At 72.9% G+C, this 55437-nt stretch carries 54 protein-coding genes and 2 pseudogenes (1 of these 56 only partly in view); 23 read left to right on the top strand and 33 right to left on the bottom strand.

Annotated features, from left to right (window positions below; all coding sequences use genetic code 11):
• Positions 1-203, top strand: the 3' end of a protein-coding gene (locus tag ABZT03_RS27640) for a hypothetical protein (RefSeq protein WP_356043987.1). 577 nt of this gene lie to the left of the window's left edge; the window shows 203 of its 780 coding nt (coding positions 578-780); the start codon falls outside the window, past its left edge; its stop codon occupies positions 201-203.
• Positions 204-446: 243 nt separating this feature from the next.
• On the opposite strand, the gene ABZT03_RS27635 is transcribed toward ABZT03_RS27640, so the two are convergent.
• From ABZT03_RS27635 to ABZT03_RS27620, 4 genes are all read right to left on the bottom strand, one after another.
• Positions 447-686 (bottom strand): chaplin, encoded by a 240-nt coding sequence (locus tag ABZT03_RS27635; protein ID WP_356043985.1) that lies wholly within the window; start codon positions 684-686, stop codon positions 447-449.
• Positions 687-873: 187 nt separating this feature from the next.
• The gene (gene chpE / locus ABZT03_RS27630; RefSeq protein WP_356043984.1) at positions 874-1119 is read right to left on the bottom strand and encodes a chaplin ChpE; all 246 of its coding nucleotides are present in this window, start codon (positions 1117-1119) and stop codon (positions 874-876) included.
• 179 nt (positions 1120-1298) lie between these two features.
• A complete protein-coding gene (locus ABZT03_RS27625) occupies positions 1299-1940 on the bottom strand; it encodes a response regulator transcription factor (RefSeq protein ID WP_356043981.1) in 642 nt (213 codons plus the stop codon).
• Positions 1933-3078 (bottom strand): GAF domain-containing sensor histidine kinase, encoded by a 1146-nt coding sequence (locus tag ABZT03_RS27620; protein WP_356043978.1) that lies wholly within the window; start codon positions 3076-3078, stop codon positions 1933-1935. The genes ABZT03_RS27625 and ABZT03_RS27620 overlap by 8 nt, the downstream gene beginning before the upstream one ends.
• 216 nt (positions 3079-3294) lie before the next feature.
• Here ABZT03_RS27620 and ABZT03_RS27615 point away from each other — a divergent pair, with 216 nt between their 5' ends.
• The 3 genes from ABZT03_RS27615 to ABZT03_RS27605 all read left to right on the top strand — a co-directional run bounded on the left by ABZT03_RS27615 (position 3295) and on the right by ABZT03_RS27605 (position 6182).
• Positions 3295-3990, top strand: coding sequence for an SDR family oxidoreductase (locus tag ABZT03_RS27615; RefSeq protein ID WP_356043976.1), 696 nt, complete (start codon positions 3295-3297; stop codon positions 3988-3990).
• A complete protein-coding gene (locus ABZT03_RS27610) occupies positions 3987-5093 on the top strand; it encodes an S-adenosylmethionine:tRNA ribosyltransferase-isomerase (protein WP_356043973.1) in 1107 nt (368 codons plus the stop codon). The genes ABZT03_RS27615 and ABZT03_RS27610 overlap by 4 nt, the downstream gene beginning before the upstream one ends.
• 321 nt (positions 5094-5414) lie before the next feature.
• Positions 5415-6182 carry a transglycosylase SLT domain-containing protein gene (locus tag ABZT03_RS27605; protein ID WP_356043971.1) on the top strand — a complete coding sequence of 256 codons (768 nt, stop codon included), beginning with the start codon at positions 5415-5417 and terminating at the stop codon, positions 6180-6182.
• 84 nt (positions 6183-6266) lie between these two features.
• Here the strand turns inward: ABZT03_RS27605 and ABZT03_RS27600 are convergent, their stop codons facing one another.
• Positions 6267-8777, bottom strand: coding sequence for an FHA domain-containing protein (locus tag ABZT03_RS27600; protein ID WP_356043969.1), 2511 nt, complete (start codon positions 8775-8777; stop codon positions 6267-6269).
• Between the two features lie 205 nt (positions 8778-8982).
• On the opposite strand from ABZT03_RS27600, the pseudogene ABZT03_RS27595 reads away from it, so the two are divergent.
• Both ABZT03_RS27595 and serB read left to right on the top strand, forming a co-directional pair.
• Positions 8983-10510, top strand: a pseudogene (locus tag ABZT03_RS27595) (streptophobe family protein); the annotation flags it as partial.
• A 1237-nt stretch (positions 10511-11747) separates the two neighbouring features.
• Positions 11748-12956 carry a phosphoserine phosphatase SerB gene (gene serB, locus ABZT03_RS27590; RefSeq protein WP_356043966.1) on the top strand — a complete coding sequence of 403 codons (1209 nt, stop codon included), beginning with the start codon at positions 11748-11750 and terminating at the stop codon, positions 12954-12956.
• Positions 12957-14009: 1053 nt separating this feature from the next.
• Here the strand turns inward: serB and ABZT03_RS27585 are convergent.
• From ABZT03_RS27585 to ABZT03_RS27570, 4 genes are all read right to left on the bottom strand, one after another.
• Positions 14010-14528, bottom strand: coding sequence for a histidine phosphatase family protein (locus tag ABZT03_RS27585; RefSeq protein WP_356043963.1), 519 nt, complete (start codon positions 14526-14528; stop codon positions 14010-14012).
• A gap of 99 nt (positions 14529-14627) precedes the next feature.
• Positions 14628-14834 (bottom strand): hypothetical protein, encoded by a 207-nt coding sequence (locus ABZT03_RS27580; protein WP_356043960.1) that lies wholly within the window; start codon positions 14832-14834, stop codon positions 14628-14630.
• Positions 14835-15026: 192 nt separating this feature from the next.
• Positions 15027-15143 (bottom strand): SGM_5486 family transporter-associated protein, encoded by a 117-nt coding sequence (locus ABZT03_RS27575; RefSeq protein ID WP_356043957.1) that lies wholly within the window; start codon positions 15141-15143, stop codon positions 15027-15029.
• 48 nt (positions 15144-15191) lie between these two features.
• Positions 15192-16526: a CynX/NimT family MFS transporter gene (locus ABZT03_RS27570; RefSeq protein ID WP_356043954.1), complete on the bottom strand. Its 1335-nt coding sequence runs from the start codon at positions 16524-16526 to the stop codon at positions 15192-15194.
• A 70-nt stretch (positions 16527-16596) separates the two neighbouring features.
• Between ABZT03_RS27570 and ABZT03_RS27565 the strand changes: the two genes are divergently transcribed.
• Entirely contained in the window at positions 16597-17292 is a 696-nt protein-coding gene (locus ABZT03_RS27565) for a FadR/GntR family transcriptional regulator (RefSeq protein ID WP_356043951.1), read from the top strand.
• On the opposite strand, the gene ABZT03_RS27560 is transcribed toward ABZT03_RS27565, so the two are convergent.
• From ABZT03_RS27560 to fabG, 3 genes are all read right to left on the bottom strand, one after another.
• A complete protein-coding gene (locus tag ABZT03_RS27560) occupies positions 17267-17620 on the bottom strand; it encodes a hypothetical protein (protein ID WP_356043948.1) in 354 nt (117 codons plus the stop codon). The two genes, ABZT03_RS27565 and ABZT03_RS27560, sit on opposite strands and share 26 nt — an antisense overlap.
• A gap of 177 nt (positions 17621-17797) precedes the next feature.
• Entirely contained in the window at positions 17798-18565 is a 768-nt protein-coding gene (fabI, locus tag ABZT03_RS27555; protein ID WP_356043946.1) for an enoyl-ACP reductase FabI, read from the bottom strand.
• A 5-nt stretch (positions 18566-18570) separates the two neighbouring features.
• The gene (gene fabG, locus ABZT03_RS27550; protein WP_356043943.1) at positions 18571-19290 is read right to left on the bottom strand and encodes a 3-oxoacyl-[acyl-carrier-protein] reductase; all 720 of its coding nucleotides are present in this window, start codon (positions 19288-19290) and stop codon (positions 18571-18573) included.
• A gap of 251 nt (positions 19291-19541) precedes the next feature.
• Between fabG and ABZT03_RS27545 the strand changes: the two are divergent.
• From ABZT03_RS27545 to tyrS, 3 genes and pseudogenes are all read left to right on the top strand, one after another.
• Positions 19542-20443: pseudogene (locus ABZT03_RS27545) on the top strand (DNA gyrase modulator); the annotation flags it as partial.
• A 3-nt stretch (positions 20444-20446) separates the two neighbouring features.
• Positions 20447-21769, top strand: coding sequence for a metallopeptidase TldD-related protein (locus tag ABZT03_RS27540; protein WP_356044011.1), 1323 nt, complete (start codon positions 20447-20449; stop codon positions 21767-21769).
• A 57-nt stretch (positions 21770-21826) separates the two neighbouring features.
• Complete coding sequence (tyrS, locus tag ABZT03_RS27535; RefSeq protein ID WP_356043941.1) at positions 21827-23095, top strand: tyrosine--tRNA ligase; 1269 nt, start codon at positions 21827-21829, stop codon at positions 23093-23095.
• Positions 23096-23157: 62 nt separating this feature from the next.
• On the opposite strand, the gene ABZT03_RS27530 is transcribed toward tyrS, so the two are convergent.
• Entirely contained in the window at positions 23158-23433 is a 276-nt protein-coding gene (locus ABZT03_RS27530; RefSeq protein ID WP_356043938.1) for a GlsB/YeaQ/YmgE family stress response membrane protein, read from the bottom strand.
• A 258-nt stretch (positions 23434-23691) separates the two neighbouring features.
• Here ABZT03_RS27530 and ABZT03_RS27525 point away from each other — a divergent pair, with 258 nt between their 5' ends.
• Both ABZT03_RS27525 and ABZT03_RS27520 read left to right on the top strand, forming a co-directional pair.
• A complete protein-coding gene (locus ABZT03_RS27525) occupies positions 23692-24120 on the top strand; it encodes a DUF3099 domain-containing protein (protein WP_356043936.1) in 429 nt (142 codons plus the stop codon).
• Positions 24121-24389: 269 nt separating this feature from the next.
• On the top strand, positions 24390-24608 hold the full coding sequence (locus tag ABZT03_RS27520) for a hypothetical protein (protein WP_356043933.1): 219 nt from the start codon (positions 24390-24392) through the stop codon (positions 24606-24608).
• A gap of 38 nt (positions 24609-24646) precedes the next feature.
• Here ABZT03_RS27520 and moaA read toward each other — a convergent pair whose 3' ends face one another.
• From moaA to ABZT03_RS27505, 3 genes are all read right to left on the bottom strand, one after another.
• Positions 24647-25636, bottom strand: a complete 990-nt coding sequence (moaA, locus tag ABZT03_RS27515) for a GTP 3',8-cyclase MoaA (RefSeq protein WP_356043930.1) — start codon at positions 25634-25636, stop codon at positions 24647-24649.
• A 158-nt stretch (positions 25637-25794) separates the two neighbouring features.
• Entirely contained in the window at positions 25795-27414 is a 1620-nt protein-coding gene (locus tag ABZT03_RS27510) for a cation acetate symporter (protein WP_356043928.1), read from the bottom strand.
• The gene (locus tag ABZT03_RS27505; protein ID WP_356043926.1) at positions 27411-27767 is read right to left on the bottom strand and encodes a DUF485 domain-containing protein; all 357 of its coding nucleotides are present in this window, start codon (positions 27765-27767) and stop codon (positions 27411-27413) included. The genes ABZT03_RS27510 and ABZT03_RS27505 overlap by 4 nt, the downstream gene beginning before the upstream one ends.
• 251 nt (positions 27768-28018) lie before the next feature.
• On the opposite strand from ABZT03_RS27505, the gene ABZT03_RS27500 reads away from it, so the two are divergent.
• Both ABZT03_RS27500 and ABZT03_RS27495 read left to right on the top strand, forming a co-directional pair.
• The gene (locus tag ABZT03_RS27500) at positions 28019-29548 is read left to right on the top strand and encodes a S8 family serine peptidase (RefSeq protein WP_356043924.1); all 1530 of its coding nucleotides are present in this window, start codon (positions 28019-28021) and stop codon (positions 29546-29548) included.
• A 47-nt stretch (positions 29549-29595) separates the two neighbouring features.
• Positions 29596-30969, top strand: a complete 1374-nt coding sequence (locus ABZT03_RS27495; protein ID WP_356043922.1) for a CoA transferase — start codon at positions 29596-29598, stop codon at positions 30967-30969.
• A gap of 18 nt (positions 30970-30987) precedes the next feature.
• Here the strand turns inward: ABZT03_RS27495 and ABZT03_RS27490 are convergent, their stop codons facing one another.
• The 6 genes from ABZT03_RS27490 to ABZT03_RS27465 form a co-directional block, all read right to left on the bottom strand.
• The gene (locus tag ABZT03_RS27490) at positions 30988-32031 is read right to left on the bottom strand and encodes a zinc-dependent alcohol dehydrogenase family protein (protein WP_356043920.1); all 1044 of its coding nucleotides are present in this window, start codon (positions 32029-32031) and stop codon (positions 30988-30990) included.
• A 95-nt stretch (positions 32032-32126) separates the two neighbouring features.
• Positions 32127-32837: a VIT family protein gene (locus ABZT03_RS27485; protein WP_356043918.1), complete on the bottom strand. Its 711-nt coding sequence runs from the start codon at positions 32835-32837 to the stop codon at positions 32127-32129.
• A gap of 73 nt (positions 32838-32910) precedes the next feature.
• Positions 32911-34140, bottom strand: a complete 1230-nt coding sequence (locus ABZT03_RS27480) for an amidohydrolase family protein (protein WP_356043916.1) — start codon at positions 34138-34140, stop codon at positions 32911-32913.
• A complete protein-coding gene (locus ABZT03_RS27475; protein ID WP_356043914.1) occupies positions 34137-35420 on the bottom strand; it encodes an amidohydrolase family protein in 1284 nt (427 codons plus the stop codon). The genes ABZT03_RS27480 and ABZT03_RS27475 overlap by 4 nt, the downstream gene beginning before the upstream one ends.
• A 12-nt stretch (positions 35421-35432) precedes the next feature.
• The gene (locus tag ABZT03_RS27470; RefSeq protein ID WP_356043912.1) at positions 35433-36317 is read right to left on the bottom strand and encodes an SDR family NAD(P)-dependent oxidoreductase; all 885 of its coding nucleotides are present in this window, start codon (positions 36315-36317) and stop codon (positions 35433-35435) included.
• Entirely contained in the window at positions 36317-37114 is a 798-nt protein-coding gene (locus ABZT03_RS27465; RefSeq protein ID WP_356043910.1) for an acetoacetate decarboxylase family protein, read from the bottom strand. The genes ABZT03_RS27470 and ABZT03_RS27465 overlap by 1 nt, the downstream gene beginning before the upstream one ends.
• 371 nt (positions 37115-37485) lie before the next feature.
• Here ABZT03_RS27465 and ABZT03_RS27460 point away from each other — a divergent pair, with 371 nt between their 5' ends.
• The 5 genes from ABZT03_RS27460 (at position 37486) to ABZT03_RS27440 (ending at position 42345) form a co-directional block, all read left to right on the top strand.
• On the top strand, positions 37486-38481 hold the full coding sequence (locus tag ABZT03_RS27460) for a DEDDh family exonuclease (protein ID WP_356043907.1): 996 nt from the start codon (positions 37486-37488) through the stop codon (positions 38479-38481).
• Positions 38482-38653: 172 nt separating this feature from the next.
• Positions 38654-38887: a hypothetical protein gene (locus ABZT03_RS27455; RefSeq protein WP_052841811.1), complete on the top strand. Its 234-nt coding sequence runs from the start codon at positions 38654-38656 to the stop codon at positions 38885-38887.
• Between the two features lie 49 nt (positions 38888-38936).
• Positions 38937-39728, top strand: a complete 792-nt coding sequence (locus tag ABZT03_RS27450) for an SURF1 family protein (RefSeq protein WP_356043904.1) — start codon at positions 38937-38939, stop codon at positions 39726-39728.
• 69 nt (positions 39729-39797) lie between these two features.
• On the top strand, positions 39798-41585 hold the full coding sequence (locus tag ABZT03_RS27445) for a glycoside hydrolase family 15 protein (RefSeq protein WP_356043902.1): 1788 nt from the start codon (positions 39798-39800) through the stop codon (positions 41583-41585).
• A gap of 4 nt (positions 41586-41589) precedes the next feature.
• On the top strand, positions 41590-42345 hold the full coding sequence (locus ABZT03_RS27440) for an SDR family oxidoreductase (RefSeq protein ID WP_356043900.1): 756 nt from the start codon (positions 41590-41592) through the stop codon (positions 42343-42345).
• A gap of 312 nt (positions 42346-42657) precedes the next feature.
• Here ABZT03_RS27440 and amaP read toward each other — a convergent pair whose 3' ends face one another.
• From amaP to ABZT03_RS27415, 5 genes are all read right to left on the bottom strand, one after another.
• Positions 42658-43245, bottom strand: a complete 588-nt coding sequence (gene amaP, locus ABZT03_RS27435; RefSeq protein WP_356043897.1) for an alkaline shock response membrane anchor protein AmaP — start codon at positions 43243-43245, stop codon at positions 42658-42660.
• Entirely contained in the window at positions 43242-43922 is a 681-nt protein-coding gene (locus ABZT03_RS27430) for a DUF6286 domain-containing protein (RefSeq protein WP_356043894.1), read from the bottom strand. Before ABZT03_RS27430 ends, amaP begins: the two co-directional genes overlap by 4 nt.
• Positions 43919-44302 carry a hypothetical protein gene (locus tag ABZT03_RS27425; RefSeq protein WP_356043891.1) on the bottom strand — a complete coding sequence of 128 codons (384 nt, stop codon included), beginning with the start codon at positions 44300-44302 and terminating at the stop codon, positions 43919-43921. The genes ABZT03_RS27430 and ABZT03_RS27425 overlap by 4 nt, the downstream gene beginning before the upstream one ends.
• Positions 44299-44484 carry a hypothetical protein gene (locus ABZT03_RS27420; protein WP_356043889.1) on the bottom strand — a complete coding sequence of 62 codons (186 nt, stop codon included), beginning with the start codon at positions 44482-44484 and terminating at the stop codon, positions 44299-44301. The genes ABZT03_RS27425 and ABZT03_RS27420 overlap by 4 nt, the downstream gene beginning before the upstream one ends.
• 71 nt (positions 44485-44555) lie before the next feature.
• Complete coding sequence (locus ABZT03_RS27415) at positions 44556-45053, bottom strand: Asp23/Gls24 family envelope stress response protein (protein WP_356043886.1); 498 nt, start codon at positions 45051-45053, stop codon at positions 44556-44558.
• Between the two features lie 87 nt (positions 45054-45140).
• Here ABZT03_RS27415 and ABZT03_RS27410 point away from each other — a divergent pair, with 87 nt between their 5' ends.
• On the top strand, positions 45141-45881 hold the full coding sequence (locus tag ABZT03_RS27410) for a nucleopolyhedrovirus P10 family protein (protein WP_356043883.1): 741 nt from the start codon (positions 45141-45143) through the stop codon (positions 45879-45881).
• Between the two features lie 9 nt (positions 45882-45890).
• Here the strand turns inward: ABZT03_RS27410 and ABZT03_RS27405 are convergent, their stop codons facing one another.
• The 3 genes from ABZT03_RS27405 to ABZT03_RS27395 form a co-directional block, all read right to left on the bottom strand.
• Positions 45891-46694, bottom strand: coding sequence for an enoyl-CoA hydratase/isomerase family protein (locus tag ABZT03_RS27405; protein WP_356043880.1), 804 nt, complete (start codon positions 46692-46694; stop codon positions 45891-45893).
• A 149-nt stretch (positions 46695-46843) separates the two neighbouring features.
• Complete coding sequence (locus ABZT03_RS27400; protein ID WP_018533414.1) at positions 46844-47065, bottom strand: helix-turn-helix domain-containing protein; 222 nt, start codon at positions 47063-47065, stop codon at positions 46844-46846.
• Between the two features lie 429 nt (positions 47066-47494).
• The gene (locus ABZT03_RS27395) at positions 47495-49093 is read right to left on the bottom strand and encodes an ABC-F family ATP-binding cassette domain-containing protein (RefSeq protein WP_356043876.1); all 1599 of its coding nucleotides are present in this window, start codon (positions 49091-49093) and stop codon (positions 47495-47497) included.
• A 381-nt stretch (positions 49094-49474) separates the two neighbouring features.
• Between ABZT03_RS27395 and ABZT03_RS27390 the strand changes: the two genes are divergently transcribed.
• Positions 49475-49888: a VOC family protein gene (locus tag ABZT03_RS27390; protein WP_356043874.1), complete on the top strand. Its 414-nt coding sequence runs from the start codon at positions 49475-49477 to the stop codon at positions 49886-49888.
• Between the two features lie 9 nt (positions 49889-49897).
• On the opposite strand, the gene ABZT03_RS27385 is transcribed toward ABZT03_RS27390, so the two are convergent.
• The 3 genes from ABZT03_RS27385 to ABZT03_RS27375 form a co-directional block, all read right to left on the bottom strand.
• Positions 49898-51310, bottom strand: a complete 1413-nt coding sequence (locus tag ABZT03_RS27385) for a hypothetical protein (RefSeq protein WP_356043873.1) — start codon at positions 51308-51310, stop codon at positions 49898-49900.
• 262 nt (positions 51311-51572) lie between these two features.
• The gene (locus ABZT03_RS27380) at positions 51573-52694 is read right to left on the bottom strand and encodes an alpha/beta fold hydrolase (RefSeq protein WP_356043870.1); all 1122 of its coding nucleotides are present in this window, start codon (positions 52692-52694) and stop codon (positions 51573-51575) included.
• Positions 52695-52811: 117 nt separating this feature from the next.
• The gene (locus ABZT03_RS27375; RefSeq protein ID WP_356043867.1) at positions 52812-53558 is read right to left on the bottom strand and encodes a class II aldolase/adducin family protein; all 747 of its coding nucleotides are present in this window, start codon (positions 53556-53558) and stop codon (positions 52812-52814) included.
• 291 nt (positions 53559-53849) lie between these two features.
• Between ABZT03_RS27375 and ABZT03_RS27370 the strand changes: the two genes are divergently transcribed.
• Positions 53850-55088 (top strand): inorganic phosphate transporter, encoded by a 1239-nt coding sequence (locus ABZT03_RS27370; RefSeq protein ID WP_356043865.1) that lies wholly within the window; start codon positions 53850-53852, stop codon positions 55086-55088.
• Between the two features lie 34 nt (positions 55089-55122).
• On the top strand, positions 55123-55344 hold the full coding sequence (locus ABZT03_RS27365) for a hypothetical protein (protein ID WP_356043862.1): 222 nt from the start codon (positions 55123-55125) through the stop codon (positions 55342-55344).
• Positions 55345-55437: the final 93 nt, after the last annotated feature.

Below are 55437 nucleotides of genomic sequence, written 5' to 3'. Positions count from 1 at the left end.
ATCCGCCACGGGCGGTGCGGGTGCTGGAGCTGGCGCAGCGGGTGGCGCTGCTGGTGTCACTGGCGTACGAGAACGGGCCCGGGGGTGCGGTGAGCGCCTCCGAGCTGGCCGTGCGGGCGCAGGCGCTGCGGCCGGTGGAGCGGACGGCTCGGCGGGCGCAGGTGGCGGCGTACAACGCGATGGTGGAGGAGCGTGAGCGGTGAGTCGTACGTCATGGTGACTGCCTCGGGGTCTGTCCCCGGGGCACCTGCCGGCCCTGCGGGCCTTGTCCTCGAGCTCCGGACGGGCTGGATCGGATGCCTCGCCCGCATGTTGCCGGACGGCCGGGCGGGCGGCTGTGATCGCCTCTCGTCCGCAAGCGCCGGACGGGCTGGATCGGTTCGCACGCGCGGGAGGGGCCCCAGGAGTCCTTGTCGACTCGTGGGGCCCCTCCGGGGTGGTGCGGGTCAGCCGTTGACGCCGGTGTTGCCGAACGCGGGGTTCAGCAGACCGATGACGTTCACGCTGTCGCCGACGACGTTCACCGGGATGTGGACCGGGACCTGGACGACGTTGCCGGAAGCGACGCCCGGCGACTTCACGGCCGCGCCCTCGGCACCCGCGTCGGCGAAAGCGGCACCGGCGGACGCGCCGGCGGCGATACCGGCGACGGTGAGCGCTACGGCTGCCTTCTTGGCGATGTTCATGAGAAGCGTTCCTCCTGCGTTTGCGTGTTCGACCCGGCCGCGGGTCGTTGGCTGGTCAACGCGGCAGTGCTCCGTAACGGCACGCGTCGCCGGCTTCAAGCGCCCGTTCGGGTCAATGGAACGTACAAGCTGACCGGCCTGCCGGTGGGCACGGGAGGCCGGGGTCACCACCTGCCGACGGCAGGCGTCAGTGGTTGAGGCCGAGGTTGCCGAAGGCGGGGTTCAGCGCACCGATGACGTTCACGCTGTTGCCGACCACGTTCACCGGGACGTCCACGGGGGCCTGCACGAGGTTGCCCGAGGCGACGCCGGGCGAACCGGCGGCCTGGCCGTGGGCGACGGCGCCGTCGGTGGCGGAGGCCATGCCGGCACCCGCGGCGATCAGCCCGCCGGCCACCATCGTCACGGCCGCTGCCTTCTTCAGCTTGTTCACTTCTGAGCCCTCCTGGTGATGACCGCGGCAGTCGCCGCGGCACGCACTGGAGAACGGCGGAGATCCCCGGAGGATGCGCCATCCGGGGGACATTCCCACGACGGTATGAATCTCAGCCCGGAGCGGAACCGTCCGTATTGACGTACCTGGTCGCTCCGGCGCACCGACCGGGGCGTGGATCAGCCGGTCACGCCGTGGCGGACGGCCCACAGGGCGGCCTGGGTGCGGTCGGCGAGGTCGAGTTTCATCAGGATGTTCGAGACGTGCGTCTTGACGGTCTTCTCGGAGAGGACCAGCGCCCGGGCGATCTCCCGGTTGGAGCGGCCGTCCGCTATCAGGGTCAGCACCTCACGCTCCCGCTCCGTCAGCGAACCGCCCCTGCCATGCCCCGAGTTGGTGACCTCCTGGGACAACAGGGCGCCCGCGACCTCGGGTTGGAGCAGGATGTGGCCGGCGTGGACGGAGCGGATGGCGCCGGCCAGGGCGTCGGGGTCCACGTCCTTGTAGACGTAGCCGGCGGCGCCCGCGCGCAGGGCCGGGACCACCGTGCGCTGCTCGGTGAAGCTGGTGACGATCAGCACGCGCACGGGGTTGTCCAGTTCGCGCAGCTTGCGCAGGGCCTCGACGCCGTCCATGCCCGGCATCTTGACGTCCATGAGGACGACGTCGGGCCTGAGTTCCTCGGCGCGGGCCACTCCCTCGGCGCCGTCCGCCGCCTCGCCGACCACCTCGATGTCGTCCTGCACCTCCAGGAAAGTGCGCAGGCCACGGCGGACCACCTGGTGGTCGTCGACGAGCAACACCCTGATCGCGTCAGCCACCGGGGACCTCCATCTCGATCGTGGTGCCCTTTCCGGGCGCCGATTCGACGGTCAGGCCGCCGCCGGCCCCGTCCGCCCGGTCCCGCATGGAGACCAGGCCGAGGTGGCGGCCGCCGCGCCGTACTGACTGCGGGTCGAAGCCGCACCCGTCGTCCGTGACCCGCAGGACGGCCCCGCCGGCCCGGCGCACGAGGGTGACGTCGACGTGCCGGGCGCCGGAGTGCCGCAGCGCGTTGTGCAGGGCCTCCTGGGCGACGCGGAGCACGGCCTCCTCCTGAGCGGCGGGCAGCGCCCGGACGCCGTCCGCGCCGAAGGTCACGCGCGCGGTGTGGGCGCGGTCGAGGACCTGGACGTGGGTACGGAGGGTGGCGACCAGGCCGTCCTCGTCCAGCGCGGCGGGGCGCAACTCGACCACGGCGGCGCGCAGTTCGTCGGCGGCCTCGGCGGCGAGCGCGGCCACCTGCTGCAACTCGCCCTTGGCGCGGGAGGGATCGCGGTCGACCAGGGCGGCGGCCGCCTGGGCGGTCAGGCGCAGGGAGAACAGCTTCTGGCTGACCGCGTCGTGCAGTTCGTGGGCGAGCCGGGAGCGTTCCTCGGCGATCGTCAGTTCCCGGCTGCGTTCGTAGAGGCGGGCGTTGGTGAGGGCGATCGCCGCGTGCTGGGCGAGGAGTGCGAGCAGTTCCTCGTCCTCGGGGGTGAAGCCGCAGCTCCCCTGCTGTTTCTCGCAGTTCTTGTTGGCGAGGAACAGCGCGCCGATGACCTCGTCGCCGTCCCGGATGGGCAGGCCGAGGAAGTCGGACATGTCGGGGTGGGCGGCGGGCCAGCCCTCGAAGCGGGGGTCCTGGCGCACGTCGGCGAGGCGCTCGGTCCTCGCCTCGCGCAGCATCGCGGCGAGGATGCCGTGCTGGCGCGGGAGGGGGCCGATGGCCTTCCACTGGGCGTCGCTGACGCCGTCCACGACGAACTGGGCGAAACCGCCGTGGTCGTCGGGGACCCCGAGGGCGGCGTACTGGGCGTCGAGCAGTTCACGGGCCGAGGCCACGATCGTCTTGAGGACGTCGCGGACCTCCAGGTGCCTGCTCATGGCCAGCAGCGCGGAGCTCACCGCGGCGAGGCCGGACCGGGGGCCTTGACTCATGCCCTCACGGTACCGGCGGCCTGTGACAGCGCGGATCGGACCGGTGACGGCCACCGCCCCGGTCTCTGGTCCTAGGTCCGGGGTCGGGGATGGACGGCGTAGGACGAACGGCCCCGCCGGGCTGCGGCCCGCGCCCGAGGCGGGACGGGCGGCCCCGTTCCTACGGTGGGGTCGGCGCCGCAAGGACGGCGCGACGGACGAGGGGACGGTGGAGACATGCCGGTGGCGATGATCACGGGGGCGTCGAAGGGGCTGGGGCGGGCGCTCGCCGGGGCGCTGGCCGCCAAGGGCTGGGACCTGGTGCTGGACGCCAGGGGGGCCGGGGTGCTGGCGGAGGCGGCGAAGGAGGTCGCCGCGCACGGCACGCGTGTGGAGGCCGTGCCGGGGGACGTCACGGACGCCGGGCACCGCGCCGGTCTGGTGGCCGCGGCGCGCGGTCTCGGCGGCCTGGACCTGCTGGTGCACAACGCGAGCGCGTTGGGGGCCGAGCCGCTCCTGCGGCTGGCCGAGCTGCCCCTGGAGGGGCTGCGGCGGGCGCTGGAGGTGAACGTGGTGGCCGCGCTGGGCCTGGTCCGGGAGGCGCTGCCGCTGCTGCGCGCGTCGGCGGCGGGGACGGTGATCGCGGTCAGTTCGGACGCGGCCGCCGAGGCGTACGAGACGTGGGGCGGTTACGGGGCGTCGAAGGCGGCCCTCGACCAGCTGACGGCGGTGCTGGGTGTGGAGGAGCCGGAGCTGCGCGTCTGGGCGGTGGACCCCGGGGACATGGCCACGGACCTGTACGCGGCGGCCGTACCGCAGGACGACGGGCCGCGACCGGCACCGGAGGATGTGGTGCCGGCGTTCCTGCGGCTGCTGGACGAGCGTCCGGTGAGCGGCCGCTACGCGGCTCCCGCCCTGGTGGAGGGCCGATGACGCTGGCGGTGCGGGTGCCGCAGGCGTTGTCGGCGCGGGTGCCGGCGGAGCAGCGCGGGCCCGGGCTGGACCGGGACGCCGTACGACTGCTGGTGTCGCGTGGCACGGAGGTGTCGCACCACGCGTTCGCGGAGCTGCCGCGGTTGCTGCGGGCCGGGGACCTGCTGGTCGTCAACACGTCATCGACGCTGGCCGCCGCCGTCGACGGCCGGGTGGGGCACGCGCGCGTGGTCGTGCACTTCTCGACGCGCGGGGACGACGGGCGGTGGGCGATCGAACTGCGGGAACCGGACGGGCGGGGCACCACACGCGCGCGTGCGGGTGGGCCCGCCGGAACACGGGTCCGGCTTCCCGGGGGGACGCGGCTGGTCGTGGAGGAGCCGGTGGGTGCGGGCGGTGATCGGCTGTGGTGGGCCCGGGTGTGCGGGCCCGAGGTGCTCGGGGCCCCGCGCGCGGCGGGGGCCGGGGTGCTCGGGACGCTGCGGGAGTTCGGGCGGCCGATCCGCTACTCCTACACCGAGCGGGACCAGCCGCTGTCCGCTTACCAGACGGTGTTCGCGCTGCCGTCCGCCGACGGGGCGGGCAGCGCGGAGATGCCGAGCGCGGCGCGGCCCTTCACCGCGCGGCTGGTGGCGGAGCTGGTGAGCCGGGGGGTGCAGTTCGCCCCGGTCACGCTGCACACCGGGGTGGCGTCGGCGGAGTCGCACGAGCCGCCGTATCCGGAGTGGTTCGCGGTGCCGGAGGCGTCGGCGCGGCTGATCAACGCGGTGCGGGCGGGTGCGGGCCGGGTCGTGGCGGTCGGTACGACGGCCGTGCGGGCGGTGGAGTCCGCCGCGGGCGGCGACGGGGTGGTCCGGGCGGCCGAGGGCTGGACGGGGCTCGTGGTGACGCCGGAACGGGGTGTGCGGGTGGTGGACGGGCTGCTGACCGGGCTGCACGAGCCGCGGGCGTCGCATCTGCTGATGCTGGAGGCGATCGCCGGGAGTGCGGCCGTCGACCGCGGGTACGAGGAGGCGGTGGCCGAGCACTACCTGTGGCACGAGTTCGGGGACGTGCACCTCGTCCTTCCGCCGTCCACCGGAGCGGGGAACTCCTCACGCTGAGCATTGCGCCCGCAACCGCTGGTGAGGTCGGGGGCCGCCGCGTGTGAGCCCGCGCATAGGGCCCAGATCACGTACGAAGGGGCATAGGAGATGGACATGTCCCTTATGAGCGGCAAAGACGGTCCAGTCTGTCCCGATTTGCCCTTCCCTGATCCACTATCGAGGATCGTACGTCACACCTTTGCCTCTGGATTTTGCGCCCGCTAAGAATTGCTCTCGTCGCTCAGCGCCGCGGATGTCGTCCGCGGCGTTTGTGCCGGAAGCACCCGTCCCCGCCGGACGAAGAGCGACCTCCGCGCTATCCGAAGAGGTCCGTCAGCCATGCCCCAGAACACCACCGCCCGAAGTCAGCGCCGCGTGCTCACCAGGACGCACAAGGCCGCGATCGCCGGTGTCGCCACCCTCGGTGCCGCCGCCCTGGCGTTCACCGCCGTCCCCGGTCACGGGCAGACGACGACCTCCGACGCCGCCGTCTCCTCGGCGCAGGTGGCCTACACCTCGGAGCAGTTCAAGGGCACGGCCGACGTCACGGAGCAGTTCGCCCGCACCAGCCTGCAGGGCAAGGCCGCCGCCAAGGAGAAGGCCGCGGCGGACGCGGTCGCGAAGAAGAAGGCCGCGGCCGAGGCCGCCGCGAAGAAGAAGGCGGCCGCCAGGGCCGCCGCGCAGGCCGCCGCCAAGAAGAAGGCCGAGCGGGAGCGCAGGGCCAAGCAGACGGCGAGCCGCTCGGTCAAGCGCATCGAGTTCAAGACCGTCGCCGCGAAGACCTACAGCAACAACCTCGACGGCTGGATCAGGCATTCGCTGGACATCATGCGGTCCAAGGGCATTCCGGGCTCCTACAGCGGCCTGCACCGCAACATCATGCGGGAGTCCTCGGGCAACCCGAAGGCGATCAACGGCTGGGACATCAACGCCATCAACGGCATCCCCTCCAAGGGCCTGCTCCAGGTGATACCGCCGACCTTCACGGCGTACCACGTCGCCGGGACCTCCTGGAACATCTACGACCCGGTGGCCAACATCACCGCGGCCGCCAACTACGCGGCGGACAAGTACGGCTCGATCGACAACGTCGACAGCGCGTACTGAGGTCGGCGCGGACCTCTGCACGCGGACGCCGAAGGGCGGCACCCTCCTGACGGGGTGCCGCCCTTCGGCGCCGTACGGCGACCGCTACTTGCGCATGACCTCGGGCTCGTGGCGGCGCAGGAAGCGGGCCACGAAGAAGCCGCAGACCACGCCGAGGACGATCAGCGCGGCCATGTCCATGGTCCACGCGCCGACGGTGTGCTCCCACAGCGGGTCCGTGGCGCCCCCGTCCTTGGGCGGGCTGATCTTGTTGAAGTCGAGCGTGGCGCCCGCGGCGCCGACCGCCCAGCGCGAGGGCATCAGGTACGAGAACTGGTTGACGCCGACCGCGCCGTTCAGGGTGAACAGGCAGCCGGTGAACACGACCTGGATGATCGCGAACATCACCAGCAGCGGCATGGTCTTCTCCGCCGTCTTCACCAGCGAGGAGATGATCAGGCCGAACATCATCGCGGTGAAGCCCAGCGCCATGACCGGGATGGACAGCTCCAGCATGGTGGCGCTGCCGAGGACCAGGCCCTGCTTCGGGATCTCACGGCTCGCGAACCCGATGACGCCGACCATCAGGCCCTGCAGCACGGTGATCACACCGAGCACGAACACCTTGGACATCAGGTACGCGGAGCGGGACAGGCCGGTCGCGCGCTCCCGCTCGTAGATGACCCGTTCCTTGATCAGCTCACGGACGGAGTTGGCCGCGCCGGCGAAGCAGGCGCCGACCGCGAGGATCAGCAGGACCGTGGTGGCGGTGCCGTTCGGGATGATCCTGCCCTGCGCGTTGGGCGGGTTGGGCAGCAGGCTGTTGCCGGAGTCGATGAGCAGGCTCACCGCGCCCAGGACGGCCGGCAGGATCACCATCAGCGCCAGGAAGCCCTTGTCCGAGGCGATCACCGAGGTGTAGCGGCGCACCAGAGTGACGAACTGCGACATCCAGCCCTGCGGCTTCGGCGGCTTCATGGCCTGCATCGGCGGCATCTGTACGGACTGTGCGGCAACGGCGTCGATGTCCGCGGCGTACATCTGGTAGTGCTGTGAGCCCCTCCAGCGTCCAGCCCAGTCGTAGTCGCGGTAGTTCTCGAAAGCGGAGAAGACGTCGGCCCAGGTGTCGTAGCCGAAGAAGTTCAGCGCCTCCTCCGGCGGGCCGAAGTAGGCGACCGCGCCGCCGGGCGCCATCACGAGGAGCTTGTCGCAGATCGCCAGCTCGGCCACGGAGTGCGTGACGACGAGGACCGTACGGCCGTCGTCGGCGAGGCCGCGCAGCAGCTGCATGACGTCGCGGTCCATGCCCGGGTCGAGGCCGGAGGTCGGCTCGTCCAGGAAGATCAGCGACGGCTTGGTGAGCAGTTCCAGGGCCACGGAGACGCGCTTGCGCTGGCCGCCGGACAGGGAGGTGACCTTCTTCTCCTTGTGGATGTCCAGCTTCAGTTCGCGCAGCACCTCGTCTATGCGGGCCTCGCGCTCGGCGCCCGTGGTGTCCGCCGGGAAGCGCAGCTTGGCCGCGTACTTGAGGGCCTTCTTGACGGTCAGTTCCTTGTGCAGGATGTCGTCCTGCGGGACCAGACCGATGCGCTGGCGCAGCTCGGCGAACTGCTTGTACAGGTTGCGGTTGTCGTAGAGGACGTCGCCCTGGTTGGCCGGGCGGTAGCCCGTGAGCGCCTTGAGCAGCGTCGACTTGCCGGAGCCCGAGGGGCCGATGACCGCGATGAGCGACTTCTCCGGGACGCCGAAGGAGACGTCCTTGAGGATCTGCTTCCCGCCGTCGACCGTGACGGTCAGATGGCGCGCCGAGAACGACACCTCACCGGTGTCGACGAACTCCTCGAGACGGTCGCCGACCAGGCGGAACGTCGAGTGACCGACACCCACGATGTCGTTCGGGTCGAGCAGCGCCGAGCCGCCCTTGGCGATCGGCTGGCCGTTGACGTAGGTGCCGTTGTGCGAGCCCAGGTCGCGGATCTCGAACCGGCCGTCGGGCGTGGCGTGGAACTCCGCGTGGTGACGGGAGACCTGGAGGTCGGAGACGACCAGTTCGTTCTCCAGGGCACGGCCGATGCGCATGACCCGGCCGAGCGAGAACTGGTGGAACGTGGTCGGGCTGCGGTCCCCGTAGACCGGCGGCGCCCCCGCGCCACCACCGGGACCCTGCTGCTGCGGGAACTGCGGGGCGGCGGCCTGTTGCGGCTGCGGCCGGCCTGCCTGCGGGGCCTGCGGCTGCGGCGGAGCCTGCTGTGCCCAGCCCGGGCCCGCGCCCTGCGCCGCGAACGGCTGCTGCTGCGGCTGCGCCTGGGGCGTCGCGACGGCGGCGGCGCCGCTGACGCTCACGAGCGGTCCGTCGGTCGCGTTGCCGAGGTGGACGGCCAGCCCGGGGCCGATCTCCATGCGGTGGATCCGCTGCCCCCGCACGTACGTGCCGTTGGTACTGCCGTGGTCCTCGATCGCCCAACCGCCGCTCCCCCAGCTGATCGTGGCGTGACGCCAGGAGACCCTGGCGTCGTCGAGCACGATGTCCCCCTGCGGATCACGTCCGAGGGTGTACGGCCTGGACGTGTCGAGCGTCCAGGTCCTGCCATTCGATTCCAGTACGAGTTCCGGCACTCCATGCCCCACTGAGTAGTCCCCCGAGTTACCCCCAACACAGGGAGTCTAGGGATGTCGAACATCGTCGGGAACTATTTCAGGCTCGGCCCCCTGACCGAAAGCCGGGCCTTGTGAAGACCGCGCGCGGGCGCTTGCGCCGTTTCCGTTGACGGGGTTGAAACCGGCCCGGAGAGTGGTAATCCACGCGAGGGGGACAAGTGCGGTGGCCGGCCGCGCCGTGGATCGGGGGGTCTGCCATGAGGTCGTCGACGAGCGTCACCACCAAGCCCTACGGGACGAAGGTGCCATGGGGCGACGTACTGCTGTCCGCGATCGCCGCCGTGAGCTGGGCGTTGATCGGGATGGCGGGTACGGCCGCGCTCGGCCTGCATCTGCTGGAGGCGGACACGGCGGGCTCGCTCGGTCCGATGACCGCGGCCGTCGTGGCGCTCGGGTCCGGCGGTTCGGTCACGCCGTCGGGCGACGTGTCCGCGTTCGGCCTGTCGGGCGCGCAGGCGAACACCGCCATCGAGATCACGCCACTGGGCGTGAGCCTGGTCGGCGCCCTGCTGCTGAGCTGGTTCTTCCTACGGTCGCTGCGGGCTGCGGGAGTTGTGATCACGCCCGCCGAACTCCTCGCGCGCGCGGGCGCGGTGGTGGCGCTGTTCACCGCGATGCTGGGCGGGCTCGCCTGGGCCGGCCACGACGTCATCACGATCGACGGCGCCACGTTGGGGCTGGACGACCTGCCCGGTGGCGCGGGAGGCGGCGGTCTCAAGGTTCCGGGGCTGGGTGACATCGGCGGACTGCTGCCGGACCGGCTCGGTGACCTCGTGCACGCGAAGGCGGCGGTCGGCTTCACCGTCGACACCGCGCCCACCCTGCTCGGCGGCCTCGCCTGGTCGGCCGGGATCCTGCTGATCGCCCTGCTCGCCTCGCGCCGCACTCCCCTGCCGCGCGGCCTCGACGCCGCCCACCGGGTGGTGCGGCCGGCCGCGTCCGCGCTCGTCACGGTGCTGCTGACGGCCGTGGCGGCGGGGCTCGCGGCCGCCGTCTACGCGTCGGTCGGCGACGACCACCCCAGGCGGATCGCGGGCGCCGCGCTGCTCGGCGCACCCAACGGGACGTGGCTGGGCATCCCTATCGGCCTGTTCGTGCCGTACGACGGACAGGCCACCGGCGTCCTGACCAAGCTGCTGCCGCATCCGCTCGACGACCTGCTGAGCACGAAGTCCGACCGGCCGGTCACGCTGGGACGACTGGCCGAACTCGACGGACGGGTGTGTCTGCTGGGCGTCGGCGCCGCGCTGATGATGCTGCTGGCGGGGGTGCTGACGGCGGTACGGACGCCGGTGGCGGGTGGGGCGGGGGGCGAGGGCGGTGGCGGTGGCGGAACCCGGGCCGGTGGAGTCGGCGGGGGCGATGGAGTCGGCGGGGTCGGCGGAGTCGGCGGAACCAGGGCGCTGCGGAGCGAGACGGTCCTCGGTTTCGCGGGGCGGTGTGCGCTGCGGCTGGGTGTCGCGACCGCGCTGGCGCTGCCGCTGCTGGGGTGGCTGACCACGGTCTCGGTGGACGCCTCGCTGTCCGTGCTCGGCTTCGACGCCTTCGGGGCGGGGGTCCGGCTGAACGGACACCTCGGTGCGGCGCTGGTGCTCGGCGCGCTCTGGGGCGCGGGAGCGGGAGCCGTCGGGGCCCTGCTGGCCCGGGCCTGTGGCGCGGCGGGACGACGTGCGGCTCCGCTGGCACGGGGTGTCGTGGCGAGGGCGGGGCCGGGGCCGAACGGGCTTGGTGGGACGGGAGTTGGGGTACCGGGAGCGCCCGGGGGTGGGCTGCCTGCGGGTGGGCCGCTGGGACATCCGGGGTACGCCGGCCCGGCCGGGCCGGGGTCCGGTCCGTACGGGAGCGGGGCGGGGCCCCACTCGGGCGGGCGAGCACCGTACGAGAACCGGAGCGGGGCCCACGGCGGGAGCCGACCGTCGGCGGAAGTGACCTGGCCGTCCGCGGAAGGGTCCGGAGCGTATGCGGGAGGGGCCGGGCCGCATGCGAGGCAGGGCGGCGGGCCCCACAGGGAGCAGAACGACGGGCCGTCCAGCGGGCAGAGGAGCGGGCCCTACGGCGGGGGGAACGGGGCGCAGGCGGGGGCGGGCGGGCCGGGCATCGGTGATTCCGGGGGCCCCGGAGACGGGCCCGGAGCGCGGGGCGGCGGGGCAGCGCCGTACGCCGGGGAGCCCGGGGCGCGTGCCGGAGCGGGCGGTTCATATGCGGGTAGGCCCGGGCCGCGGGGCCGGGAACCTGGGGCGCCGGCCGGTGAGCCCGGGGCGCCGGCCGGTGCGGGCGGGCGGCCGTCCGCGCGTGGGCCCGGATCACCTGCCGGGGAGTCGGGTCCGTACGTGCCCGGGATCCCGCACCGTCCGCCGAACCCGGACACCAATCCGTACCTGCGGATGCCGGACGGCGTGCGCGGCGAGGCGCCGGAGCCGGAGGATGCCCGGCCGGACGGCGTGTGGGAACCGCAGGACGCGCGGCCCGGCACCGGGGGCGCGGGACCCGAGGGCGAGGGGGCCCGCCCGCCGGACGCGGTTCCGCCGGCCGGGGAGGGGCGGCGGCCCGGGGGCTCCCGGCCGTCTCCCGACGTGTACGGCGCGCCCACGGTGGCCCGGCCGCTCACCCCGCCGCCGCGGCGGTCGCCGGGGTCGCAGCCGGACAAACGCCGGTCGCCGTCCTCCGACGACGGGCCTCCGCCGCCGCCCCCGCCACCGCCCGCACCGCCTCGGCGGCCCAAGGGGCCACGGTGACCGAGAGCCGTGACCGGCGAGGTTCACGGGCCTCCGCGCACCGACGCCGGAGCGGCCCCGGCGTAGGCTGTTCGTGGCCGTCCGGTGGGCCGGCCGTAAGGCTTTCGCCACCGTTTCGACACCGATTGTTCCGTGTCCGTCAGGCGGACCGCCCGCGCGTGAGGCACTGCGTGCCGGATACGGTGAGAACACCATGAACGCTTCGCAGACCTCCGACGTACCCACTCTTCTCGTCAAGATCTTCGGCAGGGACACGCCGGGCATCACGGCCGGTCTCTTCGACACCCTCGCGGCCTTCTCCGTCGACGTCGTCGACATCGAGCAGGTCGTCACCCGGGGGCGGATGGTGTTGTGCGCGCTCGTGACCGAGCCCCCGCAGGGGCTCGAGGGCGACCTGCGCTCCACCGTCCACAGCTGGGCGGAGTCGGTGAAGATGCAGGCCGAGATCATCTCCGGCCGGGGCGACAACCGGCCGCGCGGACTCGGCCGTTCCCTGGTCACCGTGCTGGGCCACCCGCTGACCGCCGAGGCCACGGCTGCCGTCGCCGCCAGGATCACCAAGGCCGGCGGCAACATCGACCGTATCTTCCGCCTCGCCAAGTACCCGGTGACGGCTGTGGAGTTCGCCGTGTCCGGCGTGGAGACCGAGCCGCTGCGCACCGCGCTGGTGACCGGCGCGGCGGAGGTCGGCGTGGACGTGGCGGTCGTGGCGGCGGGCCTGCACCGGCGCGCGCAGCGCCTGGTCGTCATGGACGTGGACTCGACACTCATCCAGGACGAGGTGATCGAGCTCTTCGCCGCGCACGCCGGCTGCGAGGACGAGGTCGCCGAGGTGACGGCGGCCGCCATGCGCGGGGAGCTGGACTTCGAGCAGTCGCTGCACGCGCGTGTGGCGCTGCTGGAGGGGCTGGACGCGTCGGTGGTGGACAAGGTGCGCAGCGAGGTCCGGCTGACCCCGGGCGCGCGCACGCTGATCCGCACGCTGAAGCGGCTCGGCTTCCAAGTCGGCGTCGTCTCCGGCGGGTTCACCCAGGTCACGGACGATCTCAAGGAGCGGCTCGGGCTGGACTTCGCCCAGGCGAACACGCTGGAGATCATCGACGGGAAGCTGACGGGCAAGGTCACCGGCGAGATCGTGGACCGGGCGGGCAAGGCGCGTCTGCTGCGGAGGTTCGCCGCCAAGGCGGGTGTCCCTCTCTCGCAGACGGTCGCGATCGGCGACGGCGCGAACGACCTGGACATGCTGAACGCGGCGGGCCTCGGGGTCGCCTTCAACGCCAAGCCGGTGGTACGGCAGGCCGCGCACACGGCGGTGAACGTCCCGTTCCTGGACACCGTCCTGTACCTGCTGGGTGTCACCCGCGAAGAGGTCGAGGCGGCCGACGCACACGTGGAGGACTGAGCCCTCGCGGGGTGGGTGTGGCGGTGGCGGCCGACCGGGGGCGGTGTGGACCGGCATGCCGTAGAAAGCAGGTGGAGGGGGCTCCGGGGGCCGGGAGTGGGTGCCGGGAGCGGGTTGGATCGGTGAAGACCGGCGGAGCCGGGTTGGAGCCGGTGGACCCGGTGGACCCGGGCGGAAACCGGTAGAGACCGGCGGACCCGGTGGGTCGGTCAGCAGCCCGCAGAGACGCGGCGGACCCCGTCGGACCGGGTAGCAGCCCGAGCCCGCGGAGACCCGGCGGACCCCGTCGGACCGGGTAGCAGCCCGAGCCCGCGGAGACCCGGCGGACCCCGTCGGACCGGGTAGGAGCCCGAGCCCGCGGAGACCCGGCGGACCCCGTCGGACCGGGTAGCAGCCCGAGCCCGCGGAGACCCGGCGGGCCTGGTAGGAGCCCGTGGATACCATCCCCCCGGGTGGCGGGGCAGAAGCTGATGAAGACGTGGCACGACCGCTCGGAAGCCGGCGGATCCCGCCGCACCGGGTGGGGGCAGTGGAAACCGGCGGCCCGGTGGAGACCCGGCCAGCCAGGCCGGAAGCCGGTAGACACCAGCGACCCCGGTGACAGGACAGAAGCCGGTGAAGACTCGCCGGGACGGCCCGGAGGCCAGTGGAAGCCGGCACCCCGATGGAAACCCTGCCGGCCCGGGTCGAGCCGGGGGACAGCGGCGCCCCGGTGACAGGACAGAAGCCGTTGAAGGCACGGCGCGACCGCGCGGAAGCTGGAGGAGACCCGGCGGAACCCGGTGGAGACCGGCGCACCTCGCGGAACCGGGCAGGAGCCGGCGGAGACCGGCCGACCTGGCAGGACCGTACGGAACGATGGGAACGATGGAGACCCGGTGGTGGCACGGCCCAGCCGAAACCCACCCCCGTCCGCCACGCCCGGCAGGACCGGCCACCGTCGCCACGCCCGACTTCACAGCCGCACCCCGCCCGAGAGCCGCACCCCACCCCACGCATGGGCAACCGGCGGGCACCCACGCTCACGCCGCCGGAACCGACCGCCCAGCCCCGTCAGTCCGACGGTGCCCAGTAGTCCGTCAGTCTCGCCACGCCCGGTTCGAGGCTCTTCCAGGGGCCGTCGAAGGACAGCACGGCGAAGGCCGCGGCCGGGAAGCCGCGGCTGGTCATCCGCTCGCGGGCGTCTCCCTCGGCCGAGCCGGCCAGGACGTCGGTGAGACCCTGCACGCCGGGGTTGTGGCCGATCAGGACCACGTCCTGCGCGTCGTCGGGGGTTTCGTTGAGGAGGGCGATCAGCTCACCGGGCGAGGCCTCGTAGATCCGCTCCTCGTAGACGGTTTTCGGCCGGTGCGGGAGCTCGTGGACGGCGAGCTTCCAGGTCTCCCGGGTCCGGACCGCGGTGGAGCAGAGGGCCAGGTCGATGGGCATACCGCTGTCGACCAGCTTGCGTCCGGCGACCGCGGCGTCCAGGCGGCCCCGCTCAGCGAGCGGCCGCTCGTGGTCGGGGACCTCTGGCCAGTCGGCTTTCGCATGCCGGAAGACAATGATCTTGCGGGGTTCTGCGACGCTCATAACACCCAGCTTCGCATGAAACACGCCATGCGGCGCAGGGAGTTGACATGCGGCTTCACCGGTGCGAGGTGATCACGGGGACGGGCCCGGCACACCAGGTCAGCGGCCGAGCAGCTCCTGCAGGCGCTGGAAGACCTGGGTGATCGCGGGGTCACCGGTCGCGGCCTGCGCGTCGGACGGGTTCAGTATCAGCACGAGGAGCGTGATGAAGGCGAGCGCGGGCAGCGCCAGGGCCCACCAGGGCAGCCGGATGTCGACGCCGCCCCGGGGAGCCGGGTGGGGCCTGGTGTGCGTAGGGGCCGACATGAGTGCCTCCGCGGGTCGGGGTGGTCCGTGGTCGAGATCCGTGTCCGTCCGTCGCGGCCACATCTCGAAGCTACGGAATCCGGGGGTCTCAACCCATCCGGAGATCCACCCAGTTGACCCTGACACTCACCCCCTAGGGGGTTGGGGGGCTAACCCCACCACCGGTCCGGCGCGGGGCCGGTCCGAGTCCGGTCAGGGCGAGGCGATCGACGCGATGACGGCGATGATCACGAAGATGGCGAAGAACGCGCCGAAGACGAGCAGCATCTTCTTCTGGCCGTTCTGGGGGTTCGGATCGAGCACTGGCATACGCCAAGTCTCGCACCCGCCGGCCGCACCGACCGCGCCGGGGGCACGTCAGCGCGCCGCCTCCTGCTCCACCATGCGGTCGCGGCCCGCCAGGACGCCGACGGCCATCTGCGGGATCATCAGGGCGGCCATCAGCGCGATGGGCGCACCCCAGCCGCCGCTGTGCTGGTAGAGCACGCCGACCAGGAGCGGCCCCGGGATCGAGATGAGGTAGCCGGTGCTCTGCGCGAAGGCCGACAGCTGGGCGACGCCCGCGCCGGTCCCGGCCCGCATGCCGACCATGGTCAGGGCCAGCGGGAAGGCGCAGTTGGCGACGCCGAGCAGCACCGCCCAGGCCCAGGCCCCGCCGGCCGGCGCGAAGTAGAGGCCGGCGTATCCGGCGAGGCCGCAGACACCGAGCACGAGCACGATCGGGCCCTGGTGGGGCAGCCGGGTGGCGACGCGCGGGATGACGAAGGCCAGGGGCACGCCCATCACCATGGTGACGGCCAGGAGCAGCCCCGCGGTGCCGGCGGAGACGCCCGCGTCCCGGAAGATCTGCGGCATCCAGCCCATCGTGATGTAGGCGGCGGTGGCCTGGAGCCCGAAGAACACGGCGAGCGCCCAGGCGGTACGGCTCCGGCTGATCCGCAGCGCGGCGCCCGCACCTTGTCCGGGCTTCCCGGCGCCCTCGCCGGGCCCGGCCGGACGCCGTCCCCCGGGCCGTTCGGCGGGCGCGGCGCGGTGTCGCAGGAACGGGACCCAGGGCAGTACGGCCGCTGCCGCGAGGGCCGCCCAGACCGCGAGGCCGGACTGCCAACTGCCGCCGAGCGCCCTCGTCATGGGCACGGTCACCGCCGCCGCGCTCGCGGTGCCGAGGGCCAGGGCCATCGAGTACAGGCCGGTCATGGAGCCGACCCGGTCCGGGAACCACTGCTTGACGATGACCGGCATCAGGACGTTGCTGACCGCGATGCCCATGAGCGCGAGGGCGCTGCCGGCCAGGAAGCCGGCCGTACCGCCCGCGTAGGGGCGTATGAGCAGGCCTGCGGTGATGGCGGCCATGCCGGCGCAGACCACCGCGCCGGCCCCGAAGCGGCGGGCCAGGCGGGGTGCGGTGACGCCGAACACGGCGAAGCAGAGCGGAGGCACGGAGGTGAGCAGACCGGCGACGCTGCCGCTCATGCCGAGGCCGTCGCGGACCTCTTCGAGAAGGGCGCCGAGGCTGGTGATGGCGGGCCGCAGGTTGAGGGCGGACAGCACGATGCCGACGACGAGCAGTCTCGTCGTCCAGGCCGCCGGCCGCGCGCGCGGGGCGGGGTCGGGGGTACTGCGCGCCGCCGGGACGGGGCCGGGTGCGGACGTCGTGGTCCGGGTCTCCTCACGTGCCATGGGGCCCATCATAGAATCATGGGATGATTGGTTGTCCATCCCCGTGTCGTCCGATCCGGCCCCGCCCGTGCGAAGGTGTGCCATGCCTCTGAGCCATCCCCGCCGCTCGGCGCTGTCCGAACAGGTCATCGCCGCGCTGCGGAACCAGATCACCTCGGGCGAGTGGCCGGTCGGCTCCCGGATCCCGACGGAACCCGAGCTGGTCGAGCAGCTGGGCGTCGCCCGCAACACCGTCCGCGAGGCCGTCCGCGCGCTCGCCCACAACGGCCTGCTGGACATCCGTCAGGGCTCCGGCACGTATGTCGCGGCCACCAGCGAGCTGGCCGGGGTGATGCACCGCCGGTTCGCCGACGCGGACCCGCGGCACATCGCGGAACTGCGCTCCACGCTGGAGTCGACCGCCGCGCGCCTGGCCGCCGAGCGGCGCACCGAGAAGGACCTCAAACAGCTCGACACCCTCCTGGTACGGCGTGAGGAGGCGTGGGAGTCGGGTGACACCGAGGCGTTCGTGGCCGCGGACGCGACCTTCCACCTGGCGGTGGTGGCCGCGTCCCACAACGACGTGATGTCGGCGATGTACGCCGACCTCGGCGAGGTGCTGCGGGACTGGCTGCGCGCGGACGTCGGCGAGGAGCTGACGCCGGAGACCCGCATGGACCACGCACGGGTGGTCGACGCGATCCGCGCGGGCGACGCGGCGGGGGCGGCGGCGGAGGGCGCCAGCTATCCGCTGCGGTGCCGCCCCGGCCGGCTCAGCTCGCCCGCCGCTGGTGGCTGACCCACGCCGAGGCGACCTCCTTCCAGCAGCGCCCGGTGAGCCGTACGGTCGTCGCCGGCCCGGCCTCCACCGGGGCGCTGTCGGTGTCGAGGTCCCACCAGCGGTCGCACTCGACGTGCAGGCTCACCCGGTCGGTGTCGACGTAGGGGTTGTGGCAGTAGGCGACCACGTGGGAGCCGAGGACGCTGGTGCGGCACGCGGCGCCGAAGGGCTCGGGGTTGTGCGGTCCGCCGGTGCCCACGCGCGCGTGGGGGATCGCTCCGTACGGCAGGGACATCACGAGCGCGACGGCGACGGTCACTGAGGCCAGGCTTCGGGACAGGCGCACAAGGGGACCTCCTCGGCCGTACTGGGGAGGGGGAACACGCGAGGGACGCTTGCTCCAGCGTGCCGGTGCGCACCGTCCTCCCGCCCGGCGGGTGGGCCGTCCGGGTGACATGCCGAGGGCCCGCGTCCGGCTGGACGCGGGCCCTCGAACGGTCGGCCTGAGCCGGTACGGCAGGGGTCACGCACCGACGGCGTGCAGCCCGCCGTCGACGTGGACGATCTCGCCGGTGGTCTTCGGGAACCAGTCGCTCAGCAGGGCGACGACACCGCGGCCGGCCGGCTCCGGGTCCTTGAGGTCCCACTCCAGGGGGGCGCGGTTGTCCCAGACGGAGGCGAGCTCGCTGAAGCCCGGGATGGACTTGGCGGCCATCGAGCCGAGCGGGCCCGCCGAGACCAGGTTGCAGCGGATGTTCTGCTTGCCCAGGTCACGCGCCATGTAGCGGCTGGTGGCCTCCAGGGCGGCCTTGGCCGGGCCCATCCAGTCGTACTGCGGCCAGGCGAAGGACGCGTCGAAGGTGAGGCCGACGACCGAGCCGCCGTTCTGCATCAGGGGCAGGCAGGCCATGGTGAGCGACTTCAGGGAGAACGCCGAGACGTGCATGGCCGTGGCGACCGACTCGAACGGCGTGTTGAGGAAGTTGCCGCCGAGTGCGTCCTGCGGCGCGAAGCCGATGGAGTGGACGACACCGTCGAGACCGCCGAGCTCCTCGCCGACGATGTCGGCGAGCCGGCCGAGGTGCTCGTCGTTGGTCACGTCGAGCTCGATGACCTTGGTGGGCTTGGGGAGCTTCCTGGCGATGCGCTCGGTCAGCGTGGGCCGCGGGAACGCGGTGAGGATGATCTCCGCGCCCTGCTCCTGGGCCAGCTTGGCGGTGTGGAAGGCGATGGAGGACTCCGTCAGCACTCCGGTGATCAGGACGCGCTTGCCCTCGAGGATTCCGCTCATGGTGATCAGTGACCCATTCCCAGTCCGCCGTCAACGGGAATGACGGCTCCAGTGATGTACGAGGCGTCGTCCGAGGCGAGGAACCGCACCGTCGCGGCGACCTCCTCGGGCTGCGCGTACCGGCCGAGCGGTACCTGCTTCACGATGGCCTCGCGCTGCTCGTCGGTGAGCGCCTTGGTCATGTCGGTGTCGACGAAACCGGGCGCGACGACGTTGAAGGTGATGTTGCGCGAGCCCAGCTCACGGGCGAGGGACCGGGCGAACCCGACCAGGGCGGCCTTGGAGGCGGCGTAGTTCGCCTGGCCGGGGCCGCCGTACAGCCCGACGACCGACGAGATGAGGACGACACGGCCCTTCTTGGCGCGCAGCATGGCGCGGTTGGCGCGCTTGACGACGCGGAAGGTGCCGGTGAGGTTGGTGTCGACGACCGAGGTGAAGTCCTCCTCGGACATGCGCATCAGGAGCTGGTCCTTGGTGATGCCCGCGTTGGCGATCAGGACCTCGACCGGGCCGTGCTCGGCCTCGATCTCCTTGTATGCCTGCTCCACCTGCTCGGTGTCGGTGATGTCGCACTTGACTGCCAGGCAGCCGAGTTCCGCGAGGGCGGCCGGCGGCTCACCCGAGCGGTATGTGATCGCGACCTTGTCGCCGGCGTCGGCGAATGCGCGGGCGATGGCGAGGCCGATGCCCCGGTTGCCTCCGGTGACGAGAACCGAGCGGCTCAACAGATCACCCTTTCGATAGCGGTCGGACGCACCCGCCCGGACAGCTGGGTGACAGGCGGCTTCCTCAAAAACCTATCGGTCCCGAAGCGCCGACGGAGAATCGGGCACCGACAGTGGCTCGGGGGACTCACTGTCGGATCCCTACAGAAAGTTGCCGACGGGCGACCCGAACGTGTGGTCCGCGGGCCCGCCCGCGCGACATGATCGGGGCAACCACAGGTCACAGGTCACGACAACAAGGAGAGACCTCGGTGTCTCATACCATCGACGAAGCCTTCACGGCCCTACCCCTGCGCGCCCTCGCCGACGCCGCTCTCGCCCGCGCGCGTGCCCTCGGCGCGGAGCACGCCGACTTCCGGTTCGAGCGGGTGCGCAGCGCGTCCTGGCGGCTGCGGGACGCCCGGCTCGCCGGGTCGTCGGACACCACCGATCTCGGGTACGCGGTGCGGGTCGTGCACGGCGGGACGTGGGGCTTCGCCTCCGGGGTGGACCTCACCCTCGACGCCGCCGCGAAGGTCGCCTCGCAGGCCGTGCAGATGGCCAAGCTGTCCGCCCAGGTGATCAGGGCGGCGGGTTCCGACGAGCGGGTGGAACTGGCCGGCGAGCCCGTGCACGCCGACCGGACGTGGATCTCGTCGTACGAGATCGACCCGTTCTCCGTGCCCGACGAGGACAAGTCCGCCCTGCTCGCGGAGTGGAGCGCGCGGCTGCTGGCGGCGGACGGGGTCAACCACGTCGACGCCTCGCTGCTCACCGTCCACGAGAACAAGTTCTACGCGGACACCGCGGGCACGGTGACCACGCAGCAGCGGGTGCGGCTGCATCCGCAGCTGACCGCCGTGTCGGTCGACGAGTCGAGCGGCGAATTCGACTCCATGCGGACCATCGCGCCGCCGGTGGGCCGCGGCTGGGAGTACCTGACGGGCACCGGCTGGGACTGGGAGGGCGAGCTGGAGCGGATCCCCGAACTCCTCGCCGAGAAGATGCGGGCCCCGAGCGTCGAGGTCGCCGCCGTCTCGCACGGCTGCCCGTCCGCCCTCTTCAAGGGCGTCAACATTCTGAACACCACGCAGGAGGCCGGCCGATGAGCGCGCGTACCCCCAAGCCGCACGAGGTCGTCGAGCGCGCCCTCGAACTGTCCCGGGCCGACGGCTGCGTGGTGATCGCCGACGAGCAGTCCACCGCGAACCTGCGCTGGGCGGGCAACGCGCTGACCACCAACGGAGTCACGCGCGGGCGCACGCTCACGGTCATCGCCACCGTCGACGGCAAGGAGGGCACCGCCTCCGGTGTCGTCTCCCGTTCGGCGGTGACCGCCGACGAGCTGGAGCCGCTGGTGCGGGCGGCCGAGGCCGCCGCGCGCTCCGCCGGCCCCGCCGAGGACGCGCAGCCGCTGGTCACCGGCGTGCCGCAGGCGCCCGACTTCACGGACGCGCCCGCCGAGACCACCTCGGCCGTGTTCGGCGACTTCGCCCCGGCCCTCGGCGAGGCCTTCGCCCGCGCGCGTGCGGGCGGGCGTGAGCTGTACGGCTTCGCCAACCACGAACTGGTCTCCAGCTACCTCGGTACGTCGACCGGGCTGCGCCTGCGGCACGACCAGCCCAACGGCACGCTGGAGCTCAACGCCAAGTCCCCCGACCGGACGCGGTCGGCGTGGGCGGGGCGCTCCACACGGGACTTCAAGGACGTCGATCCGGCCGCGCTGGACGCGGAACTGGCCCTGCGCCTCGGCTGGGCCGAGCGGCGGATCGACCTGCCGGCGGGCCGGTACGAGACGCTGCTGCCGCCGACGGCCGTCGCGGACCTGCTGATCTACCAGATGTGGTCGGCGTCGGGCCGGGACGCGGTGGAGGGCCGTACGGTCTTCTCCCAGCCCGGCGGTGGCACGCGCGTCGGCGAGCGGCTCACCGAGCTGCCGCTGACCCTGCGCAGCGATCCGCACGAGCCGGGCCTGGAGTCCGCGCCGTTCGTGCTCGCGCACTCCTCCGGCGGCGACCAGTCGGTGTTCGACAACGGGCTGCCGCTCACGGCCACCGACTGGGTGCGCGAGGGCGAGCTGGCCGGGCTGATGACCAGCCGGCACGGCGCGGCCCTCACCGGCCTGCCGGTGGCACCGGCGATCGACAACCTGATCCTGACCGGGGGCGAGGACCGCTCCCTGGAGGACATGGTCGCGAGCACCGAGCGCGGGCTGCTGCTGACCTGCCTCTGGTACATCCGCGAGGTGGATCCGGCGACGCTGCTGCTCACCGGCCTGACCCGGGACGGTGTCTACCTGGTCGAGAACGGCGAGGTGAGCGGCGAGGTCACCAACTTCCGGTTCAACGAGTCGCCGGTCGACCTGCTGGGCCGGGCGACGGAGGCGGGCCGGACGGAGAAGACCCTGCCGAGGGAGTGGAGCGACTGGTTCACCAGGGCCGCGATGCCCGCGCTGCGCATCCCGGATTTCAATATGAGCTCTGTCAGCCAGGGCGTATAACCTCGTAGTCGGCTGTCAGCCGACCGCCCGAAAGTCATCCGAGGAGATACGAGAACCGTGACGGACATCGTCGACGAGCTGAAGTGGCGTGGGCTGTGGGCCCTGTCCACTGACGAGGACGCTTTGCGCAAGGCGCTCGCGGACGGTCCCGTCACGTTCTATTGCGGTTTCGACCCGACCGCGGCCAGTCTGCACGTCGGCCACCTGGTGCAGGTGCTCACCATGCGCCGCCTCCAGCAGGCGGGTCTGCGCCCGCTCGCGCTGGTGGGCGGGGCGACCGGCCAGATCGGCGACCCCCGCCCCACGGCGGAGCGCACGCTGAACGACCCGGAGACCGTCGCGAACTGGGTGACCCGGCTGCGCGGGCAGATCGAGCCGTTCCTGTCCTTCGAGGGCGAGAACGCCGCGGTGATGGTCAACAACCTGGACTGGACTGCCGGTCTGTCGGCGATCGAGTTCCTGCGGGACATCGGCAAGCACTTCCGGGTCAACAAGATGCTGACCAAGGACTCCGTCGCCCGGCGCCTGGAGTCCCAGGAGGGCATCAGCTACACCGAGTTCAGCTACCAGCTGCTCCAGGGCATGGACTTCCTGGAGCTGTACCGCCGTTACGGCTGCACGCTCCAGCAGGGCGGCAGCGACCAGTGGGGCAACCTCACGGCGGGCCTCGACCTGATCCACCGGCTGGAGCCGGAGGCCCAGGCGCACTGTCTGGCCACGCCGCTGATGGTCAAGGCGGACGGCACCAAGTTCGGCAAGACCGAGGGCGGCGCGGTCTGGCTGGACCCGGAGATGACGACGCCGTACGCGTTCTACCAGTTCTGGCTGAACGTGGACGACCGGGACGTCTCGACGTACATGCGCATCCTGTCCTTCCGCTCCCGTGCTGAGCTGGAGGAGCTGGAGCGGCAGACGGAGGAGCGGCCGCAGGCGCGGGCCGCGCAGCGGGCGCTGGCCGAGGAGCTCACCACGCTGGTGCACGGCGCCGGGCAGACGGCCGCGGTGATCGCCGCGTCCAGGGCGCTGTTCGGCCAGGGCGAGCTGGCGGAGCTCGACGAGCGGACGCTGACGGCGGCCCTCTCCGAGGTACCGCACGTCCGGGTGGCCGAGCTCGGTCCGGTGGTCGACCTGTTCGCCGAGGTCGGCCTGGTGGCCAGCAAGTCGGCCGCGCGCCGCACGGTCAAGGAGGGCGGCGCCTACGTGAACAACGTCAAGGTCGCCGCCGAGGACGCGGTCCCCGCCGAGAAGGACCTGCTGCACGGGCGGTGGCTGGTGCTGCGCCGCGGCAAGAAGAACCTGGCCGCGGTGGAGGTCACCGGCGCCTGACGCGGGCGAGGGGCGGCTTCCCGTAGGGGAGGCCGCCCCTCGCGCTGTCAGCCCGTCGGTGCTCAGGTCCGCTGCTTGTTGCCCCGGACCGCCATGTACGCCATGTCGCCCACGGCGACGATGATGATCGCGGCCACCAGCTGGAAGAGGTGGCGGGTCCAGTCGATGCCCGAGGTCGCCTCGACGCCGAAGGCGCGGGCGAGCGCGTTGCCGGCGATGGCGCCCAGCATGCCGAAGATCGTCGTCAGCCAGAGCGGGCTGTGCTGCTTGCCCGGGAGGATCGCCTTCGCGATCAGCCCCAGCACGAATCCGACGATGATCGCCCACAACCAGCCCATGCCTGCCTCCTCTTACGGCTCCATGTGAGCACTAGGCCAAGTCTCGGACCGTCCGCCCTGCGGCGCATGTCGGGTACGGCCATCCGGCGCCCGGCGCTGGACGGACCGGCGCGGGCCCGTTGCCCGGACGGTGGGTGCCCCGGTCTCCCAGGCGGCGCAGGTGCGGCGTACCGTGGAATTGGTCCAGGGTCCGCCTCCCCGCCGGAGGCGTGTGCCGGCGGGCCGGGCGAGTCCGACGCGGGTGGATGGTGGATTGTGATGCGGAAGCAGCATGGTGACGGCGCCGCACAGGTGTTCCGGATCACCGGGGCCCGCACGGGGCTCCAGGAGGACGTGCGCGGCCGTCAGCGCCGGTACGTCATCTCCATGTCGATCCGCACGCTGTCGGTCATCCTCGCCGTGGCGCTCTGGAACGTCGAACGGCACGTCGCCATCGTGGCGTTGGTGCTCGGAGCGGTCCTGCCCTACATCTCCGTGGTGATCGCCAACGCGGGCCGGGAGAACGCGCCGTCGCTCCCCTCGGCCTTCGCGAGCGCGGCGAGCCGGCTGGGGACGCCGCCCGCCCTTCCGGTCGGTGGCCGGGTCACTTCGTCCCGCCCGGACGAAAGGGACACCGCGCCCTCTTCGGAGGATGCCGCGGGTGGTGCGGGAACGGCCTCGCGGAGCGCTCCGGACGACCGGACGTGATCTTCGACGGCCCCCTCGTGACCCCTTCGTGGAGGGGTCACAAACGGAAGTCGACTCCACACAAAGCTCAAGAAAAGCTCAGATCAATCATGTTGTTCCGGTGCCGGGCGGCGGGTTACCCGTGACATACTTCGTAGGCGCTCCGCATCCCCCGTCGGAGCGACAGACCGACGCCGGGCAGCTCCCCCCGTGGCTGCTCGGCGTCGCCTTGTTCACCGACTTCTCCGCCGCGTACCGCGTGCCGCGCACCCCGTCTGTGAGTCGAACCCGTGAGTGACGAGACCCCGATCTGTTCCGCCAAGGGCTGCCGTGCCGACGCCGAGTGGGTCCTCGCGTGGAACAACCCGAAGATCCACACACCGGAGCGCCGCAAGACGTGGCTGGCGTGCGAGGAACACCGGGAGCACCTGTCCCGGTTCCTCGACGTCCGGGGGTTTCTGAAGGACGTCGTCAGGTTCACGGAGTGGGAAGCGCCCACCGCGTCCTGAGCCGAAGACCCGGAACCGGGATCGATCACGGACCGCCCTCAGCCGCCGATCGCCGACATCGGCCGGTCCGGCTGCACGAAGGACGGGTCGTCCAGGCCGGCGCCGGCCTTCTTGCCCCACATCGCCAGCCGCCATACGCGGGCGATGTCCTCGTCGGAGGCGTCGGAGCGCAGGGCGGCGCGCAGGTCGGTCTCCTCGCGGGCGAACAGACAGGTGCGCACCTGGCCGTCGGCCGTGAGGCGGGTGCGGTCGCAGGCCGCGCAGAACGGCCGGGTGACGGAGGCGATGACACCGACGCGGTGCGGTCCGCCGTCGACGATCCAGCGTTCGGCGGGGGCCGAGCCGCGTTCCTCGGAGCCCTCGGGGACGAGGTCGAAGCGGGTGCGCAGGGAGGCCAGGATGTCGCCCGCGGTGATCATGCCGTCGCGCTTCCAGCCGTGCTGGGCGTCCAGCGGCATCTGCTCGATGAAGCGCAGCTCGTAGGCGTGCTCGACCGCCCAGGCCAGCAGTTCGGGGGCCTCGTCGCCGTTCAGGCCCGGCATCAGCACGGAGTTGACCTTGACGGGGGTCAGGCCCGCCTCGCGGGCGGCCTCCAGGCCCTCCAGGACGTCCTTGTGGCGGTCCCGGCGGGTGAGGGTCTTGAACACGTCGGGGCGCAGGGTGTCCAGTGAGACGTTGACCCGGTCGAGGCCGGCCGCCTTCAGGGCGGCGGCCGTGCGCCTCAGGCCGATGCCGTTGGTGGTCAGGGACATCCGGGGGCGCGGCTCCAGCGCGGCGACCCGCTCGACGATGCCGACCAGGCCAGGACGCAGCAGGGGTTCACCGCCGGTGAACCGGACCTCCCGGATGCCGAGGGAGGTGACGGCTATGTCGATCAACCGGACGATCTCGTCGTCGGTGAGCAGGTCCGGCTTGGCGAGCCACTGCAGTCCCTCCTCGGGCATGCAGTAGGTGCAGCGCAGGTTGCACCGGTCGGTCAGTGAGACCCTCAGGTCGGTGGCCACCCGGCCGTAGGTGTCGATGAGCACGTGGGCCCCCTCCCTCGTAGCGGCTCGCAAGTCTTTCCCATCTGCGAGCCTACGTGACTCCTCCGACAAGGTCAGGGGCCGATCGCACGAGGCGGGGCGCGGCCGTGCCGTAGATCCCTACGAGACGGCCGCGCCCGGGGTGCCTCGGGCGGGGCGGCTCAGTGCGCTCCGGTGCCGGTCAGGGACCGTACCTCCAGCTCCGCGTACTTGGCCGTGTCCGGCTCCTCCTTGGACAGCAGGGTGCCGAGGACGCCGAGCAGGAAACCGACCGGGATCGAGATGATGCCGGGGTTCTCCAGCGGGAACCAGTGGAAGTCGACGTCCGGGAACATGGACGAGGGTTTGCCCGAGACGACCGGCGAGAACAGCACCAGGCCGACCGCTGTGACCAGTCCGCCGTAGATCGACCACAGGGCTCCGGAGGTGGTGAACCGCTTCCAGAAGAGGCTGTAGAGGATCGTCGGCAGGTTGGCGGAGGCGGCGACCGCGAAGGCGAGGGCGACCAGGCCGGCGACGTTCAGGTCGCGGGCGAGGGCGCCCAGCAGGATGGAGACGGCGCCGATGCCGACGGTCGCGTAGCGGGCCGCGGTCATCTCCTGCTTCTCGGTGGCCGCGCCCTTCTTGATGACGTTCGCGTAGATGTCGTGGGCGAAGGAGGAGGACGAGGCCAGGGTCAGGCCGGCGACGACCGCGAGGATGGTGGCGAAGGCGACCGCCGAGATGGTGGCCAGGAGGATCGCGCCCCAGCCGGAGTCGACGCCGCCGAGGTGGAGGGCGAGCAGGGGCGCGGCCGTGTTGCCCGCCTTGTTGGAGGCGATGATCTCGTCCGGCTTGATCAGCGCGGCGGCGCCGAAACCGAGGGCGAGGGTCATCAGGTAGAAGGCTCCGATGAGGCCGATGGCCCAGATGACCGACTTGCGGGCGGCCTTGGCGGTGGGGACCGTGTAGAAGCGGATGAGGATGTGCGGCAGGCCCGCGGTGCCGAGGACCAGGGCGAGGCCGAGGGAGAGGAAGTCGAGCTTGGTGGTGCCGGTCGCGCCGTACTTGAGGCCGGGCTCCAGGAACGCCGTGCCCTTGCCGCTGTTGTCGGCGGCCGAGCCGAGCAGGTCGGAGACGTTGAAGTCGAACTTCAGCAGGACCAGGAAGGTCAGCAGCAGGGCGCCGGCGATCAGCAGCACGGCCTTGACCATCTGGACCCAGGTGGTGCCCTTCATGCCGCCGATCGTGACGTACACGATCATCAGCACGCCGACCAGCGCGACGATGCCGATCTTGCCGGCGTCGCTGGTGATGCCGAGCAGCAGGGACACCAGGACGCCGGCGCCCGCCATCTGGGCCAGCAGGTAGAAGATCGACACGACGATGGTGGAGGTGCCGGCGGCCGTGCGGACGGGCCGCTGGCGCATCCGGTACGCCAGGACGTCACCCATCGTGTAGCGGCCGGAGTTGCGCAGCGGTTCGGCGACCAGCAGCAGCGCGACCAGCCAGGCGACCAGGAAGCCGATGGAGTAGAGGAAGCCGTCGTAGCCGAACAGGGCGATGGCGCCCGCGATGCCGAGGAAGGACGCGGCGGACATGTAGTCGCCGGAGACGGCCAGGCCGTTCTGGAAGCCGGTGAACTGCCGTCCGCCCGCGTAGAAGTCGGCGGCGTCCTTGGTCTGGCGGCCGGCCCACACGGTGATGACGAGGGTCGCGGCGACGAACACCGAGAACAGGATGATGATCAGGGTGCGGTGCTCACTGGCCTCGCCGGCGGCCAGGGTGATCGCGGGGCTCATGCGCCGTCCTCCATCCGGGACTTGATGGCTTCCGCCTTGGGGTCGAGCTTGGCGGCGGCGTGTCGCGCGTACCACCAGGCGATGAGGAACGTGGTGAGGAACTGGGCGAGGCCGAGGACCATCGCGATGTTGATGTTGCCGCCCACCTTGGTGCCCATGAAGTCGCCCGCGTAGTTCGACAGCAGGACGTACAGCAGGTACCAGGCGATGAAGGCGAAGGTCAGCGGGAAGGCGAAGGAGCGGTGGGTGCGGCGCAGTTCGGCGAACTCCGCGCTCTCGTGCACCTCGGTGTACTCCTGCGCGGAGGGTGGTGCGTGCTGCTCTTTCGAGGGGGGCGGTGCGTCGGTGGCCACGGAGTCTCCTCGCGTTGCGGATACGGGTGCGTCGGCGGACGGGGGCGCGGGTCCGTGCTCCCTGTCGGAGGTCACGGCGCGAGGTGGGAACCGGTTCAACTCCCGTGTCCTGTTTCCGAAGTCACCGCCGGGAAGTCATTGCTGGCCAGCGGCCGGGGAGGATAGCTTCGGGCTGCACCACCCGTCATGTACCTGCCCAGGCACCACCTGTGCCGAGGGCAGCTTTCGTTTCCGGATGATGTGGAGACCCCATGGCTCATCTGCGTTCCAGCCGCCGCCTCGCGCTCGCCGTGCCCGTGGTGCTGTCGCTCACGGCCTCGTTCGGCTTCCTGCCGGCGGCGGCCTCGGCCGCCCCGCACGCGCGGGGCACGGCGCAGACCGCGGACGCGCCCAGCCTGGCGTACGTCGTCAACACCAAGGTGGACCACCGAACGATCGAGTCGGTGAAGAAGGCGGTGACCGCGGCCGGCGGCACGGTCGTCGTGACGTACGACAGGATCGGGGTGATCGTCGCGCACTCGGCCGACCCCGCCTTCGGCACGCGGATCCGGGCCGTGCGCGGGGTGCAGTCGGCGGGCGCCACCCGCACCGCGCCGCTGGCCGCCGCCGGCACGACCGAGGAGGGCGCGGCGCGGCTCCTGTCGAAGGCGGAGGCCGCGAAGGTGGCGAGCGCCTCCGCCACGGCGGGCGGGAGCGAGCCGCTGGAGGCCGACCAGTGGGACCTGCGGGCGATCGGTGCCGACAAGGCCGCCAGGATCAACCCGGGCAGCCCCCGGGTGACCGTCGCCGTGATCGACACCGGCGTCGACGACACCCACCCCGACCTCGCCCCGAACTTCTCCGCGAGCCAGTCGGCGAACTGCGTCGGCGGTGTCGCGGACACCAGTGCGGGCGCCTGGCGTCCGTACACCGCGGCGGACTACCACGGCACGCACGTCGCCGGTGAGATAGCCGCGGCCCGCAACGGCATCGGCGTCGCGGGGGTGGCCCCGGGCGTGAAGGTCGCCGGTATCAAGGTGAGCGACCCGGACAACGGGCTGTTCTACCCGGAGAGCGTCGTCTGCGCCTTCGTGTTCGCCGCCGACCACGGCGTCGAGATCACCAACAACAGCTACTACGTCGACCCGTGGCTGTACAACTGCATGGACGACCCCGATCAGCGGGCCATCGTTGACGCGGTCAACAGGGCCCAGCTGTACGCCCAGCACCGGGGCACCCTGAACCTCGCGTCCGCGGGCAACTCCGCCGACGACCTGGACTCCGACGCGCTCAGCGACGCCAGCAGCCCCGACGACGGCACGCCCTCCGAGCGGACGGTCGACCCGCACGAGTGCTTCGACGTGCCGACGCAGCTGCCCGGTGTCGTCACGGTCAGCGCGACGGGCGTGGACAACGTCAAGTCGTACTACTCCTCGTACGGCAAGGGCGTCATCGACGTCGCGGCACCGGGTGGCGACCGGCGCTACCAGATCCCGGACACGCCCTCGAAGGACGGCCGCATCCTGTCCACGCTGCCGAACGGCGCGTACGGCTTCCTCCAGGGCACCTCGATGGCCTCGCCGCACGCGGCGGGCGTCGCGGCGCTGCTGAAGTCGACGCACCCCTACGCGAGCCCGGCCCAGCTCCAGCTGCTGCTGAAGGCGCAGGCGGACAACCCCGGCTGCCCCGCGTCGTACGACCAGGACGGCGACGGCACGCAGGACGCCGTGTGCAAGGGCGTCAAGCGCGTCAACGGGTTCTACGGGTTCGGCATCGTCAACGCTCTGGACGCGGTGCGCTGATCACGTAGGTCCATATATTGATTCAGTCAATACTGCATGATGCAGTCATGACTGATATCGCGTTCGCCTGGTCCGCGGTGGGCGGCGACCCCGCGCTCGTCGCGCGGGTGTCGGCCGTGACGCGGGAGGGCGCTCTCGAGGGGCGCCTTCCCGTACGGGACCTCGCGCGGGCCTGCGTGGCCGCGTGCTCGCTGGCCGCGGCCGAGCTGGGCGCGCGCCGGGCCGGTCTCGCCGAGGTGCCCCGGGTGCGGGTGGACGACGGGGCGGTGGCCACGGCGTTCGTCAGCGAACGGCACCTGCGCGTCGACGGACGCGCGCCGGTCGCCTTCGCCCCGCTGTCCGGGTTCTGGCGGACGGCGGACGGCTGGGTGCGGACGCACGCCAACTACCCGCACCACCGGGCCCGGCTCCTGTCGGCGCTCGGCCTGCCCGAGGGGCGGGCGGACCGGTTCGAGGAGGCGCTCGCCGAGCGGACCGCCCGGCAGGTCGAGGACGCCGTCCACGCGGCCGGGGGCCTCGCCGTCGCGCTCCGCACGCCGGCGGAGTGGGCAGCGCACGCCCAGGCCGCCGCCGTGGCCGGACGGCCGCTGGTGGAGCGGCACCGGCTGGACTCCGCCCCCGCGCGCGTGCCGGCAGTCCTCCAGGACGCTCCCCTGCTGCCCGCGGCAGGACTGCGGGTGCTGGACCTGACCCGGGTGATCGCGGGCCCGGTCGCGACCCGCACGCTCGCCCTGCTCGGCGCGGACGTGCTGCGCGTGGACCCGCACCGGCTGCCCGAACTCCCCGACCAGCACGCCGACACGGGGTTCGGCAAACGCTCCGCGACACTGGACCTGGTGGCCGACCGGAGTGTCCTCGAGGAGCTGCTCGCGACGGCGGACGTGGTCGTCACCGGCTACCGGCCGGGCACCCTGGACCGGTTCGGGCTGTCCCCGCACGCGCTGGCCGAGCGGAGGCCCGGGGTGGTCGTGGCCCAGTTGTCGGCATGGGGCTCGTACGGGCCGTGGGGTGAGCGGCGCGGCTTCGACAGCCTGGTGCAGGCCGCCACCGGCATCGCCGCCGTCGAGGGATCGCCCGGGCGGCCCGGCGCGCTGCCCGTGCAGGCCCTCGACCACGGCTCGGGCTATCTGCTGGCGGCGGCGGTGCTGCGGGCGGTGACCGAGCAGTCCCGCGAGGGCGGCAGCCGGCTCGTCGCGGTGGCGCTGGCCCGGACCGCGCGGTGGCTGCTGAGCGGCGCCGGGGCCGACCCGCAGGAACCGGCGGACGCCTTGTACGACGGGCCCGGTCCCTGGCTGGCCGAAACCGATGGCCCGCTCGGACGGCTGCGGTACGCGCTGCCGCCCGTCTCCTTCACCGGCGGCCCCACCGACTGGGCCCGGCCGCCGGGACGCTGGGGGACGGACCCCGCCCGCTGGAGGTGAACCTGCGGGCCCGTCAGGTCAGTTGGTCACCAGGACCTTGAGCGCGGTGCGTTCGTCCATCGCCTTGTAGCCGTCGGGCACGCTCTCCAGTCCGACCGTCAGGTCGAAGACCGGCGACGGGTCGATGCGGCCCTCCAGGATGTCGGGCAGCAGCTCGGGGATGTACGCCCGGACCGGCGCGACCCCGCCGCGCAGCGCGACGTTCCGGTCGAACAGGACGCCGAGGTCCAGTCCGGTGCCGCTGCCGTGCGGCACGCCGACGAAGCCGATCGCGCCGCCGTCGCGCGTGACACCGACCGCCGTACGCATCGACTGCTCGGTGCCGACGGCCTCCACGACCGCGTGCGCGCCCTGCCCGCGGGTCAGTTCACGCACGGCCTCGACGGCAGCCTCACCGCGCTCGGCGACCACGTCGGTGGCGCCGAAGCGGCGGGCGATGTCCGTGCGGACCTGGTGGCGGCCCAGCGCGATGATCCGCTCGGCCCCGAGGCGCTTGGCGGCCAGCACCGCGCACAGGCCCACGGCCCCGTCGCCGACGACGGCGACGGTGGCACCCGGGCGGACCCCCGCCCCGAGGGCGGCGTGATGACCCGTGCCCATGACGTCGGACAGGGTCAGCAGCGCGGACAGCAGGTGGTCGTCGGAGGCCGCGTCACGCGGCAGCGGGACGAGGGTGCCGTCGGCGAAGGGCACCCGCACGGCCTCGCCCTGACCGCCGTCGTAGCCGACCGAGCCCCAGAAGCCGCCGTGCTCGCAGGAGGTGGTGAGCCCCTCACGGCAGTAGTCGCAGACGCCGTCGGACCACATGAAGGGCGCGACGACGAGGTCCCCGCGGCGCACGCCGGCCACCTCGGAGCCGGTCTCCTCGACGACGCCGAGGAACTCGTGCCCGATCCGCTGCCCCGGCTGCCGGGCCGCCTCACCGCGGTACGCCCACAGGTCGCTGCCGCAGATACAGGCGCGCAGCACCCGCACCACGGCGTCGGTGGGCAGCTGCACCACGGGTTCGGGCACGTCCGCCACGCGCATGTCGTAGGGGGCGTGGATGGTGGTGGCGCGCATGGCGAGGATCCTTCTCGTGCGTCTGAGCTGTGCGGGTGCGCTCTCGGGGTGGCCGGGCGCCCTTCACGGTACGCCGCCGCCCGCCCCCCGCCGCGCTACACCCCGGCCACGCCCAGCAGGGTCCCGACCGCGTAGGTGACGCCCATGGCCAGCGCCCCGCCCACGACGTTGCGCAGCACCGCCCTGCCGGGGGCCGCGGCGCCCAGCCGCGCGCTGCTCCAGCCCGTCAGCACGAGGGCGGCCAGCACGCACAGCACGGTGACGCCGACCCGCCAGTGCGCCGGCGGCAGCACGATGGCCAGCAGGGGCAGCAGCGCCCCGGCGGTGAACGCCAGGAAGCTCGCCCACGCCGCGTGCCACGGGTTGGTGAGCTCGACGGGGTCGATGCCGAGCTCCACGCGCGCGTGCGCCCTGAGCGCGTCGCGTTCGGTCAGCTGGACGGCGGCCTCCAGGGCCACGTCCCGGGACAGCCCCCGCTCCTGGAGCAGTTCGGTCAGCTCCTCCAGTTCGGCCTCCGGCTGCTCGCGCAACTCCCGTTTCTCCAGGGCCAGGGCGGCCCTCTCCGAGTCGCGCTGGGTGGACACGGACACGTACTCGCCGGCCGCCATCGACAGGGACCCGGCGAGCAGGCCCGCCAGGCCGGCCGTCAGCAGGGCGGAGCTGTCGTCCGTCGCGCCGGCCACGCCCACGACCAGGCCGGCGGTGGACACGATGCCGTCGTTCGCGCCGAGGACCGCGGCCCGCAGCCAGTTCAGGCGTGAGCCGAGGGCGCCGCTGTGCGCCTCGCTGTGCGTGGGTTCCGTCACCCAGGGAGGATCGCACCCCGCGCGACACCGGACCCGCACCGACCCTCGACGGCGCCCCGGCCGCCGGTGGCCCTCACCAGACCCGCACCGACGCCCCGCGCGCGAACACCGGGCTCGTGGCGTCCGCGGGCGGCTCGTCCAGCGGCTCCGCGAGTTCCGCCACCGTCGGGCCCACCTTCGCCGCGAGGGCGTCCAGCAGGTCCAGGTCGAAGCCGTACACGCGGGCCGCGTTGCCCCCGATCATCGCCGCGACCTCCTCCCGGGGGACACCCGCGAAGGCGAACCGCAGACCCTCGCGGGAGTAGGGATGGGTCCCCTCGTCGTGCGGGTAGTCGCTGCCCCACATGATCTTGTCGATGCCGATGCGCCCGCGCAGCGGTACCTCGTGGGGGCGCATGAAACTGGCACCGACGAAGCAGTTGTCCCGCCACACCTGCGAGGGGCGCCGGCCCATGCCGGCCGCGAGGCCCGCGCCGAACCTGGCCTCCGCCGTCACCGCCCGCTCCGCGGCCGCGACCATGCGCCCGTGGTAGTAGTCCAGCATGTCGAGCACCCCGGGGATCCAGCCCGACCCCTGCTCGGTGAGGACCAGCCGCAGCCGCGGGTGGCGGCGGAAGGCACCGCCGAACACCAGGTGCCACAGCGCGCGGTGGGAGAACCAGGTCGTCTCGACCATGAAGACCGCGCGGGCGGCGGGTTCCGCGCCCAGCGGCGGGGACGCCGAGCCCGCGTGGTGGTTCACGGGCACCTCCAGCTCCTCGCAGACCGCCCAGATCGGGTCGTACACCGAGGAGTAGAGCTCGGGCAGGCCCGAGCCTGGGGGTGTGCCGGGCAGCAGCAGGCCGCCCGTGAGGCCCGCCCGGGAGGCCCACCGGATCTCCCGGACCGCCTCCTCCACGTCGTTGAGCAGGATCTGGAAGACGCCCGCGCGCCGGCCCGGCGCCGCCGCGCAGAAGTCCGCCAGCCACCGGTTGTGGGCGCGCAGTCCGGCCCAGCGCCGCTCGAACTCCCCGGCGGTCGGGGCCGGCGCCATCAGGGAGCCGGACGGGAAGAACGGCGGGATCGTGTTGGGGAACACCACCTCCGCGACGATGCCGTCCGCCTCCAGCTCGGCCAGCCGCCGCCCGGAGTTCCAGTTCCGGTCGGCGCTGTCGGCGACCAGGTCCTCGTAGGGGTTGACGTAGGCCGCCGCCCACGCGTCGAACGCGTCGTGGTACCCGCGCTCCAGATACGGCCGGTAGTCCAGGAGGTCGGCGCCCGCGTGGCAGTCGGCCGAGACGACCGTGTACCGCTCCTCGGTCACGGCGTCACCCCCAGCGCCGGGAAGTCGTGGTCCGTCAGCCAGTGCCGGCCCACCTCGCGCGAGCGCGCCCACGACGCCGCCACGGCCGCCTGGTCGTCCGGCTGGCCGAGGTCGGCCGGGGTGGGGCCGATCCGGCGGGCGAGGGGGGCAAGCCGCTCGGTGTCGAAGCCGAACACCTCGGCCGCCGCCAGCCCCAGCATGCGGCGGGTCTCCGCCACCGGGATGTCGTGGAAGGTGCGGGACAGCCACGCGCGCGTGTCGGGCCAGGTGCCCTCGGGGTGCGGGAAGTCGCTGCCCCACAGGATGTTGTCGACGCCGATCTCGTAGCGCTGGGCGAGTTCGCGGCGCTTGGTGTTGGTCGCGCAGACGAAGACCTGCCGGTCGAGGTACTCGTGCGGCGGGCGCCGCAGCTCCGCGAAGGGGGACAGCTTCTTGCCGCCGTGCGCGCCCAGGTAGAGCCGGTCCATGAACCACAGCAGGTTCGGCAGCCACCAGCAGCCCGACTCCGCGACACCGAACCTGAGGCCGGGGTGGCGTTCGAAGACGCCGGACCAGAGCAGGAACCACAGCGGCCGGGCCGGCCACCAGGTGACCTCGGAGACATAGATGCCCAGGTGGTCGCCGTACTCGTGGCGCGGCGCGGCCCCCGAGTGGGTGAGCACCGGCATCCCGCACTCGGCGGCCGCCGCCCACACCGGGTCGTAACGCCGGTCGTGGTACGGCTCCTTGTCCACCCACATGGCGGGGATCATCAGGGCGCCGAGGCCGGACTCCTTCGCACGGTGCACCTCCCTCACCACCAGGTCGGTGGGGGCGGTGACGGGCAACAGGGCGACTCCGCAGTGCCGTTCGGGGTGCTCGGACACGAAGTCGGCGAGCCAGCGGTTGTGCGCCCGCGCGCCCGCCATGCCGAGGTCGGGGTCCTGGTCGCCGGAGAGGCCGAGGCCGACACCGAAGGGCGCCGCGGTCCGGCTGTCCACGGCGTCGGCGTCCGGGAAGACGACCTCGGCCGCCACGCCGTCGCCGTCCAGCTCCTTGACGCGCTGCGCCGGGTCCCAGCCGCCGCGCAGGCCCTCCTCGTTGTCGTGGAACCACTTGTCGGCGAACGCCTCGTTGCGGATGCCGAGCCGGGTCATCTCCTCGCGGCGCCTCTCGCGCCCGTCGAGGAACTCGTCGAAGGCGCGGTGGTGGCGGGAGTCCAGGTAGGGCCGGTACTCCTCGGTGGGCAGCCCGGCATGGCAGTCGGAGGAGATGATCAGGTACGGGTCCTGGCCGGTCACAGCGTTCCCCTCTCAGTCAAGGATGAAGGGTTCGAGATACGACGGGTTCGTCCGGTCGAGCATCGATCCCGCACGCGCCCGGATCTGGTCGTCGCTGCGCTCACTCTCGGGCAGCAGCCAGAAGCGGTCCGCGCGGACACCGTCCACGACGAGGTCGGCGACCTCCTCCGCGGGCGTGAAGCGCACCTCCTGCCCGGCCTCCCGCATCGCGGTCTCCCACTGCGCGAGGCTGCGATAAGGGGTCCTGCGCGGGCGCAGCTTGGCGTACCGGGCGGGCCGGTTGCGGTGCGACTCCCACAGGCCGGTGCGGAGCATGTGCGGACCGGGGAACAGGACGGACGCGCCCACGCGCGCGTGCTCCGCCCGCAGATGCGCGTACAGCGACTCGGTCATCGTGACGACGGCCGCCTTGGTGACGGCGTACACGGAGGCGGTGGGAAGCGGGGCGATCCCGCCGTCCGCGGAGGAGGTGTTGACGACGTGTCCGGGCTCGCCGGCTGCCAGCATCCTCGGCAGGAACGCCTGGACGCCGTGGAAAACGCCCCACACGTTGACCGCGAACGCCCACTCCCAGTCGTTCGGGTCGTGCTCCCACATGCGGCCCTCCGCGCCCGAGCCGACGCCCGCGTTGTTGCACAGGACGTGCACCGCGCCGCAGGTCTCGTAGACGGAGTCGGCGAGTTCCACCACCTGGTCGCGGGCTCCGACGTCGACCACGCGCGCGTGCACCTCGGCGCCGTCCGCGCGCAGGTCCGAGGCGGCCCTGCCCAGGGCGTCCGCCTCCACGTCGGCGAGGACGACCGTGAGTCCCTCGGCGGCGAACCGCCTGGCCATCGCGAGTCCGATGCCGCTCGCCGCGCCGGTGACGACGGCCACCTGTCCGGGGTGCAGGTCCATCAGGCGTTCCCCCCGGGCGGGGCGTCGAGGATCTGCGCGGGATCGTCGTAGCGCTGGTGGATGTACGGCAACAGGGCCTCGGCGGACACCCGTTCGGCGACCCGGCCGCGCTGGTCGCTGGTCTTCTCGCCGATGGTGATGCCGAGGAGCCGGCGCACCGGGAGGTCGGCCACGGGGTCGTACACCGACTCGCGCAGGACGACGTCCCCGGTGACCCGTTCGAGTGCGCGCACCCGCTCCCGGCGTACGCAGTGCACGAGGACCGGATCGACGTCGAAGCCCGAACCGTCCACCGCGGGCAGGAACTTGAAGTAGAAGTCGGTCCTGGAGGCGGGCTCGGGCAGCGGCAGCGCGCCGTCGGTGGCGCCGCGCACCTCCACGAAGGCGATGCCGTGCCGGGCGAGGGACGCGCGCAGGACGGGGCCGTCCCGCTCGACCGTCACCTCGCCGAGCTTCTTGGGCTCCCCGAAGACCTCGCGGCCGCCGATCAGGGCCCGTTCCAGGGTCATCGGCATGACCAGCGGGTACCAGCCGTCGACGCCCTCGTGGGCGGCGGAGACCGCGAACGAGCCCGCGCCCAGGGCCTGTCCGGACAGCGCGACCTGACTGATGTTCACCCGGACCAGGGGCCGGCCGGTGGGTTTGAGGGGTGGCGGCAGCACCGCCGCGAGGGCGTCCGGGTCGGTCTCCCACAGGGCCACCACGCCGGTGGACCAGATCTCGGGGAGCCGGGAGCTCGCCGTGCGCGCGGCGGCGATCTCCGCCTCGGTCCGCGCGCCGTACCGTACGCGTGCCATGTGCCGTACCGCCCTTCGTCGTCCGTGCACCGGTCCGTGTCCGTCCCGACGCCGCCCTCCGCGGCCGCCGGCCGCCGCTCACCCCCGCACCGCTCGGCACGCGTCACCGGCGGCCGCTTGCCGTCCGGCGGCCGACGCAGGGCGGCTGGACCGGCGGTGGTCGTGCGGGGTCGTGCGCGGTGGTCGTGCGGGGTCGTGCGAGGTGGTCGTGCCGGGCGGGCAGCACGGTCGCACCGGGTGCCGAAAAGGTCCATAGCCGCGCGCACAGACATTCGCACCATTCACGGCACTCGAACGGGCGGGCGCAGCCCGGGACCTGACGGACGGGTGCGGGACCGGGCTGTCAGTCGGGGCCCGTATCCTCAGGAACCATGCTCGAAGACCTCACGACCGCAGCGTCCTCCGCCATGGTGTGGCCGGCCGCGTATCCGAAGGGATACGCGGTCGTTGACGTGGAGACCACCGGCCTCGCCCGGGACGACCGAATCATCTCGGCGGCCGTCTACCGGCTGGACGCGCGCGGCGAGGTCGAGGACCACTGGTACACGACGGTCAACCCGGAGCGGGACCCGGGCCCGGTGTGGATCCACGGCCTGACGAGCGAGGCGCTCGAAGGCGCGCCCCTTTTCCCGGACATCGCCGAGGAGTTCGCCGGCCGGCTCGCGGACCGGGTGCTCGTCGCGCACAACGCGGTCTTCGACTGGCAGATGATCGCCCGGGAGTACGCGCGCGCGGAGCGCGAGGCGCCGGTGCGGCAGCGGCTGTGCACCATCGCGCTCTCGAAGGAGCTGGGGCTGCCGCTGCCCAACCACAAGCTGGAGTCGCTGGCCGCGCACTTCGGCGTCGTACAGCAGCGGGCGCACCACGCGCTGGACGACGCACGGGTCCTGGCGGAGGCGTTCCGGCCGAGCCTGCGGGCCGCGGCGGCGGGCGGGGTCCGGCTGCCGCTGCTGGAGTGCCGGCCGCTGACCGAGTGGGCCGACCGACCGGCGGCACCCCGCATCGGGCAGCAGGCGGGCGGCTACGGCGGCTACCGGCCGACCAGTTGGCGCCCGGCACGCAAAAGGCCCGCATGCCCCTATCCCAACCCGGGCCGTTACGAAGAGGGCAAGTCGCTCAAGCAGGGCATGCGGGTGGCGTTCTCCGGAGACACCTCGGTCGAGCGGGAGCTGCTGGAGGACCGTGCCACCGAGGCCGGGCTGCATGTCGCGTCGAGCCTGTCCCGGCTGACCAGCCTGCTGGTCACCAACGATCCCGACTCGCACACCTCGAAGGTGGTCAAGGCCCGGCAGTTCGGCACGCCGGTGGTGGACGAGGCCGCTTTCGGGCAGCTGCTCGGGGACGTGGAGCCGGCGTCCGGGCAGTGACCGCGGGCGCGCGCGGCGCGGGGCCGGCACGGTCGCCGGGGCGCGCGGGACGGTGCCGTGCCGGTACGGCTGCGGGCGGGCCCGGCGTGGTGACCGTACGGACGGGTGATTGCCGTGCGACTCGCCCGGCCGCGTCCCGCGCGCGCGGCGCGGACGGCCCACCCTGTGGCCCATGGCGACCTGCGAAGTATGTGGCAACAACTACGGAATGTCCTTCGAGGTGCACGCGCAGGGCGCGGTGCACGTCTTCGACTGCTTCTCCTGCGCGATCCATCGCATGGCACCGATCTGCGAGCACTGCCGCGTGCAGATCATCGGCCAGGGGGTCGAGGTCGAGGGTCACTGGTTCTGCGGCGCCCACTGCGCCCGCGCGGAGGGCAGGGCGGGGATCGTCGACAAGGTGTAACCCGCTACCCGCCCGTATGCGCCCCACGACCGAGTTGTACGGTCGTGGGGTGTACCGCTTCCTGTTGTCCCGGCAGTGGGTGATCCTCACGCTGGTCTCCCTCCTCCTCATCCCCACGATGATCAGGCTGGGCTTCTGGCAGATGCATCGCCACGACCTGCGCGCCGCCCGGAACCAGCTGGTCTCCGACGCGCTGGCCGCCAGGCCGGTCCCCGTGGAGGACCTGAGCGCACCGGGACACGCGGTCACCAGCACGGAGCGGTATCGCACGGTGACCGCGACGGGCACCTTCGACACGGCCCGTGAACTCGTCGTCAGGCGCCGCGTCAACGCCGACGACGCGGTCGGTTTCCACGTCCTCACCCCGTTCGTCCTGACCGACGGCAAGGTGCTGCTGGTCAACCGCGGCTGGATTCCCGCCGACGCGGCACAGACCGCCTTCCCGAAGATCCCCGCGCCGCCGCACGGCCGGACCACGGTGACCGGACGGCTGATGGCCGACGAGACGACCGCCGCGAGCGGCATCAAGGACATCAAGGGACTGCCCGACCGGCAGATCATGCTGATCAACAGCGAGCAGGAGGCACGGCGCCTCGGTGCCGCGGTGCTCGGCGGCTACATCGCGCAGACCGCGCCCGAGCCCAAGGGCGGCCTGCCGCAGCTCGTCGGGGAGCCCGGCCGGGAGGACTCGGCGCTGAACCTCGCCTACGCCATCCAGTGGTGGCTGTTCTCCGCGGCCGTCCCGGTCGGCTGGGTGGTCCTGGTGCGGCGGGAGGCCCGCGACCGGCGGGCGGCGGCCGCGGGTGCGGACGCTCAGGAGACGCAGGCGGTGTCCGTCTAGCACGGCGCGTTCACCCGCCCGGCTCCCGCCCCTGATTGTGCGGTCCTCCCGTCGGGCAAACCGCACCCCGTGCACCCCCGCATCGAGGACTACGCCGTCATCGGCGACGAACAGACCGCCGCCCTGGTGGGCTGGGACGGCAGCGTCGACTGGCTCTGCGTGCCGCGCTTCGACTCGGCCGCCTGCTTCGCCCGGCTGCTGGGCGGCGACGAGAACGGCCACTGGCGCATCGCGCCCAGGGGCCACGAGGGCACCTGCGCCCGCCGCGCCTACCGCCCCGGCACCCTGGTCCTGGACACCGAGTGGGAGACCGGCGAGGGCAGCGTCCGGGTCACCGACCTGATGCCGCAGCGCGACGTCTCCCCCGACCTCGTACGCGTCGTGGAGGGCCTCAGCGGCAAGGTCACCGTCCGCAGCACCCTGCGGCTGCGGTTCGACTACGGCTCGGTCGTGCCGTGGATGCGGCGCGCCGACGGGCACCGGGTGGCCGTCGCGGGACCGGACGCGGTGTGGCTGCGCAGCGAACCCGCCGTGCACACCTGGGGCGAGCACTTCGGCACGCACTCGGAGTTCACCCTCGAAGCCGGCCAGCGGGTCGCGTTCGTCCTCACCTGGCACCCCTCGCACGAGCCGCGCCCTCCCCTGGTCGACCCCTACGAGGCGCTGCGCGTCAGCGTCGCGGACTGGCAGGCGTGGTCGGACCGCTGCCGCTACGTCGGACCGTACCGGGATCTCGTCGTCCGCTCCCTGATCACCCTCAAGGCCCTCACCTACGCGCCCACCGGCGGCATCGTGGCCGCGGCCACCACCTCACTGCCCGAGGAGGTCGGCGGGGTCCGCAACTGGGACTACCGCTACTGCTGGCTGCGCGACTCCACCCTCACCCTGAACGCGCTGCTCGCCGCGGGCTACCACGAGGAGGCCGAGGCCTGGCGGAACTGGCTGGTGCGCGCGGTCGCCGGCGACCCGGCGGACCTGCAGATCATGTACGGCCTGGCCGGGGAACGCCGGCTGCCCGAGTCCGAGCTGCCGTGGCTGTCCGGCTTCGCCGGCTCGGTGCCCGTACGCACCGGCAACGAGGCCGTCGACCAGCTCCAGCTCGACGTGTACGGCGAGGTCATGGACTCCCTGTCGCTGGGCCGGCTCGCCGGCCTGCCCGTCGAACCGCACATGTGGTCGCTGCAGTGCGCCCTGATGGACTTCCTGGTCTCGGCGTGGCGGCAGCCGGACGAGGGGCTGTGGGAGGTGCGCGGGGGACGCCGGCACTTCGTCCACTCGAAGGTCATGGCGTGGGTGGCCGCCGACCGCGCCGTACACACCCTGGAGTCGGCCCCCTGGCTGCACGGCGACCTCGACGGCTGGCGCGCGATGCGCGAGGAGGTGCACCGCGAGGTCTGCGACAAGGGCTACGACCCCGGGCGCAACACCTTCACGCAGTACTACGGCTCGCGCGAGCTCGACGCCTCGCTGCTGCTCATCCCTCGCGTCGGTTTCCTGCCGCCCGACGACCCGCGCGTGGTCGGCACCGTCGACGCGATCCGCGACGAGCTGGGCCACAGCGGCTTCGTGCGCCGCTACAGCGCCGCCGAGACGGGCGTCGACGGGCTCCCGGGCGACGAGGGCACCTTCCTCGTGTGCTCGTTCTGGCTGGCGGACGCGCTGCACATGACCGGCCGTACGGGAGAGGCCCGGGAGTTGTTCGAACGGCTCACCGGCCTCGCCAACGACGTGGGCCTGCTGGCCGAGGAGTACGACCCGGTGGCCGGCCGCCTGCTCGGCAACTTCCCGCAGGCGTTCAGCCACATCGGGCTGGTGAACACCGCCCTCGCCCTGTTCGGGACCGAGGAGGCAGGATAGAAGCATGGATCTTGGACTGAAGGACCGGGTGTACGTCGTCACCGGGGCGACCCGCGGACTGGGCCACGCCGCCGCGCGTGAACTCGTGGCCGACGGGGCGAAGGTGGTCGTCACGGGGCGGGACGAGCAGCGCGTCGCCGACGCGGCGGCCGGGCTGGGTCCCGGCGCGGTCGGCGTCGCCGTCGACAACGCCGACCCGCAGGCGCCGGACCTGCTGATCGCCGCCGCGCGGGAGCACTTCGGGAGGTTCGACGGCATCCTCGTCAGCGTCGGCGGTCCGCCGCCCGGGTTCGTCGCCGACAACACCGACGAGCAGTGGCAGACGGCGTTCGAGTCGGTCTTCCTGGGGGCGGTACGCGTGGCCCGCGCGGCGGCGGAGGAGCTGGAGGCGGGCGGTGTCATCGGGTTCGTGCTGTCGGGGTCGGTGCACGAGCCGATCCCCGGACTCACGATCTCCAACGGGCTGCGGCCCGGACTCGCCGGGTTCGCCAAGTCGCTCTCCGACGAGCTGGGGCCGCGCGGCATCCGGGTCGTGGGGCTGCTGCCGGCCCGCATCGACACGGACCGGGTGCGGGAGCTGGACAAGCTGTCCGCGGATCCCGAGGCCACGCGGGCGGCCAACGAGTCGCGGATTCCGTTGCGGCGGTACGGGAGGCCCGAGGAGTTCGGGCGGACGGCGGCGTTTCTGCTGTCGCCGGCGGCGTCCTATCTGACGGGGGTCATGGTGCCGGTGGACGGGGGGATGCGGCACGGGTTCTAGGCGTGTGCGCCGGCCGCGGTGGGGGCTGATCGCGCAGTTCCCCCCGCGCCCCTTGGGGGGGGCAACTTGGCGTGTCGGCGGAGTTGTTGGCCGGGGGGCGTGCTTCGTGGGGTGGTGCGGTGTGGGATTGGCCGCGGGCCGGTGGGGGCTGGGCGCGCAGTTCCCCGCGCCCTTTGGGGGGTCAACTGAGCCCGTGCGGCGAGGGGTTGAGCGGGGGGCACGCCTCGTGGGGTCGTGCGGTGTGGGGTTCGCCGCGGGCCGGTGGGGGCTGGGCGCGCAGTTCCCCGCGCCCCTTCAGGCGCGGGGGTCTGGTCAGTTGACTCTGTCCGCTCGGTGTTTTTGGGCCTGTAGGCGGACCTCTGTGGGGAGGGTGGTCAGGGCTGCTGAGGTTCGGGCGTGGGTCAGGGCCCGGGTGGTGAGGTGGTCCAGGGCGGTGGCCGGGTCCACGTGGGGTTCCAGCAGGAGCCGTACCCGGGCCGCGGGCGCGGTGCGGCGGCCGGTCAGGTGGACGTGGGCCCGGGCGACGCCGTCCAGGTCCCCCGCCTCGCCGGAGAAGACGTTCTCCAGGGCCCGTCCCCGCAGCAGGGCGCCCTCACCGTCGCCGGTGTCGACGAGCACCTCGGCGAGCCGGTGGCGGCGCAGCACCGCGGTCAGCCACCACAGGGTCAGCAGCACCACGACGGCGAGTGCGGCGATGACGGTGGGCCACCACCAGCCGGAGTCCCGCCAGCGGGTCCGTTCCGCGTCGCTGAGCAGGACGTCGTGCCGCCCGTCGTGGATCCACCAGGACGGCGGGGGCGCGCCCAGCCCTACGGCGAGCACGGAACCGCCGAGGACGACCAGCACCAGACCCACCACCCCGAGCACCACACGGTTGACGGTCCTCAGCACCGCGCTCACCCCTTCTTCCCGGGCCGCGCCACATGGACGGCCTGCGCGGGCGGCCGGGCCAGCCCGAGGCCCCGCACCGCGTCGGCGACCACGGCCTCCAGATCGGCCCGGACGTCGTCCAGTTCACGGAAGTGGGCGACCGCGCGGACGTCGGCCTTCTTGCGCCGGGTCCGTACGCGCACCGACTGCACGCCGGAGACCTCCATGGCCCGGTCGCGCAGCACCACGGCGGCCGCCTTGCGGTGCAGTCCTGCCCGGACGTCGGCGTGTGGGCGCCGCATCGGCAGCACCGCCCGCAGCCCCGGCGTGAGCGCCAGCACGATCAGCCACAGCCCGAGGGCCGCCGTCACGCCCGCGCCGACGAGCACCCAGGTGTCGTCGAGGGGCCGTTCGGCGAGCTGCCCGGCCAGTTCCCGACGCCAGCGCATGCCCGGCCGGCCGGCGCGCACGGCGGCGATGTCGTAGAGGAAGACGCCCGCGACGAAGAGGATCAGCACGGCGACGACGGCGGCCGGGACGCGGCGCGCGGACCAGAAGCGGCCGGTGCCGCCGCCCGCTTCCGGAAGGCGTTCCTTCTCCTCGGCGGGGGGTGGCGGTTCGTACGCGTACCCCCCGGCCGGGTCGCTCTCCCTCTCGATGACCGGCAGCCGCTGCGTCGTGCCCTCGGTGCCCTGGGACTCGCTCATCGCGTCCTCCCCTGTGCCGCGCCGTGTGCCGGTACGAGATGCAGCCGCTCCACGTGGACGACGACCTCCGGCACCTCCATGCCCACCAACGCGCCTACCCGCTCGACGACATGACGACGCACCTGTCCGCACCGGTCGCCGATGTCGCTCGGATAGTCGAGTTCGAGATGGACGCGGACCCGGGCGGTGCCGTGGTGGACGGTGACCGTGGCGTGCGGGCGCGTGGCGTCCCGGGGCAGCTTGCCCAGCGCTTCGCCGGCCGCCTGCGCGGCGACCTTCGCGACGACCCGGTCAGCGATCCGGGTCGCGCCGCGCTCGCCCGGCGCGACGACCGTCAGCGGCGCGCGGAGCTCTTTGACCCCGTCGCTCACGGACGTCACCGCCGCCGGTCGTCACGGGGACGGAACAGGTCGCCGAGGTTCAGGTCGCCCTCGGCGAACCGGCCGACGACGAATCCGATGGCTCCCAGGGCCGCCACCAGGAGGAAGGCGCCGAACCCGCCGAAGTATCCGGCGAAGCCCAGTGCCATGCCGGCGATCATGCCGGCCACGGCCATGCTCATGGTGCACTCCTACGCTCGTCAGACCAACGGACCATCGGATCGTCTCGCCCGGTTCTTCGGGCGCCGGCGAGTCACTGGATGCGGGGCTCCGGCTCCTCGTCCTCCTCGTCGGGCAGTTTGACGTCGCTCACCGCGATGTTGACCTCGACCACCTCGAGGCCGGTCATCCGCTCCACCGCGGCGATGACGTTCTCCCGCACGTCCCGGGTCACGTCGGAGATCGACACGCCGTAGTCGACGACGATCTCCAGGTCGAGCGCGGTCTGCACCTCGCCGACCTCGACCTTCACGCCGCGCGTGGCCGATTTCGACCCGCCGGGCACCCGGTCGCGCACGGCCCCGAAGGTCCGCGACAGCCCGCTGCCCATGGCGTGCACGCCGAGCACGTCCCGTGCGGCCAGTCCGGCGATCTTCTCCACCACACCGTCCGCGATGGTGGTCCGTCCCCGGGTGGCCGGATCTCCGCCGCCGCGCTTGGTCATCTGGGGACGGCGCGTCCCAGAGCTCTCCGGCACGTCCTTCGCTCCTGAGGGGGCGCCCGTCCGGTCCTGTTCCGTCATGTCGGTCATCGCCGTACGTCCCTTTCGGTTGGCGTTCTCCCACCACCGTATGTGGGGTTGCCCGCTCGCGCGCCTGGGATGCGGCAGGCTGGAGGAATGACGGCAGACCAATGGACCCGTGCGGTACGCCAGCAGCTGGGACTCGGCAGGCTCCTGCCCCTGGGCGGCCCCGGCGACGGCGCGTGGATCTCCGAGAACGCGGCCGAGGCGGTGCTCCGGCGTGCGGCCGAAAGTGTGCGGGGCGTACGGCTGAACGGCTTGCGCATCGCCCTCGCCGACCCGCAGGACACGCGGGAACCCGCCGTACCGCCCCCGCCGAGCGCGCTGCCGCCCGGGCCGCTGCGGGTGACGGCGGAGTTCGCGGCGTCGGCCGCCCAACCGCTGCCGGCGGCGGCGGACCGGCTGCGCACGACACTCGCGGCGGCGGCCACGGAGCGGCTCGGTCTGGCGGTGACGGAGGTGGACCTGCGGGTGACGGCCCTGCTGGACGAGGCGGAGCAGGCCGGCGTGGCGGACGCGCGGTCGGCGGCGCCCACCGCGGCGGAACCGGGGCCGTCAACGGAACCGCGGCCCGAGCCGACAGCGGCGCGTTCGGTCGACGAGCTGCGCGTGGAGGCCGCCGCGCTGGCGGTCGCGGGCGTGGTCGGGGTGACAGGCGCCCGGATCGAGGAGCGGACCAGCGGGACGGCCGCCCTGCCGCACCGCCACGTCCGGCTGGAGGTGGCGGTGGGCCCGGGCAGCAGGGCACTCGACGTGGCCCTCGAAGTGCGCGTGAGCGCGGCACAGTCGCTGCCGGATCACCCGACGGCGGCGGTGCTGGTGACGGCCGTCAGCTGAGCGGCGGGTTCACTCGCCGACACCGGCCAGGTCCCGCAGCCGCCGGGCCTGGGCGGCCCGCTCGGCGGTCCGCTGCTCCTCGTACGACCGGCCGTGCACTCCGCGCAGCAGCGCCTTCGTCTCGATCACGGCGTCCCGGGGCGCGGCCAGCAGCGCGCCGGCCAGGTCCCGTACCGCGTCCGCGAGCTGGTCGAGGGGTACGGCGATGTTCGCCAGTCCGGTGCTCACGGCCTCCTCGGCCGTGACGGACCGCCCGGTCGCGCAGATCTCCAGCGCGCGGGCGTAGCCGACGAGCCCCACCAGCGGGTGGGTGCCGGTGAGGTCGGGTACGAGGCCGAGGCTGGTCTCGCGCATGGCGAACTGCACGTCGTCGGCGACGACGCGCAGGTCACAGGCGAGGGCCAGCTGGAACCCCGCTCCGATGGCGTGTCCCTGCACTGCTGCGATGGACACCACATCGCTGCGCCGCCACCAGGTGAAGCCCTCCTGGTACTCGGCGATGGTCGCGTCCAGCTCGGCGTCGCTGCCTCGCGCGAGGTCGATGAACGACGGCTCGCCGTCGAAGCCCTCGGGCGTGAACGCCTGCCGGTCGAGTCCGGCGGAGAAGGACTTGCCTTCGGCGGTCAGCACGACGACACGGACGGTGCCCGGCAGCAACCGCCCGGCTTCGGCCAACGCCCGCCACAGAGCAGGACTTTGGGCGTTGCGCTTGGCCGGGTTGGTCAGTGTCACCGTGGCGATGGCGTCGTCGACGGTGAGCCGTACGCCGTCCTTGTCGAGTACCGGACCAAGGTCCTGGTCGGGCGAAGCCATGGGGCGCCTCCGATGCGTGCGGTCGTGATGCCGTGCCGGGGGCGGGCTACCGCCGCACCACGGCACAGTGAAGTGACTGCACAGTAACCACCCGGTCGATCAGCCGACCGACCGGGTGACCACCATCGAAAGCCGATGGGCCGCCCGGTTCAGGACGCGGCGGCCTTCTTGCCCCGGGTCGCGCCGCCACGTCCACGCAGCGTGACGCCGGACTCGCTGAGCATCCGGTGCACGAAGCCATACGAGCGGCCGGTCTCCTCGGCCAGTGCCCGAATGCTCGCACCGGAGTCGTACTTCTTCTTCAGGTCTGCCGCGAGCTTGTCGCGCGCGGCGCCGGTCACCCGGCTGCCCTTCTTCAGAGTCTCGGCCACCCGTGCCTCCTCATGGGAAGTGCGCTCTGGTCCTCTCATGATCACCCCTCCGGGCCTCCATGGCCACCCATTCGGCAAGGTCCGTAAGACAAGGTTTTGACGACAGGAGCGGGTACGCACAAACGGAATCGGGGATTCCAGACAGTCGCGTCCGTACGGCCGAACACATTCCACCGTGAAGTGCCAGGTCAGGGACGCGCGACGGCCGGACCCCCGTCGGCGAAGGGCCCGGCCGTGAAATGGATGTAGGACACACCGCGGTACGAGGAGATCTCACACAGATGATGGATCACGGATCGGCCGAATGATCCATAGGCGGTGGATCACGCAGTTGATCACACGATCGATCACGCACGGATCTCCGGGCCCGCGACCGCGCCGATCACCGGTCCTCCGGGTACGGCGCCGGTCCGCCGGACCCGAACGGGCTCAGGCCAGGGCCACCAGATCCGCGTAGTCGGCGCCCCACAGGTCCTCGACGCCGTCGGGCAGCAGGATGATCCGCTCCGGCTGGAGCGCCTCGACCGCTCCCTCGTCGTGGGTGACCAGGACGACCGCGCCCTTGTAGGTGCGCAGCGCGCCGAGGATCTCCTCGCGGCTGGCGGGGTCGAGGTTGTTGGTGGGCTCGTCCAGGAGCAGGACGTTCGCGGAGGAGACCACCAGGGTCGCGAGCGCGAGGCGGGTCTTCTCGCCACCGGAGAGGACCCTGGCCGGCTTGTCGACGTCGTCACCGGAGAACAAGAACGAGCCGAGCGTCTTGCGCACCTCGACCAGGTCGAGGTCGGGGGCGGCGGAGCGCATGTTCTCAAGGACGGTGCGCTCGGGGTCGAGGGTCTCGTGCTCCTGCGCGTAGTAGCCGAGCTTGAGGCCGTGGCCCTCGATGACCTCTCCCGTGTCGGGCTTCTCGGCGCCGCCGAGCAGCCGCAGGAGGGTCGTCTTGCCGGCGCCGTTCAGGCCGAGGATGACGACGCGGGAGCCCTTGTCGATGGCCAGGTCGACGTCGGTGAAGATCTCCAGCGAGCCGTACGACTTCGACAGGCCCTCCGCCATGAGAGGGGTCTTGCCGCAGGGCGCGGGCTCGGGGAAGCGCAGTTTGGCGACCTTGTCCGACGCGCGTACCGCCTCCAGGCCGGCGAGCAGCCGGTCGGCACGCTTGGCCATGTTCTGGGCGGCGACGGTCTTGGTGGCCTTGGCGCGCATCTTGTCGGCCTGCGAGTGCAGCGCGGCGGCCTTCTTCTCGGCGTTCTGGCGCTCGCGCTTGCGGCGCTTCTCGTCGGCCTCGCGCTGCTGCTGGTAGAGCTTCCAGCCCATGTTGTAGTAGTCGATCTGGGAGCGGTTGGCGTCCAGGTAGAAGACCTTGTTGACGACCGTCTCGACCAGGTCGACGTCGTGGGAGATCACGATGAAGCCGCCGCGGTAGGTCTTGAGGTAGTCGCGCAGCCAGACGATGGAGTCCGCGTCGAGGTGGTTGGTCGGCTCGTCGAGCAGCAGGGTGTCCGCGTCCGAGAACAGGATGCGCGCCAGCTCCACGCGGCGGCGCTGACCGCCCGAGAGCGTGTGCAGGGGCTGGCCGAGCACCCGGTCGGGCAGGTTCAGCGCGGCGGCGATGGTGGCGGCCTCGGCCTCGGCGGAGTAGCCGCCCTTGGTGAGGAACTCCGTCTCCTGGCGCTCGTACTGGCGCAGGGCCTTCTCACGGGTGGCGCCGGCGCCGTTGGCGATGCGCTGCTCGTTCTCCCGCATCTTGCGGATCAGGGTGTCCAGGCCGCGCGCGGACAGGATGCGGTCGCGGGCGAGGACGTCGAGGTCGCCGGTGCGGGGGTCCTGGGGGAGGTAGCCGACCTCGCCGGAGCGGGTGACGGTGCCCCCGGCGGGGACGCCCTCACCGGCCAGGACCTTGGTGAGCGTGGTCTTGCCGGCACCGTTGCGGCCGACCAGGCCGATGCGGTCGCCCTTGGCGATGCGGAAGGTGGCGGACTCGATGAGGACTCGGGCGCCGGCGCGCAGCTCGATACCGGTGGCGGAGATCACGGACAGACTCCAGGGCGGGGTTGGATGACGGGATGGGCGGCTGAGGACGTTCCCGCCGTCTAATGCGCGAGGAGAATGGCCATGGGCCAAGTCTAACGGGGCGGTGCAACCACTTTTCCGGCCCGTGGCCACCCGAGGCCGGCCCGGAGGCGTCGGGCCGGCCGACCGCCCAGGTCACCGGGGCCGTACGGGAATCTCCCGCGAAGCTCGCCCGGCGAGGGACCGGGCGGCGGGGCCGCGGGGATGTCCCGCCCGTCGCGGAAGGGTTGCGGCGCGGTGTCAGTGGCCGGTGCGAGACTGGGCGAAAGCCGGAATTGCGCTGGTTTCCGGCGGCGCGGCAGCGCGGGGCACACGACGGTGACACGACAGGGAGTGATCGCTATGGCAGGCACGGCGGGCGGGCGTCCGAGCATTTTCCCGACGCTGCTGTACACGGACGCGAAGGCGGCGATCCGGCAGCTCACGGAGGCCTTCGGGTTCACGGAGCTCTCGGTGTACGAGAGCGAGGACGGCGCGGTGATGCACGCGGAGCTGGTGCAGGGCAACGGCGCGGTGATGATCGGCTCGAAGGGGCGCGGCGGTGTCTTCGACACGGCGATGAAGGGCGCGGGTCCCAGCGGGGTGTACGTCGTCGTGGACGACGTGGACGCGCACCACCGGCGCGCCGTGGACCACGGCGCGGAGATCCTCATGCCCCCGACGGACCAGGACTACGGCTCCCGGGACTACATGGCCCGGGACGCCGAGGGCAACATCTGGAGCTTCGGCACCTACGCCCCCGAGACGGAGGGCTGAGGCGGGCTCTCAGCTCCCGCCGGTGTGCACCTGGAAGGCGGCCCGCCGCACGGCCTTGGCCAGGGCCGGGTCGGGGTGGGCGGCGGCGAGCGCGACCAGGACCTGCACCGTGCGGGGATGCCCGACCGCGCGCACCTCGTCGAGGAGCATCGGCACCGTGGGCTGCACGGCGGACTCCAGGTGCCGGACGAGCAGCGGCGCCTCACCGTGGTCGGCGACGGCGGCCGCGGTGTCGACCCACAGCCAGGTGGCCTCCTGCCGGGTGAGGACCTCGTGCGCGTCCTCGGGGTCCATCCCGTCGTGCTCGGCCAGCCACAGCAGGGCGTAGGGCCGCAGCGTGGGCACGTCGGCCACGGCGCGCACATCGGGTTCGGCGGGGGCGCCGACGACCCGCAGGGCCTCGAAGGCCAGGCCGCGCAGCAGGGCGTCCTCGCCGCGGGCGGCCGCCAGCAGTTCGGCCACGGCGCTGCCCACGGGACGGGCGGCGAGCCAGGCACGGTACTCGGCGCGGGCCGCGTTCGGGCGCAGTTGGGCGCAGCCGCGGAGCATGCCCTCGGCGGCCTGCTCGATATTGCCGGCGGGGCTCTGCGCGGCGACGCAGATCTGCTCCAGCTTGACCCACACCGCCCAGCTGCCGAGCGGGGTGAGCGTGGCCTGTCCCTCGCCGTAGGTGAGGGCGCCGACGGAGGCGAGGGCGCGCAGGGCCCACTCCAGGAGCGGGGGCAGCGGGGCGTCGGCGGGCTCCGGTGCGGCCTGCCCGGCGGGTTCGGGCTCCGGCTGGGGGCCGTAGGGGATCTCGCAGCGTTCGGTGCGCAGTTCGGTGACCCGCTGCTCCAGCAGGTCCAGGAGCTGCTCCACGGGCACGGGGCCGGCGGACAGCTGGAGGAAGGACAGCACCTGGGGCATGGCCGAGACGACCTCGGCCACGGCGGCCGGCTCGTGCCCGGAGGGCTCGGGGTGGGCGAGCGACCAGGCGTCGAACAGCGCGACCCAGCCGCGCAGGACGGCGCTGTCGTCGCGGTCCCAGGCGCGCAGCCGCCAGCCGGGGCGGGCGTCGTCGCCGTGCACCTCGACGAGTCCGGCCAGGCGTGCGGTGTCCCAGTCGGCGCGGACCTGAGCGGCGGTCAGGCCGAGGTCGGCGGCGGCGCGTTCGGCGGTCGCGTCGGAGAGGGTGCCCTTGCCGTCGGGGCTGGCGCTGTCCCGGCCGGGGCGCAGGGCGGTGTCGGCCCAGTGGGCGACGCGGGCCGCGGCGGCCAGGCCGGAGCGCGCCATTCTGGCCAGCTCCGCGGGGGCCGGGGTGCCCTCCGGGGGGCGGGGGGCGGGGCGGCGCGAGCGCCGCTGGTTCATCGCTCTGGGGGCGGCGGCCAGGGGTCGCGGGCGGACGAGTCGGAGCCTGGAGTCGCGCGGGATACGGGACGTCACGGGTGCAGTCTTCCGGTTGACGGTCCGAAAACCCAAACGGAATGTCACGGCGGGCGACGGGGAGGGCCAACGCACGGGGTGTCACGGGGGGCCCGGGGCCGAGAACAAGCCAGTGGTACGGCCTTAAACGGAACCTTTCCGGACGGGCGGCCTGGGCGTGGCGCCCCGGCCTCGGTCCGGCGTCACGCCGGCCTCGCCCCGGCTCCGCGAGGCCCGTCGCGGCGGTGTGCCCCCGGTGCGGCGGGCGGGTGCGGCGGGCCGGTCACATCAGCGGGACGAGGAAGCGGCGCAGCACCTCCTCGTAGGTCTCCGGGTCGGCGTTCCACATGGCCGCGTGGGGCGCGCGGCGGACGGTGTGCATCGCGATCAGGTTGGGGCGGGTGGCGGCGAGCCGGCGCGAGAGGTCCCAGGGGGCCACCGTGTCGTCGGGCCCGTGGATGATCAGCGTCGGCGCGGCGAGCCGGTCACTGACGGGGGCGCCGGGGTCGGGGCTCAGTCCGGTGCGGCCCTGCGCGGCGCGCACGGCCAGCGGCAGCAGGGCGCCCGGGGTGTGGCGGGCGGCGGCGAGGGCGCGCAGCGTCGTCTGCCAGCTGAGCACCGGGGAGTCCAGGACGAGTCCCGCGATGCGGTTGCGCAGCCCGGAGTGGACGGCGGCGCGCAGGGCCATGGTGGCGCCGGTGGACCAGCCGATCAGGACGACCTGCCGGGCGCCCTGGTGCACGGCGTGGTGGATCGCCGCGTCCAGGTCCCGCCACTCGGTCTCGCCGAGGTGGCTCAGCCCGTCCGGGGAGCGGGGAGCGCCGGGGTCGCCGCGGTAGGCGAGGTCGAGCACCGGGAAGCGGTGGCGGTGCAGCGGTTCCAGCACGTTCAGGGGGTGTTCGCGGGTGGCGCCCAGGCCGTGCACCGTGATGATCCAGGTGTCCCGCACGCCGGGGACGAACCAGGCGGGCAGCGAGCCGAGTTCGCCGTGGATGCGGACGTCGCTGTGGTCGATCCCGAGGGCGCCGGCCGGGGTGCCGACGTGCACCTGGGGGGTGAGCCAGACCTTGGTCCCGGGCCGCGGGGTGCCGTGGGTGACGCGCTCCAGGCGGCGTACCACGGTGTCGGCGGGGTGCGGTGTGCCGTCCTGGACGGGGCCGACCACGGCGTGCGTGCCGTCGCCGACGAGGCCGTACGTGCCGGGGCGCAGGGAGGCGAGGGACCGGGTGAGGACGATCTGCCCGGCGGCGGTGGCGTGCACGGTGAGGTGGGGTTCGGTGGGCAGCGGCCGGCCGGGCGGTGCCTTGAGCGCTGCGCCGCTGGCGTACCGGCCGGCGGCGACGCTTGCCGCGCCGGCCGCGAGGGCCACGGAGACGGCCGCGGCCGTCGCTTTGACTGTGCGCATCGGACCAGTCTCCTGGTCCGCCCCGTCCGCGGCCAGCGGGAGGACGGCCCGGAGTGATGTGCGGGAGTGATGTGCGGGGCGCCGCCGGCGCGGGTGCCGCGGGTGCGGGGCGCGTGCTCAGGGCTGTCCGTAGCCGCGCAGCCGCTCCTGGGCCTCGGCCATCTGCTCGGGCGACAGGAGCGCCGGGCTCAGGCCGGGCACGGAGGACGCCGTCAGCCACAGGCGGCACATCCATTCCAGCTGGGCGGTGCGGTCGTATGCCTGGTCGAGGGTGGCGCCGTAGGTGATCGTGCCGTGGTTGCGCAGCAGGCAGCCGGAGCGGTCGGCGAGGGCGCGCAGCATGTTCTCGGCCAGCTCCGGGGTGCCGTACGTCGCGTAGGGGGCGACCCGGACACTGCCGCCGAGGGCGCCGGCCATGTAGTGGACGGGCGGGAGCTCGGTGACGAGGGTGGACAGGGCCGTGGCGTGCACGGCGTGGGTGTGGACGACGGCGCGGGCGTCGGTGGAGTTGTATACGGCCAGGTGCATCGGCAGTTCGCTGGTCGGCAGGAGCGAGCCGAGCACCTGGCGGCCCGCGAGGTCCACGCCGACGACGTCGTCCGGGGTGAGCCGGTCGTAGGGGACGCCGGTCGGGGTGACCAGGACGGTGTCGCCGACGCGGACCGAGACGTTGCCCGAGGTGCCGACGACCAGGGCGTCCCGGACCGTCCTGCGGGCGGTCTCGACGAGGTCCGTCCAGGCGTCCGCCACCTCGGGTTCCTCGGGTTCCCCGGCACGCGCGCGCCTGCCCCGCGCCTCGCCGGCCTCGGGCACGCCGTCGCGGCCACCGCGTGCGTCCCCCGGTCCCTGCCGTTGCTCTGCCATACCGCGATCCTGCCAGGCGCGGGAACGCCCGCGTCGGGCACCGCGCTCACCACGCGCCGTGGGCGGCTCGCACCACGCGCCGTGGGCGGCTCACGAGAACGCGCCGAGGGTCGCTCGCGGGCACGCGCTGTGGGTCGTCCGTGACGGGCCGGAGGCGAACTGCCTGTCGGCGGACCGGCCGGGGCGAAATCGCCTCACCAGGACACCCTGATGCCTGCCCCAGTTCATCTTCCGTTCATCCAGGTTGCCTACGGTCGTCCAGCCAATGACCTCGAACGATTGCCTGGGTAAATGGAAAACTTCTCGCTGATCCTCGCGATTGTGGTGGTAACCGCTCTCGCGTTCGATTTCACGAACGGTTTTCACGACACCGCCAACGCGATGGCCACCACCATCTCGACCGGTGCGCTCAAGCCCAAGGTCGCGGTGGCCATGTCCGCCGTGCTGAACCTTGTGGGCGCCTTCCTCTCCGTGGAGGTCGCCAACACGATCTCCAAGGGACTCGTCGACGAGTCCGGCATACGTCCCGAGGTCATATTCGCCGCCCTGGTGGGCGCGATCCTCTGGAACCTGCTGACCTGGCTGGTCGGACTCCCCTCCAGCTCCTCGCACGCCCTCATGGGCGGCCTGATCGGCGCCACCATCGCCTCGGCGGGGTTCGGCGCGGTGCACGGTGACGCCCTGGTCACCAAGGTGCTGATCCCCGCGGTCGCGGCCCCGATCGTCGCGGGCGTCGCCGCCTTCCTGGCCACGCGCCTGTCCTACACGCTCGGCGCCAAGGCCGACGGCAAGGCCGCGGCGAAGGGCTACCGCACGGGCCAGATCGCCTCCGCGGGCCTGGTCTCCCTGGCGCACGGCACCAACGACGCGCAGAAGACGATGGGCATCATCACCCTCGCCCTGGTCGCCGGCGGCGCCGTCTCCCCCGACTCCGACCCGCCCACCTGGGTCATCCTCTCCGCGGGCCTCGCCATCGCGCTCGGCACCTACCTCGGCGGCTGGCGCATCATCCGCACCATGGGCAAGGGCCTCACCGAACTCCAGCCGCAGCAGGGCTTCGCCGCCCAGACCAGCGCGGCCACGGTCATCCTGGCCTCCTCCCACCTCGGTTTCTCCCTGTCCACCACGCACTCCGTCTCCGGTTCGGTGATGGGCGCGGGCCTCGGGCGCAAGGGCGGCGTCGTGCGCTGGTCGACGGCCACCCGGATGTTCGTCGCCTGGGGCCTCACGCTCCCGGCGGCCGCGGTGGTCGGCGCTCTCGCCGAGTCCGTGACCGAGCTCGGCGACTGGGGCACCGCCGTCGTCGCCGTCTTCCTGATCGCCTCCAGCGCCGCCATCTGGAAGCTCTCCCGGCGCGAGGTCATCGACCACAGCAACGTCAACGCCGCCGAGGAGCCGGCCGGCGTGGTGACCACGGCGATCGCCGCCGTGATCCCGCCCCCCGTGGGCACCGTCGCCGAGGACCTCACGGCCACGATCCCCGCCCCGGCCGCAGGCCCGGCGGTCCCGCCGGCCGCCACCACCGTCTGAGCCCCGCGCCCCCGGTTACGAAGGAAGAAGCAGCATGCAGATCGACTGGGCAGCCCTCGGCTCCGTCTTCGGGGTCAGCCTCGTGGTCACCGTGGCCCTCGTGGCCCTGTTCACCCTCGGCATCACCGGCCTCTCCCGCCGCGAACGCGCGGCGGCCCAGGGCGAGTCGGCCGCCCTCGCGGTCACCGGCGCGTACGTGTGCTTCGCGGCGTGCGCGGCGGCGGTGGCGTACGGCATCTCGCTGATCGTCGCCTGACCCGCCACACCTGGACACCGAGTGGGGTGGGGGGGGGGAGAAACGGACCCCACCCACCACGGGGGTTAGGCCGGTGGGCGCCCGGGGGGGGGC

The organism is Streptomyces sp. NPDC005574, assembly GCF_040605435.1.
Classification (GTDB): domain Bacteria; phylum Actinomycetota; class Actinomycetes; order Streptomycetales; family Streptomycetaceae; genus Streptomyces.
Note: the sequence above shows the minus strand (reverse complement) of the source record. Positions and strands in the feature narration are given on the sequence as shown.

Coding starts and splice junctions, on each gene's coding strand:
- ABZT03_RS27410 (WP_356043883.1), top strand. CDS start 45,141: ATGACGGCAGACCAATGGACCCGTGCGGTACGCCAGCAGCTGGGACTC.
- ABZT03_RS27490 (WP_356043920.1), bottom strand. CDS start 32,031: ATGCGCGCCACCACCATCCACGCCCCCTACGACATGCGCGTGGCGGAC.
- ABZT03_RS27580 (WP_356043960.1), bottom strand. CDS start 14,834: ATGTCGGCCCCTACGCACACCAGGCCCCACCCGGCTCCCCGGGGCGGC.
- ABZT03_RS27565 (WP_356043951.1), top strand. CDS start 16,597: ATGCCTCTGAGCCATCCCCGCCGCTCGGCGCTGTCCGAACAGGTCATC.
- ABZT03_RS27415 (WP_356043886.1), bottom strand. CDS start 45,053: ATGACCGACATGACGGAACAGGACCGGACGGGCGCCCCCTCAGGAGCG.
- ABZT03_RS27370 (WP_356043865.1), top strand. CDS start 53,850: ATGGAAAACTTCTCGCTGATCCTCGCGATTGTGGTGGTAACCGCTCTC.
- ABZT03_RS27440 (WP_356043900.1), top strand. CDS start 41,590: ATGGATCTTGGACTGAAGGACCGGGTGTACGTCGTCACCGGGGCGACC.
- fabI (WP_356043946.1), bottom strand. CDS start 18,565: ATGAGCGGAATCCTCGAGGGCAAGCGCGTCCTGATCACCGGAGTGCTG.
- ABZT03_RS27420 (WP_356043889.1), bottom strand. CDS start 44,484: ATGAGCATGGCCGTGGCCGGCATGATCGCCGGCATGGCACTGGGCTTC.
- ABZT03_RS27585 (WP_356043963.1), bottom strand. CDS start 14,528: ATGAGCGTCGCAGAACCCCGCAAGATCATTGTCTTCCGGCATGCGAAA.
- ABZT03_RS27470 (WP_356043912.1), bottom strand. CDS start 36,317: ATGGACCTGCACCCCGGACAGGTGGCCGTCGTCACCGGCGCGGCGAGC.
- ABZT03_RS27570 (WP_356043954.1), bottom strand. CDS start 16,526: ATGATGGGCCCCATGGCACGTGAGGAGACCCGGACCACGACGTCCGCA.
- ABZT03_RS27620 (WP_356043978.1), bottom strand. CDS start 3,078: ATGAGTCAAGGCCCCCGGTCCGGCCTCGCCGCGGTGAGCTCCGCGCTG.
- serB (WP_356043966.1), top strand. CDS start 11,748: ATGAACGCTTCGCAGACCTCCGACGTACCCACTCTTCTCGTCAAGATC.
- ABZT03_RS27530 (WP_356043938.1), bottom strand. CDS start 23,433: ATGGGCTGGTTGTGGGCGATCATCGTCGGATTCGTGCTGGGGCTGATC.
- ABZT03_RS27455 (WP_052841811.1), top strand. CDS start 38,654: ATGGCGACCTGCGAAGTATGTGGCAACAACTACGGAATGTCCTTCGAG.
- ABZT03_RS27465 (WP_356043910.1), bottom strand. CDS start 37,114: ATGGCACGCGTACGGTACGGCGCGCGGACCGAGGCGGAGATCGCCGCC.
- ABZT03_RS27610 (WP_356043973.1), top strand. CDS start 3,987: ATGACGCTGGCGGTGCGGGTGCCGCAGGCGTTGTCGGCGCGGGTGCCG.
- ABZT03_RS27615 (WP_356043976.1), top strand. CDS start 3,295: ATGCCGGTGGCGATGATCACGGGGGCGTCGAAGGGGCTGGGGCGGGCG.
- ABZT03_RS27375 (WP_356043867.1), bottom strand. CDS start 53,558: ATGGCAGAGCAACGGCAGGGACCGGGGGACGCACGCGGTGGCCGCGAC.
- ABZT03_RS27405 (WP_356043880.1), bottom strand. CDS start 46,694: ATGGCTTCGCCCGACCAGGACCTTGGTCCGGTACTCGACAAGGACGGC.
- ABZT03_RS27500 (WP_356043924.1), top strand. CDS start 28,019: ATGGCTCATCTGCGTTCCAGCCGCCGCCTCGCGCTCGCCGTGCCCGTG.
- ABZT03_RS27430 (WP_356043894.1), bottom strand. CDS start 43,922: ATGAGCGAGTCCCAGGGCACCGAGGGCACGACGCAGCGGCTGCCGGTC.
- ABZT03_RS27525 (WP_356043936.1), top strand. CDS start 23,692: ATGCGGAAGCAGCATGGTGACGGCGCCGCACAGGTGTTCCGGATCACC.
- ABZT03_RS27365 (WP_356043862.1), top strand. CDS start 55,123: ATGCAGATCGACTGGGCAGCCCTCGGCTCCGTCTTCGGGGTCAGCCTC.
- ABZT03_RS27575 (WP_356043957.1), bottom strand. CDS start 15,143: ATGCCAGTGCTCGATCCGAACCCCCAGAACGGCCAGAAGAAGATGCTG.
- ABZT03_RS27605 (WP_356043971.1), top strand. CDS start 5,415: ATGCCCCAGAACACCACCGCCCGAAGTCAGCGCCGCGTGCTCACCAGG.
- ABZT03_RS27635 (WP_356043985.1), bottom strand. CDS start 686: ATGAACATCGCCAAGAAGGCAGCCGTAGCGCTCACCGTCGCCGGTATC.
- ABZT03_RS27460 (WP_356043907.1), top strand. CDS start 37,486: ATGCTCGAAGACCTCACGACCGCAGCGTCCTCCGCCATGGTGTGGCCG.
- ABZT03_RS27390 (WP_356043874.1), top strand. CDS start 49,475: ATGGCAGGCACGGCGGGCGGGCGTCCGAGCATTTTCCCGACGCTGCTG.
- ABZT03_RS27495 (WP_356043922.1), top strand. CDS start 29,596: ATGACTGATATCGCGTTCGCCTGGTCCGCGGTGGGCGGCGACCCCGCG.
- ABZT03_RS27380 (WP_356043870.1), bottom strand. CDS start 52,694: ATGCGCACAGTCAAAGCGACGGCCGCGGCCGTCTCCGTGGCCCTCGCG.
- ABZT03_RS27510 (WP_356043928.1), bottom strand. CDS start 27,414: ATGAGCCCCGCGATCACCCTGGCCGCCGGCGAGGCCAGTGAGCACCGC.